Here is a 57,671-nt window from a genome sequence, read left to right as displayed (position 1 = left end):
TTGATAATGCCTTTCGGTCTGAGATCGAACAACTCAAGAATGAGGCGCTCGATCCTTCTTTCCTCAACCCTCGCTGTCCCGAACGTGTTGACCATGGCAGAAACCGGACTGGCCACGCCGATTGCGTAAGCAAGCTGCACCTCGCAGACGTCCGCAAGTCCGCTAGCGACGATATTCTTTGCAACATACCGGGCCGCATAGGCAGCTGAGCGGTCAACCTTGGACGGGTCCTTGCCCGAAAAGGCGCCGCCGCCGTGACGACCCATCCCACCATAGGAATCGACGATGATCTTGCGTCCAGTGAGACCGCAGTCGCCGCGCGGCCCGCCGACTACGAACCTCCCCGTCGGGTTGACCAGAATTCTGATGCCTTCCGTCTCCAGGTGGGTCGGCAGGACAGGCTTTATGATTTCCTCAATGACGCCCTCGCGGACCGTCTCTTGCAAGACCTGCTCGTCATGTTGGGTCGATACGACGATGGTATCCAGGGCGACCGGGCGCAACCCCTCATAGCGCACTGAGACTTGGGATTTCATGTCAGGACGCAACCAGCCAAGCTGTCGTGCTTTCCGGACATCTGCCTGTCGTTTCGCCAAGCGATGAGCGAGCTGGATCGGCAAAGGCATCAAGGTATCGGTTTCGCGGCATGCGTAGCCGAACATGAGGCCCTGATCTCCCGCTCCCTGCTGGAGGTCCTGCCCTCGTCCCTCGTCAACGCCCTGGCTGATGTCGGGCGATTGCTCGGTGAGTGCATGAACGACGGAGCAACGCCGGCCGTCAAAGCCGACGGCCTCATCGTCGTATCCAATATCGAGAATCGTATCGCGCGCAACTTGGCTATAATCCACCCGCGCATCGCTGGTAATCTCGCCAGCCAGAACGACTATCCCTGATTTTACCAACGCTTCACAGGCGACGCGCGCCTTGGGATCGGTGCGGAGGATGGCATCGAGGATGGCATCCGAGATGTTGTCGGCCAACTTATCCGGGTGTCCCGCGCCAACCGATTCGGAAGAGAACACGAACTGCCTAGCCATGAAATGCCTCGCTTCGGGTGTTGGAGTTGTATGGGGCATGTTGCTTAGCCCACCTTACCTGTCGGTGATGCCCGGGACCTCGAACGCAGCGCACAAGTCGGCAACGTCTCATCGCACGCAGGCATGGAGATCTTCGTCGTATGGCTCGCCGGAGGACGGAGTCAATGAAGCTAGCAATTTGCACCGTTTCCACATCGCGCATGCCCATTGACGTCACTGCTGGCGCCCCCAGGCGAATTCCGCTTGTGACCGCAGGATGGCGCGCGTCGCCCGGCACCATATTAAAGCTCGTAATGATGCCTGCCTTTGCTAACCGCTTGGCATAGCCCTTGCCTGATAGTGGTCGATCGCGAAGATCAAGGATCAGCATGTGATTGTCAGTGCCCCCGGTGACCAGGTCATAACCTCGGTCCAGAAGCGCCTGGGCCAGAGCCTTGGCATTTTTGACAATCTGTTGGCCGTAACTGCGGAAGGACGGGTCCGCGGCTTCCCGCAAAGCGACAGCTAGCGCCGCGATAACATTCATATGGGCGCCGCCTTGCAGTTGAGGGAAGACAGCGCGATCTATTCGTCTGGCGAGATTGTATTTGCCCTTCGAATGATACAGCGCTTGATAGCGATCTTCATTCCTTGACAAAATGAAGCCACCGCGGGGACCGCGGATCGACTTGTGAGACGTGCTGCTGACGACGTCGCAATGGGGTACGGGATTCGGATGCACTCCAGCGACAATCAGGCCACTGATGTGCGCGATGTCGGCCACGAGGTAGGAGTTCGCCTCCAGAGCGATTTCTGCCATTGCCGCGTAGTCAAAGATACGGGGATAAGCAGTACCGCCAGCCCAAATGAGCCGACGCCGTTCGCGTTTTGCTGTTTCGCGCAAACGGCCATAGTCAATTTGCTGCCTCTTTTCGTGCAGCCCATAGGGGACGCGCTTATAGTCTGTTCCGGAAAAGTTGATGGCCCAACCATGAGTCAGATGGCCCCCTTCCGGAAGGGGGAAGCCCATGACTTTGTCACCGGGGCTCAAAAGCGCACGATAGACAGCCTGGTTGGCCGGCGAGCCGGAATAAGGCTGGACGTTGGCATGCTCGCTGCCAAATAGTATTTTCAAGCGCTCAATGGCTAGATTCTCAAGCTCATCAACGATCTCATTTCCAGCGTAGTAGCGCCCACCGGGGTACCCTTCGGCGTACTTGTTCGTGAAAATCGAGCCGTTCGCTTCCAGCACGGCCGAGGACGCAAAGTTCTCTGAGGCGATGAGCTTAAGGGTGGTCCGCTCCTGCCGCTCCTGTCTCAGAAGCAGTTCGTGAACGCGGCAATCAACCGCGGCCAAGGAAGACCGCCCGTAGGTGTCGGGCTGTGCGATCGCGCCGTCGGCGGAGTTGTCCATGGTAGCTTCGCGCTCCAATTGGATGACCTATTTCACGATCAAGCATGCGGATCCCTTTGGCCGCGTGTGTCGTACCGCTTCGAGCCGCTGCAGGTCCCGTTTATGATAGCCGTCGCCATGGGGCAGGAGATCAACCAACAATTGAACCAGCCCGCCGTCCTTACCTCCTGCTTTGAGATGGTACGAGCACCACGGACGTTGTTCGTTGCAGTAAAGAAAGTCGGCTCTGGCCAGCAGCTGGACGTGTCGTACAACGTGCTCACGACGCAGACCCAGAATCTCCGCTAGCTGGCAGACAGTTAGGTCCGCATGCGCGCAAAGGCCTAGGATTCGAAGGCGATCTAAATGCGCTGCCGTCCGTAGGCGACTGACCAGTGTCAGCATTGGTCAGGACCAAGCCACTTGGAAGGCCTGGGCACTCGTCCTACTGAAATTGTCATTTCGCGTTCTCCACAGATGTACAGCTTTCGAACCAAATTATATAGTTGGTTGTCCACCGACCGGACAATCTCGGTGGCCGTGAAGATGCTGTTTGAGCCGATATGGCTGTGTCGAACAAACAAGATGGGCGCTCTTCTTGCCATTGCCTTTAGCCGAAATTGCACGCAGTTCGGCGGGTCGGAGAATAAGCCACGGTTTGGACCCCACTGACTTAGACGCTGCATTAAGCCTACCATTTACAGCGAACCGGAGTTGCTAAGAGTCTATAAATTTCCTTGAAGGATCTGTTGCGACGTTTGCCCAGCCCGCTTGTGCTCCCGGTTTGCAGCGGTCACTCTCGAGCAGACTGACCGTGATGCAAAGATGACAAGGAAGGTTCCCTTTCAATCGTCGCCCGTGAAAAACTCGGAACGCTTTGATTCAGCTTAGGATTTTCCCCTGATTTCGGCTTTGATTTTGCCGGAAATCGTGGCCTCTGGCGATGATTTTCGGCAAAATAATTGCGTCTGCGTTGCGTGATTCGATGGTGTTTTCGGAACCGGAGAGAGGAGCAAAGCGATGCGGCCGAAGGAACGGCGGGACAGCGGTCAGACCGACCTGTTGCGATCCCGGCTCGACCACATCCTCAATATGGATCATGCGCTGGTGACGCTGGCGGCGGCGATCGACTGGCGCTTCCTCGAAGAGCGGCTCGGCGAGGTCTATGACGACGATCCCGGCCGGCCGCCGCTGCCGACCCGGCTGATGGCGGGCTTGGCCATCCTGAAAGCGATGCACAACCTGTCTGACGAAAACCTGTGCGAGCGCTGGCTGGAGAACCCCTATTATCAGCTGTTCTGCGGCGAGGAGTTCTTCCAGCACCGCTTGCCCTTCGACCGCACGTCCCTGACGCGCTGGCGCCTGCGCATGGGAGAGGAGCGGCTGACGGCACTGCTCCAGGAAAGCCTTGCGGCGGCCACTAGGCTGGGAGCGGCCAAGCCGTCGGACTTCCGCGCGGTGATCGTCGACACCACCGTGCAGGAGAAGGCCATCCACCTTCCCGACCGACGCCAAGCTGATGCATCGCGCCCGCGAGCGGCTGGTCAAGTTGGCCAAGAAACACGGCATCCGCCTGCGCCAGTCCTATGCGCGGGTCGGCAAGATCGCGCTGATCAAGCATCAGCGCTATGCTCACGCCAAACAGTTCAAACGGGCCAACCGGCAGCTCAAGCGGCTGCGCACTATGCTGGGAGCGGTGATCCGCGACATCACCCGCAAGCTCGCCGGGCGACCGGGCCTGATGCCGGTCTTCGGCCTGCCGTTGTCGCTGGCCCGGCGCGTCGGGGACCAGCGCCAGCGCGAGCGCGAGCGAGAGCGAGGCAAGAAGGTGTATTCCCTGCACGCTCCGGAGGTCGAGTGCATCGGCAAGGGCAAGGCCCACAAGCCCTATGAGTTCGGCGTCAAGGTCTCGGTCGCCACCCCGCTGCAGCGCAGCCGCGGCGGCCAGTTCGTCGCCCATGTCAAGGCGCTGCCCGGCAATCCTTATGACGGCCACACGCTGGCCACCATCCTACCGGCGATCGAGGAAACGATCGGCGTCAGCCTCGGCAAGATCGTCACCGATGCCGGCTATCGCGGCCACAACGCGCCGAAGGAAAAGATGTTCAAGGTTCATGTCGCCGGCTACAAGCGCGGCCTCACCAAGGCCGTCAAACGGGCGCTGCGACGCCGGGCCGCCGTCGAACCGGTCATCGGCCATCTCAAGAACGACCACCGCATGGGGCGCAACTTTCTGGCCTTCTCCGAGGGTGACGCCAACAACGCCGTGCTGGCCGCCGTCGGCTACAACTTCAGCCTCCTGCTCAACTGGCTGAGGCTTTTGTGTGCCTTCTTCCTGGCGCTGCTCGCAACCGCTGCAGCGCCGCCGATCCAACCACGATAAGCCTAATCACCGTCCTGGATGACCAACGGGCGGAGGCTTTGTCAGCCCATCAGCGAAATCGACGTTCTTCACTGCCGACTCAATCAGATCTTCTTCCCGGCCAAGTAGTCGTAGTCTCATAACTTGAAGATCACAGGTTCAAATCCAGTCCCATCGTTCGACCGCCGCGAACTCAGGCTCCCAGCGCTGTATTCGCCGATCGTCCGGATCGCCCGCAATGGATGATTGCGCCGAACCCGCGCCCCGAGATCAACGTAGCTGAATAGCTCGCCAGTTCGATTATCCCCACCGCGCACTCATCACCTCCGAGTCTCTGCCGCGTGTCGCTCAGGAACGGCGCGTCCTTGCTGACAAAGATCCACTTCGCCGTTGGCCTGACGTTGCCGGATAATGATCTGGTGCTGCGAGAGAGGATTGAACTCGCCCCACAGCATCTAGAATTTATCGGTTATTCCTTTCCCGCTACTGCATCTGTGTACCACCACTGTGTCCAGGGACAAGGTTGGCATTGAGGTAATTCCGGAACGCTGCTCGTCTCTCAAGTCATCACAAAGTCGCCTATTTAGCCTCGAGCACAACACCGAAATCGTCGTCGTTGTTCGGGACCACAAGTTGGCCGGACAAATTCTTGTCGCCAAGTCCTGGCGTGGTCACGTCGTAAGAACCAGCGGGAACATCGGGAATATAGAAAGAGCCGTCTGATCCCGTTATCGTGTTTCGGCAAGATTCCCCCGACGGATCGCCGCTGGGGCAAAGGGTAATTGGGGCGCGAGGGAGCGGTTGGGCAGCCCCGGTAATGAGGTCTCCAATCAGACCACCCGCCCGCACTTCTTCAGCCCCAAAAAACGCCAGGCACATCACGAATCCTGAAAGTGTCCGAACACGGCGACTAGTGCGCACCTGTCATCTCCACATTCTTCAAATCGGCTTTAGCTGGCTTTTCCTTCATAGCGACGGCTTCGAAAGTAACTTTGTGAGCGTCTTCCTCAATCTTCCCAAGTTTAAGATACATTTGCTGTGCGATGTACCCGGGGTATTCGAACACTAATCGGTCATAAGGAAAAGACAGTTTTCCGGAGGACTCTCTTTTCATTGGTATCTTGCCAACCCACTCCAAATGATTAGATCCAATCTGCCTTACATTTTCTATGGGAGGGTAAAGAGACATTAAGACCATTCGGGAATCTACGACAACTTCTGGACCAGTTAGATCAATAGACCCCATAATTGTATATTCTTCATACTTTGGAAATTCTTTTTCATCCGGCCTGATTTTGTATGTTATACCGGCTGAGAGTATAACTAGAGCAAAATATCCTGCAAACGCACCAGTTAGATTAACGCTAAAGCCCTCTAGCGGTCCACTTACGTGCGCATTACTTGGCAAAAGAATGTATATTAAAAGCGCCGGTATGAGCGGTAGCAGAATAATCGCTGCCAGCACAACTAGGAAGGGCGGGACGGACTGGATCATCTGCACGTTGCCTCCGCAAAGCCAAGCGAACTAAGAATATTGCTCCTAATCTTGTGGGTTGTCAAAGCGTAGTCGAGGACGGTAGTGTCTCAGTTTGAATTATGGGCATAGGTCTACGATGCAGAATGCAAAAAACGCCCTTCTCCCTGGACTTCCTGTCGACCTGATTAAGGCTGCTTATGCCAAGGCACCAGTCAATGAGATCGGTAGCGGGAAGTTCGTCAATCCCGCATCCTCGGCTGCCCTGGCAGCTAACACATTCGGATTCTTCCTCACTCGAAGCGACGAGCTTCCGCAGATCCATTTGCTTCGTCCTGGCGTTCTTCCGTGCAGTCAGGCTGCACGGCCAGTTTAGATCGTATCTGTTTCCCGAGCGCTCGAAGCCCCGGAGTAGTGTCTCCTGCTTGTCGATGCCGGTAAATTCTGCGCCGATCTGCACGACCGCGAAGTCCGCGACGTGAAGACCAAACGCGTTCAGTGCGACGAAATCTGGAGCTTCACGGCAGCAAAGCAAAAGAACGACGCGGCGATGGAAAACGCAGTTGACGGCGCTGCGACACATGGACGTGGACCGCTCTGGACAGCGACAGCAAGCTTATCATTCGTGGGGGGTCGGCGGTCGAGACGGCGAATATGCGCTGGCATTCATGGATGACGTGAAAGACCGCCTTGCCAACCGCGTCCAGCTTACGACCGATGGTCACAAGGCCTATCTGAACGCGGTCGAGGAAGCCTTTGGCGCCGATATTGACTACGCCGTGCTGGTCAAGATGTATGGCGAGCCGGAAGGCAAGGCAGTGCCACAGGAACGCCGAAGGCGAGCTCTATCTGGCGCACGTCAGCACGTCGCATGTCGAACGCCAGAACCTGACAATGCGGATGCAGATGCGCCGCTTCACGCGTCTTATCAATGCGTTCTCAAAGAAGTTCGAGAACCACGTGCACATGGTTGCGCTCTATACCGTCTGGTACAATTTCATCCGCATCCACAAGACGCTGAAGATGTCGCCGGCAATGGCTGCTGGTGTATCCAAGACACTCTGGTCGATGGACGATCTGTGCGGCGTGATGGACGCTGTAGCGCCTAAGCCGGGAAAGCGCGCACCGTACAAGAAACAGGTCGAATAGAGCGCCCATGTTCTTCAAGAGAGCCTTTCACGCCTTAAAGCGTGCAACCACCGGTCAAGTTGTCAGGCAGATAGATACGAACATCGATAGCTTGGGCGATATGAAGTCTGACTTCGGCTCAAGACCGAACGTGACGGACCCTATGTCGTCTTGGCATTCATTGCGCCTGGCAGCTATCAATATTGCCCTGGATGCGGTGATGAAAGCCATGCAAGAAATCCGCGCGGCAGCGACAGAGCTTCAAAACTTGTTGTGAATCTCCCCGACGAAATGAGAGCCAAAGTCGCGGGCGTTTCTTAATTCTTGTCAGCTACAAACTGCGCGCCGGCGTAGATGAGGTGGACGATGGATCGAGCTCGTCGTCTGCCGCGGGGCCGAACATCAATTTTGACTGCCATCAAAAGGGACCGCCATGTTCCTCATCCAACGAAGCCAAAATCGCATCAGTCGCTTGGAGGAACGCCGCTTTTCCGAGCTCGGAATTAGCGAACGAGCTCACCTTCAGGAATGGCTAGCCGATATGCCGGGGGCATTGGGCGAGGACCTCCTAATTATCCAAAAGGAATTCGATGGTTTCAATGACACGCGCGAGCGCCTTGACCTTCTTGCCCTCGACAAAGCCGGCCAGCTCGTCATCATTGAGAACAAACTGGACGATACGGGACGTGACGTCGTCTGGCAGGCACTCAAATATGCAGCCTACTGCTCAAGTCTGACCAAGGCGCAGATTACAGACATCTACCAGCTCTACCTGGACCGCTGCTGCGGCGGTGGCAATGCAGAGGAACGCCTATGCGAGTTCCTTGAAGTCGACGAACTCGAGGAGGTGGTGCTCAACAGTGGCAATAGTCAGCGCCTGATTATGATTGCCGCGAAATTTCGGAAAGAGGTGACCGCGACGGCTATTTGGTTCCTGGGCCATGGCATTCGCACACAGTGCTTCAAGGTCAGCCCATATTCATACGGCGAGGAGATCTTTCTCGACATTCGGCAGATCATTCCGGTTCCAGAAGCCGAAGAGTTTATGATCCGCATGTCCTCGAAGGACAGCGAAGAGAAAACTGCGCAAGGTGCTCAAAAGAGCCGACACCACATCCGATTGGCGTTCTGGGATCAGGCGCTAGACGCCCTCAAACATAGTGAAGTCAAGCTTTTTCAGAATATTAGCCCGTCGCAAGACAGCTGGGTAAGTGCGGGCTGCGGCATCTCATCGTGTCACTACGCCTTGATTTTCGGCAAGCACGAAGTGCGTGTCGAACTGAGCCTACAGCGATCGAGCGCCGAGGAAAACAAGTGGATGTTCGATCGGTTGTTCCTGGAGAAGGACGCGATCGAGCAGGCATTCGGATCCGAACTGACGTGGAAACGCCTGGACGACATAAAGGCAAGCCGGGTGCAGTGTGCAAAGGCGTTCGACGGCTACAACCGTGAGAACTGGCCGGAGATCAATGCTTGGATGATCCAACATATCGTCCTCCTCGAGCGCGCGCTCAAAGGGCCCTTGCAGAGGCTGAATCAGGCACTCAGGGCGACCGAGCTTCGCGGGACGGCGCAAGCTCCCGACGAACTCCAGAAGACGTAGGTTGCTTGTGCTCGCTCGTTGAGCCTAGCTCACCGGCATGTGCGGGTGTGGCGGCCTTCTGCTAAGAACGTTGTCCGGCGTGTAGCGTTGATCCCAATGCGCTGTCTTGGTGAGACGGCGTCCGAAATGGGCCTCAAGGAAGGTCGGATATGGGCGTTTTCCGCTCTCCGCCTCGCCAATTGGAACCAGCAGTGAGCGGACAAACGGACGTTTGAGCTGACAACTTGAAAGTCGCCGCTTGCAGCGGGTAGTCGTATCTGACCACCGGCTTGCAATGTGGTAGTCGTCGACCAAGGACGCCGTTGAACTGAACCTTGCCAACTGGAACGCGTCGCTATTCCGAGCGGCCCGGTCGCGGGCCTGCTCTCGCTCAACCCCGCCTACAAGTGGAATGCTCCGTTTCGGAGCTGGATGTTGCGCGAAGCGGTGTTTTGGCGCCTCCACGACCTGATGACCCAATCGTATGTGCTGCATCAGCAGGGGCACGCGCTTGACGCTGATCGACCTCAACCAGCTCACGCGGCAGGTGCTAGACGGCAAGCTCAGCTTCCACGTCCTCGGAGCTAAGACCAGCACCCTCCTACTCGGTTCGCGGAACGACACGACTGGGCACGAGTCGATCAGCATCGTCACGGTACTTGGGAAGTGCGACAAGCGGTATCCCGGCCGCTCGCGCTCCTGACTGGAAGAGGACGTTTGTCAGGCCCTCGAACTCGTCCCACGACCTCGCGCGATCGACGAGTCCTGCATCGCACGCCGAAGGCTCACGAGCTCCGCTGCCCTCAAGTCCCAATCGGCGAGAATGTTCTCGAAGGATATCCCCCGCTGGACAAGTGAAGCACAGGGCTTCCCACAAAAGTGCGAAGCGCGGGTCCTCTACCCATTGGGAGCCGTGGCAAGCCAGATGTATGATCTGAGCTCCCTTGCCGCGGCTGGCCAATTCTGACTTGGCGTGCAAAAGCGTAGGTGCGACCTAGGAAACGGTCTGGGGTCGAGTTAGCGGACCGCTACATCGCCAGTCCCAAGACGAGAGATAGCGGTTTAGCTTGGTAGCTGGATATCGCCACGTGGCAAAGTCCCCTATCGGAAGCGTGATCCCGATCGCGAGAGAGGAGCCGGTTTGCGGGTGGTCCAAAGCCGACATTGAGAGAACGCGCCGTTTCACTGTTTCACTTGACCCGCCACGGACAATTTCTCCCACCCGTGATTAGTCTCCGGTTGCGCAAAAGACGTGGTAAAAAAAGCGAAATTAGGTCTGTACAGGGCCAGAATCTCAAGTAAGCTTGTAATATATTCTGGGTTCTGGCGTTTGACGTTGGGTGGCTGCTGGGCCTGGCGAGGGATGGACTTGTGGATGGCTCAAACATCATAGCGGCTATGTTGCCTGAGCTAGGCGCGGCATCGATCGGTGCCGTCGTGACCCTGATCGTCGTCGATCGCATAATGCACGGGCGGCCGGTCGGAACACAAGCGAGGCTGCGCTTCGCAGCCTGGGCAACTACGCTGGCAGCGGGAGTGACAATCGAGACCGCTCTTCTCGCCGGCGTCGGTGCAGTGGCTTGGCTGAGCATGGGGGCAGCGATTGGCGGTCTAACACGAATGGCCATGTCGAGCGCTTGGCAAGGCCAGTCATGACCTGGGGTTGAACAGCGAGCGGGGAGGAATCATGGACTGGAAAATCGCAGGCGCACTGGCGTTCGGCCTGGTGCTCGGCTGGAATGTTTATTTCGTCAACCGCTACCGCCGTGGTGATATCAGCTTTGGCGACCTGGCGACGCTGCTTGGCGTGGTCGGTGGCGCGGCGGTCTTATCGCTCTTTCCCAACAACACCGACCTTTTCGGCGCTTACGGTGTGGGACTCGGCGTCGGTTTTTTCGCCTATTTCGCCATCTTGGTGGCCATGGTGAAGGTCTCGCCAAATTTCGATTCAGACTGGTTGCTCGACGGCAGGCGCAAGAACCCGGCTGACGGCTATGGATACGGGACGGATGCACGCCCGACCTTGGCACCGATGGCCCCTGATCCAGCGCGTCTCGCGCAGTTGCCGAGCGCGCCGCCTGTAACGATAAACTTCCAGGGCAACAATCCAGGCGAGGCGTCGATGGTCCGGACTGTCGGCCAGTTGGAGGCACTGTCGGCGCCCAACCCGGACGCGATGCGGGTACAGCAGGTCTGCGCCGAAACGTGGTCCCAAGCGGGGCCGAATGGTCCGTTCCGAAATGCAAGCCACCAGTACGCGATCGAGGTCGCTCATCGTCTGGGAGTCAACGTTTCGGGTTCGGCCGATCAGATTCTCGACAGCATCGAGGGCAACGCATCCTGGAGAGCGCTGTCCGACGCAGCGGCAGCGCGCGAGGCCGCCTTGCAGGGCAAGCTCGTCATCGCCGGCGTCAGGTCGAACGCCGGCACGCCGCCAAAGATGGAAGGGCAGCTTGCGGTGGTCACCGGCGGGCCGATGAACGCCGGCGGATGGGCGCCGTCAGGCTACTGGGGCAGTTCCGATCCTGCCATTGCTGCTCTTGGCGGGGCCGGCGCGCCGATCAGCGGCTGCTTCAGGGCGGGTCTCAAGGACCAGATCATCTATTGCTGCCGTGACATTTGAGGTTGCCACCATGTCTGCAACCGACACGACCGTCCACGACCACCGCTTCTGCTCCAGCCTTGAGGATGCAGACTTCCAGCCGCCGAGTGCCAATGGCTTCAATGCGCGTGCCGCATTGCTCAATGCAGCCTTCTGGGGGCGCGGCGTCAAGCTGCGCGTCTCCTTCATGGAGGGTGCGCTCGATCTGCAGCGGCGCGTCGCGGCGCTTGCCCAAGCCTGGCCCGACGAGACCGGGGCAAACTTCAGCTTCGAGTTCTGGATCGACAACGGCCGCGATCCTGCCGGGGGCGACATCCGCATCACCTTCCAGCCGGGAATGGGCAGCTTCTCCAGGCTCGGCCGCTTCGCCCAGGCGGTCGATCGCACGCAGCGCACGATGAATCTTGGCTGGATGACCACGGCGCTTGCCGAGGGCGACGCGCGCGCCGTCGTACTCCATGAATTCGGCCATGCGCTGGGCTTGGTCCACGAGCACATGAACCCGGCCCAGTCCATCGACTGGAACAAGGAGAAGGTGCGCGAGGACATGCGGGCTTCGCAAGGCTGGAGCGACGACAAGATCGACGCCAACATGTTCCATCGGTACGACAAGAGCGAAGTCTTCGGCACTGATGTCGATCCGACATCGATCATGATGTATCCCATCCCAACCGGCTGGACGAAGAACGGCTTTACGGTCGGCTTCAACACTGCACTCAGCGCGGTCGACAAGGCCCTGATCCGGAAGGCCTACGGTGTGCGCCCGGTGTTTGGTGGGTAAGCGCCATGTCAGACCAGGCTATTGTCGTCGGCATCGGCAGCTATCCGACGTTCGGGCCGGACGGCAACTCGCCGAACGACCTGCCAGGTGCGGTGGAGGATGCCAAGGCCGTTGCGGACTGGCTGGTCAATATCGCAAAGGCCGATGTGACGCTAATCACCTCCACTGGCATCAACGGAGCGCCATGGATGGTGACCAATCTCGTTGCCGCCCGTCCCGTTACGTCGGACCTCGACGCGGCCTTCGTCCCCTTCGTTACATCCACGGCGCCGAAGGTCGCCGAGCGGCTCTATGTCTACACCGCCGGCCATGGGCTCGCGCCAGACGCGCGGTCACGCTGCCTAATCACGGCGGATGCCAGGGGCACTGGCTGGGTGCCTAACCTGGAGATTCCGGCTTGGATCGACTGGTTTGCCAACCAAACCCATTTCGACGAGCTGGCGCTGTGGATGGATTGCTGCGGCACGCAGGCGCTCGAATATACGCGCACCAAGCCGGCGGGTCTGGCCAACATTGCGAGCCGTCCTCCTCCGCCGGCCAAGGTGTTCATGGCGTTCGCCTCGGGCTTCGGGCGCAACTCCTATGAAGGGCCAATCGGAGTAAACGGCGAGGTGCGGGGCCTCTTCACCGACCGCCTGCTCAAAGGTTTGAACGGCGCGGCCGCCGACGCCAATGGCGAGGTGCGCTCGAAGTCGCTAGCCAACTTCCTGCGCAATGGCACGTCTAACGGTCCGGGCGGCGAGGACCAATTCGCCACGGTGCCGCAAGAAGAGGACATGCTGTTTGCGATACGACTGCATCCGACGTATCGAATCCGGCCTAGGCACCCCGACGGATCGCTGGCGCCGGATGGCACAGTGCTCACACTGACCAACCCGCCCGGGCCACTATCGAAGACCGCTGCGGTCAACCAGGGATGGGCGAACTTTGCGCTGGGCGTCGGCCTCTACAAGCTGAGCGGAGGCGGGGTGGAGCGCCTCATCGAGATCGGGGCCACCACCCCGGCCGACTACGAATAGGAAGGTTGCACGATGCCGCAGCTCGACGTCTACACCAACCATGACGCTGAAGTGTTCGTCTTCAACGCGGCGCTGAGTCGCGTGGCGCGGTCGGTCGGATCCTTCAGCGACGATCTCAGCCCCGGGCTCTACAAGATCAGGGTTAGCCGGGCAGGGACGTTCCAAGAGCAACTGGTAGAGCTGAGCGGCAACCCCCAACAGCATTCCATGTTCATCGACCGATTTTCCGCCGTCGCCCCAATCGGGCCAATGCTCTCCGATGTCGGGCGGGTCGAGAGCCTGGCACGCGCGGCGCTCGAGAGGCTTACCGGGCCTAGGCTTCTGGTGCTTGCCCACCAAAGCGCCAACAACGCCGACCACCGCAGACCCTTCCAGGGAGCGCGCATCTTCCCGTGGCGTGCCACACGGGATGCTGTCCGGTTGGACGGGCCGCCCCCGATCACCGCGGTTATCGACAGTGAGCTGTGGGCGGCGGTTGCGGTCGAGGCGAATGCCTCAGACGGGCCTTTCGTCCTGGAGCTCAGCCGCGGGAGTCAGGTTGCGCGCCAAGCGGTTCTGGTGGCTACGGACTGGCAGACACGCATCTTCCTGCGGGCGAGCAATGACGACAGGCCGCGTGCACAGACACCTGCCGCCGGCGCCAGGGAGGCAACCCCGTTCGACGTCTCGATACAGATGGCAAGGGCCACCGCCGACGTCGTCTATTCAGACCATTGGGAAACGGTGGAAGTGGCAAGAAGCGCGCTCGAGCGGGGTAGGGCGATCTTCACCAGCCAGCGGCTGGTGGAAGAACTGCTCTACGAGAAATACGAGAATCCGGTTGCTGGGCTTACGGGATTGCACCTGTTCCTGGACGCCAAGGCACGATCGGAGGCGGGCGACACGGCCTACGATCTCGCCCCCGGCATACAAGCACTGGCGCAGGACGAGCGAGAAATTGCCGACGAGGTGCTGGTAAACCTGACGAGACTGCTGCATCCTGAGCGGGCCGCAGCGGCGCAAACGCAAGCGGACTCCGACGCCGCCCTGAAGCAAGTGCTGGTATATGCCGACCCGGACTGGCCGGAGTCCGCCGACCTCACGGCGCTGCGGTTGAGGGCTGGTCGCTGCAGACAGCAGGTCTTCGTGCCGAGCCCACCGATGTTCCGTGTGAGCTGGGACGTGCTGAAGGCCAATGCCGCGCGCGACGGGTTGACTTGGATCAGTCGGGAGCTGTGGAGCAGCACGGGCGCGGCCGGTTCCGCCGGACCCTACCTTGCCTGGGCGCGCGGCCGCCATTCAGTGAAACGCACGCTGCAGCGTATTAGCGACCAGTTCGCGGAACGGCCAAGACCGGGCGTCTCGCTGCCATTTGTCGTGGGGAATACGGAGGGGGCCATAGCTGGTTCCGCTACGGTCCGGGATGACAAGATCTCCAATCAGGACGAACTCTCGGGCCTGGAATCCATGGCAATCCGGCCGAGCGCGTCGAGGCTCGAGTCGATGGTCGCAGGCACTGTCGACAACGCGGCCAAGCTCGAGTTGGCCGCCAGTTTCGGACTGCCCCTTTCGATCCTTCAGAAAGCTCCCGAGAAGATGGGTTAGATGGAGTTTTATGCAGTGGCTGAAGCCGAACATTATGCGCCACATCTGTTCGATCCCCGACCTCCCCAGGCGGGGACGCGCCCCTATCCCACGCAGTCGAAGCTGGCGCCGACCAAAAATGACCTCGCCGGGGAATTGCGCGGGTACTACGGGCGACCGGAGTTCAATCCCAAGTCCAGTCGTTTCGGCAAAGTGCGCAGCGGCGGCACTAAGAACCACGGGGGCGTGGATATTTACGCCTCCTATTTGCCGTTTCCGCACGAAACCGCTGTTTATGCGATATGCGAAGGCAGGGTGGAATTCTTCTACGACAACGAGTCGCCCGACGACATCGGCAATCGCGCCTGGCTTTACCCCAAGCATGCGCCAAATGACCGCGTGATATTCGGGCACCTCAATCGCTTCGTCGGCCACGACAGAGATGTCAAGAAAGGTTGTCTCATCGGTTTCGCCGGCTGCAGCGGCAACGCCGACGCGGACCACGAATGCACGACGCTTGGGGTGCTCAACATAAATTCCGGCCATGTCCACATGGCCTATCGGCCCGCAAAAGGGGGCCCGGTCGACCCGGTTGGCAAAGTTGGCTGGTCTCTCCGCTTCGCCGACATCGAGAAAGCGATCGAGCTGAAAACCTGGACGAACGATGGCAACCTACTGGACAAGCCCGCTCCGCCAGACTTCAAGTTCGGATTACTGCGGACGGATAATGCGAAGCGAACTGAGCGGATCAAGAAAGCCGATGATCCCAGCCAGCTTCCTGCTCCGTTCGAGACGATTGACTTCGACAATCGAAAAGCAGTGGCCAAGACCGCGAAGTTCTATGAGCTAGCCGGGAAGCGACTGGCAACAGCTGAGCCGACGCACCCCAAAGCCAAGTTCAAGCAGTTCGGCATCGCCGATTTCCGCAAATCGCTGGCGGCCCTCAGCATACTGATCGGACGGTTGAACGATATTATCGCGGAGCTTGACGAGATCTCGAAGGCGGCCGTCACAGCGGAAACGCCCTCGGATATTAAGCGCGCGCATACCCGGTCGGCCGAGTTCATGTTCGACGCCATCCGCCTCCTGTGGTTTGCCATGGCCGGCGAGGCGATGTTGCCCGTCGCCAAGGACCCCGGCAAGGTCTACGACAAAGTCAAGAAGGCGTGGGTTCCGGTGCCGGGCGGACCGTGGGACGGCCATGTGCCGCGATCGGGCATCGGGCTGTGGGGCAAGAGTATGCTCGTAGGACTCGGCAATGGCCGGGCGGCGTTGCAGGCGAGCTTTCTCAAAGATCTGGTCGACGAGACGACGAATTCTGCAAAGAAGAAAATTGTCCCCTACAGCAAATGGACATTGTCCGTGTCGCTCGGAGCCGGCACGTCCTGGCATGCCATTTTCGACGAAAAATTCGAGGCGGAGGTAGGTAAATTACCTGCTGAGACAGCAAAAATATTCAGTGAATATTTTATCTCTGTCTATAATAGTGTTCAGCTGGTCAGCCACATCTCGAAGATAATCTGTGACAATGCAAAGATTGTCGACCAACCGGGATTGAAGCGATACTTAAGCAGTATCAAGGTAATAATGGGCGTGCTGGTCGGGGAGGCGGAAGAGCCTGGCGAGGCTAGGAAGCTGCAGTCAGCGCTCGAGGAAATCGGGAAGAAGGACGATCTGATCCTGACCCTGCTGGCAATGATCGCAAAGACCGCGGGCGATGCGGCTAAGCAGGCCGCGAAGTGTCTGGATCCCAAAGAGAAGCAACTCGATCGGATCCGCAGCGCTTACGACATGATTTGGATCGAACCATCGGAATAGCAGAACGACCGGCGCGGCGATGCACGGCTTTTCGAGGAAGCCGGGAAGGGAGAGTAAGTGGGCGTCGAGCTTTTCCAGACGAATGTCGAGTTCGATGCGGTGGCGTCGAAACTGTCGATTGGGCTCGACGATTCGACCGGAGCCTCGCGCCTGATTTTCGCCATGACGGCCACGACCGGCGGCGCGCCGGTTGGCAGGGAACTGGCGGTTTCCCTGAGCGACGCGGATGGATTGAGCGCTGTCTCTTTCAGCTACGACGGGCTCGATCGCACCTACACACTGACCGTCGACCTGAACGATACTGTCGATGGCAAGAAATTCGGCGAACGCATCGACGCGAACGGCATTGCCGGCGCCAGCTTCAACGCGAATGCCAACCTGAGTTCCCTGAAGGTGGTGTTGCGGCCGCGAGCACCGGGTGGAGACTGGACGTCCGACCATCCGAGCTTCGCCTTGATCGCTTGCTGGGAAATCGACGGGCGGGCGACCGAAAGTTGGGAGGAGCCTGAGCGTCCGGTCGAAGTGAATGTAGAGGCCACGATCGAGGTGTGCGTCGGCCTTTCGGTCGTCGTGCCCAACGATCTCGACCTCGCTCTGCCAAATTTTCAGGTCCGACTCGACCTTCCATCGATTGGCCTCGCCACCAAATGGGTGCCGTTGTCCTGGTTCGAGTGGCCGGATCTGATGCCACTGAAAATGGAGGGCCTACTTGCCTGGTTCTCCGGGCTACTCGACTTTGACTGGGCGCAACTCCCGGAGGTCCCGCTGCCGCGCCTGCCGCAATGGGATGTCGACCTCCCATTGTCGATCGACCTGCCACTCGGCGTCGGTGTCGTGTCCACACATCTGCATCTGCGTAAGGCGGCGGGCCAGGGACTGGTGGTCGACGCTTCTGCGGAAGGTTTCTACGTCACCTGGCAGGGGGAGGCGGTCACCGCGCCGCGCGGACAGGTAGTCCTGCGCTATGTGGAAGCCACCGGGATCTACACGATCGAGGTGCGTTTCTTCGAAGCCCAGTATCCGGAAGCGGACGCGATTCCGCCTTGGCAGCCCTACGGCTTTTCGCTGCCATTCGACCTGCTCGGGCTTGAGGCGGAATGCTGGTATCTTCGTCTGGGACTTTTCCTCAGCAACGTCGGTGGTGGCAAACGGTATGCCTGCTTCGAGGCTCTGCTCGAGATTGGCGGGCTAAAAGTGACCAGCCGCTTCACCGGAGACGAGAGCGAAGGTCTCTATCGCACTGATGTGCGGCTGCTCCTTCGCGACACGACGCTCGTCAGCGCAGCCCTGACGCCGGGAGATGCGCCTGAGTTCCTTGTCGATGCGAAGCGTCCGGCCAGCGAAAATCCCTTTGACCGGTGGCTAAGCAGGCCGGTCCCCGCCTTGAGTTTTGCCGACGACCTCCTTGCCCCACCACCCGCCTCTGGCGTCAACGAATATGGCCTTACCTTCCACGACGGCGAGTTCCGCAGCGGCGAGCGCGCGTTCCTGCTCTGGCGCATGAATGGCCGTCGCCTGCTCAAGGCGCTCGCCCATGATCTTCTCGGGCGTGAAGCGGCCGGGGCCGTCGGCGCCCCTGAGGAGATGACGGATTTCGGCCTGGAGATCGCCACGCAAGGCAGCGGCTCGCAGCAGATCAGGCTCGACTGGCGGCCGGTTGCCGGCGGCACGGACGGTGCGCCGGACACTGGCGCTCCAGCCGCATCGGAGGACAAGTGCCTGGAAATTAAAGGCGCTAAGGATATCGCCTTCAACGTGCCGTTCGCTTCCCCTGGGACTTATCTCGTGGGCAGCTTCGCCGATCCGCTCACGCTCGATCTGCCCGCGATCTCGCTCGAAATGGCGCGTCCCCGCACCCAGTCGATCGTGCTGCGTGCCGAGCCGGACGGCAGCCATTCGGCGAGCCATCTATTGCTTTTCGATGGAACGCCGCAAGCCCCGCAGGAGCAGCCGGTCCCGCCATTGGCGCGCGCGCGCATTGGCTTCTCGCTCAGGCAGTCGGGTTACGCGGGGGATGAACGCGACGTGGTGGAAACGCAGCCCGGGGAGTCGGCCGAGCCGTTCCTAGCTATTGGTCTTGGACGCGCCCAGGCGGGCGAGCTGGCCGTCCGCACGGTCGGTTGGCGTCGAGGCCGGGCGCCCCGCTTCCTCGAAGTGCTGCCTGCGGAGGCGGCGCCGATCCGCTCGCTGATCCCAACGAACCTGCCGAACGTGCCGGGCACCGATCGTGGCTGTCCCGGCACGAAGCCGGCGCCGCTGCCGCCCGCCGCGCTCGATTTCGACGCTTTCGAGACCCCGCGCTTCGGCAAGGACAGCTGGCGATTGTCGGCCAGGATCGCGGCGACCAATGCGCTATTCAAGATGTTCGGCGATGCCGGAGACGCTGGGCAGAAGGTCTCGTTCACGATCGATGAGATCTGCATAGACGAGCAGGACGACCGGGTGGTCCTGTTAAAGACGAGCCTGACTTTCGCGCTCGATGCCTTCACCGCGTCGGGCGCCGTCACGTTCCGTTTCGACCTGCGGGACCTTTCGCTGAGCATGGCCGACGGCGCCTCGCTCAAGTTCCGCCTGCCGAAGCAGGGGGGCAACCCGCCCGCATGGACGGCCGAAGCGCCGCTGCCGGAAAAGGCAACCGCCTACGACTTTAGCGAGGAACGTCCGCTTCTTGGCTTGCGGATGACCGCACTTGCCCGGAAGGAGGAGGGAGACGACCTCGAAACCATCGACGTGCTGACCCTGTCGATCAAGGGCGGCCGGTTCGTCCTTGCGCTGCCCGCGGATCGCTGGATCGTGTTGCGCTACACCGGGCTCGGCCGGGGGAGCTTGAACTTCTGGATAACCGAGTTCGTGCTCGGACCGGGCGGGCTCGACGCGACCGGCAATCTGATCTCGAACGCGTTGCGGGTGAAGGGCCTGAAGAACCCGTTTATCCTCGAGCAGGCGACGCTTCGCATCCGCTCAAGCCGGCTCGACTATCTCTCGGTGTCGGGCTCGGGCGTACTGCCCGAGCTGCTGGACGAGGCGCCGGTCAAGATTGCGATCGCCTTCAAGCAGGGGAATGACGGACGCATCGATATAGACAGTCTCGATGCGCAACTCGGCGACAAGGACAAGCCGATATTCTCGCGTGGCACTCGCTTCAAGTTCGAGATCCAGCAACTCGGCCTTGCCTACCGGAGCGCGCCTGACGGCGGTGAGCGTCACTTCTTCTTCGAGCTGACCGGATCGGCGCAATTCACGCCGCAGTCGAATGAGTTCACCAGCGGGCTTCTTGAGAACCTGAAATCGGCGCGACTGGATTTCGTTCGTGTGCCGCTGACGGACGAGTTTGCCGAGCACATCAGCCTGTCGATCGAGCTCAAACGGCCGATCGTATTCAAGGTCTTCGGGGTCTTCCGCATGGAGATCCGCTCGATCGGCTTCCATCCGAAATTCCCGAAGTTCAGTGCGCCGACCGCGGCCATCATCATCGGCGGCCAGGTCGAGTTCGCCGATACGGGCGACGTGATCCGCGCCGAGATCGACTTCCACGCGATGTATATCGGCCTGCCCAAGCCCGATTCCTCGGTGCCGCAGGTCTACTTTGACGGGCTGCGGGTCGATATTTCAACCTCCGAGGGCTTCCGTATCGGAGGACGCGTCGACACCTATAAGAGCGACGTGCTCGACGGCTTCGCCGGCGAGGGCACTGTGCAGATCCCCGGCTTTCCGGAACTTTCCGCCGCCTTTGCCTTCGTGCGCGTGCGCGAAACGCCGGATCAGCCTTGGCTGCGGGCATGGTTCATCGCCATCGAGGCGGCGAAGATCGGCTATCTTGTGGGCGGTGCACTACCGATCTATCTGCGCCAGGTCGGTCTCGGCTTCGGCTACCGCTACACCTTGCCCCTCATCCTCGAACTGGAGAAGCACAAAGAGCTGTCGGCGCTCATCAATGCGATGCTGCGCGAGGTCGGCAAGCACAAGACCCTGGCGCGCATCGATTCCTGGAAGCCGGAGACGAGAGGTCGCCGCTGGACGATTGCTCTCGAGGCCGTGCTGTCGCTCGGCTCCGCCAACTCTTCGCCTTTCGAATACAATGAAAAGGCCGAGCGCAAGATCCGTACGATCTTTACCCAGATCTTCGCAGCCTATCGCTCCGACTTCACCTTGGTGGCGGCGGCCAAGCTCTGGTTCCCCGTTAGCGTCGACGATTTCTTCCGAAACGCCGAGAACATGCGGGAGCGCCCGCTGGCGTCAGGCTTCTTCGCCTTTTCGGCACCGCAGAATCGCCTGCTCGCGCATGTGCGCAAGAACCAGGATCCCTATCTCGGTGAGGATCCGAACCAGCCGATCCCGTATCCCCTCAAGCTCGCGCTCGAAAAATCCTATTTCGAATCGACGCTGCTGATCGAGCCGGGGCTGGTGCATGCCGAACTCGGCTGGCCCGACCGGCTCTGCTTCGACCTGACCGTTGGCCCGATGCGCGTCGGCTGCCGCGCCGGCATCCTGATCCGCATCGAGCGTGACCTGCTGATCTATGGCTACTATTTCAGCGCGTATGGCGAACTGAACCTGGGCGGCGGCGTGGACTTCGGCTTCGTCGGCGTGCGCGTCGAGGCGCAAGTGCGCGTCCAATATGCGACCCGCCTCCTGATCGGCGCCAATCTGCGCAAACCTCTCGAGTCCAACATCTACGGCGCGATTGGGCTGGATATTGCGGTGCGTTTCCTGGTGCGCGCCTGGCTGCGACTCAATTTTAGGTTTTTCAAGATCAGCATCGACATCTCGTTCTCCTTCAGCCTGCAGCTGTCGGTGCTTGGCGAAATCGGATGGGCCGGAAATGGTGAGCTCGGCTTCCGCGGCCGCGCCCAGTTCATCATCGGCGTGTTCGGCCGTTCGCTCGCCATCAAGATCGACGTCGGCGTCAACAAAGGCGCAGTGGAGCAGGCGAAGAGCGTGCTCTCCCAATATGCCGGTTCCTTCCTCGAGCCGGGCAAGGCGCCGCCGGCGATGCCTGGCATCGACGACGGGCTTGGCGGAGGCCGCTTTGATACGGCCTTCGCCAAGGCGGGTGGTCCGCTGCTTGGCGTTGCTGCCGTGTCGCCGGAGGCCGTGGAGCCTGAGCTGCCGCCGGATTGCTTCGTGACCGCCCAAATCGTCGGTGAGAACCGGGCGAGCGATGGCGACAAGTTGTTCTTCGCCTGGATCATGCCCGGCCCTAACGGGGAGCGGTTCTATCCGACGAAATTCGAAGAAGACTCTGACGAGGGCTGGCACGGTTATGCAACGCTGGTGATGCCCGACGTCAACATCGAGCAGGTGTTCGTGGCCAAGAGGGGGAGTTGGGCCAAGGCCTCGAAGCGAACCAAACTGGAGGTAAGGCCCTCAGCTTCGATTCGTCTCGAGGCGGAGGGTGAAGGGCGTGATCTCACGCTTGAGCAACTGATTGCCGGTTGCTATGTGCCTGACCTTTCCGACCTCTCTCAGCAAGAAGCCGAGGAATTTCCGCTTAACTGGCCGACAGTCCGGCCGCGGCTTACTACCCCCGGAAAGATCGCCGCTGGCACACGCCTGCACGATGCGCGCGTCTTCGACCCGAACAATGCCGCTCGTGGACCTCGCCGCATGCTAGACAAGGGGAACGCGTTCGACCGCGCGGTCCTAGCCTCGATCGAGATGCGCGATGTCGGCAGTCGCAGCTTGTTCGCCAGTGCGGAAGGAGGTGACGAGGGGCCGGCGAATGGCCGGAAGGATCAGAAGTACCTCAATGAACAGGCGCTGGCCAATCAGAGCCTGTTGCTGCAGGGCTTCTACGATGACCTCACGCGCATCGCTCGCACGACCCGCTTCAACAAGACCGGGCTAGACAGCTTGCCGGAGACCCCATCGCTTGGAGAGGGCAGGCCCACCCTCTTCGACCTCGGCGTTTTGATCTGCGTTAAGGCGAAGGAAATGCCGGACTGGCTCGCCAGGCGCGATCGGGCCCATCCCATCCTCGAGATCGCCTCTCATATATCCGATATGGAAACGCACGCGCTCAAGCCCGCCGCCGAAGCTGCCTGTATCGATTTTGCACTTAACCCGCCTGTCGTGCACGAGGCGGCCGGCTATTTCGACGAGGAGATCGTCGCACTCGCCTGGAGACTCGACTGGGGCGGCACCCCACCCGTGGTGGGCAAGCAGCTTGCAGACGGATCGAGTGGGGAAATCGAGGACTTCCTGCGCACATACGAGATTCAGATCCTCGACTTCAACACGCAGCGATGCATCCATGCGGTAACGTCGAAGCCGTGCGATGTCCTGTCGGAAACGAACGCCGAGGACGTTCGGCTGGTCCGCTACGGCTACAGCGTCGCTCGCGAGGAAATTCTGCCGGTCGAGGCGGCGGCCGCCGGCCGGACTCTCATCGCGACGGTCACGCCCATCAGCCAGGCAGGCACGCGCGGCGCACCGTTCTCCTTCACGCTCGAGCTTACGCCGGTCATGACGCCGCTGCCGGCCGACGACGCGCATCTGGACCTGCGCTACGCCGAAGCGGCGTGGACCGCCTCGATGCGCTGGCGGCAGCCGATGCTGCCGCAGGCGACGGGCATCGCCCGCACCGTGGGCTGGCAATTGATCCTCAGATCGCTCGCCGACGTGCCGCTCGGCGCGTATCCGGAGGAAGCGATCGACGTCACCGAGCGCGGCCTGATGAGCACGACAGGCCAGGCGCTGATCGAAGGCGACATCATCGTTCCACTGGTCCTGGGCAAGAAGGACGCCCCGTTCACCTGCGTCGAAGCACCGGTCGAGACGGAGCCAACCGACCCCGATGACAATCTTGTCGAGGGGGTAGATGACCTGCCGCCGGCCGAGAAGATCCTCGCTTTCAACTTCGTTCCGCCCAAGAGTGGCGCAACGGCTGCCCCCTATTTCGATCACAAGGGCCGGCGTCTACTGCCGGGTTCTGTGCTCTATCAGGCGGCGGATGGCTTCTTCCGGCGTCTTTCGGCGGACAAGAATGGCGGCCGATCATGGCGCCTGTTCCTGCGTGCCGTCACGCATGCGGACGCCGTGAAACAAGATGCCAAGTCATTGCGGGAGGTGCCCGTCTCGGGGCTGTCGCCCGTGCGGCTTGCCATGTCCATTCGCGCAGAAACGAACCCGCGGCCGGTGCCCTATTTCGAATGGCCGGCTGTCGTTGCGAGCGATCCGAAGGTCGCCGTTGTCGCCCAGCGCGATCTGGGGGCGGACGCAGACCTTCTGCATGTGCCGGTAGTCGGCGACGGCGGGGAAATCAGGTTCGTTCCGAAGCCTGGACGCGAGCGCGCCGTCACGGTGACCTGGAATGCTATGCCGGCCGGGGAGGCGGGTGATGTCGCGATGCCGCTGGCCGCGGTCGCAGCCTACTCCGTGTATGAAACCATCCTCGATGGTCTCATCAATTTCGATCTTGCCGCGCTGAGCCGGCGGCCGAAGCCGTTGCGTCGCATCGTGCCGACCGACGCCGCGCGGGCGCGGCTGCATCCCACGACGATGGCGGATACGCAGAACTGGGAAGCGCAATACCCGGTCTTCGCACGCACGCGCGCTCATCTCCAGACGGAGGGCGTCGCTGCCGAAGACATGCTCGATCGCTGGCCGGGCACTTATTCCTGGGCGGATAGCGAGCTCGACTGGCCCGACAAACTGACCCCTGCGCAGCGTGCTGAACTAGTGAAACATCCAAAGCTCGGCAAACTGCTCGACCTTGGCGAGGCCTTCGCACGCGCACCGGTCCACCCATACCTTGCGCTGCTGTTCGCACGTCTGCACGATCTCGAAGACGGCTTAACCGCTGCACTCCAGGTGGAAGTCGCGCTCGGCCCGCCGACGGCCATCGCTGATCCGGTCAAGTGGCTCGATGCCAACAGTGACCTGATCGACCCCTATGGCTGGGCGGGCCTGACGGCGCTGGGCCTGGCTGCGGCGTTCGCGTTGCGCGAACCGGTCACCGGAATACTCGTCGACCAAGGCGAAGTGCTCCACCGGCTAGGCGACGCTCGCAAGCGCCTGCTAGCCCTCTTCGACGAGGCGGCTTCCGACGCGCCCGCCGAACTCCTCGGGGCGCTGGATCGGCTCAGGAAGGTCGCGGGGAGGCATGTTATGACCGAATTGCCTATCCAGCACCCGCAGGCCTATCGCGCTGGGACGGATTCGGCCCGAGCCGCCGATGTCGGTCTTGCCATCGTGCAGGTCTCTTTGCGTCCGGTCCCCTGGCAGATCGCACACTACGACATCATCCGCGTCGGAGAGGCCAAGGCCGAAGGCAAGCTGACGCTCAAGGGCCAGGTCAATGTTGTCTTTGCAGGCGTGGACCGCCCGCCAATCAGCGGCGACCGCGACCAGGAGCTTGACGCGACGCTGTTCAAGCCGGACGAGACCCTGCTCGTCCGCGAGTTCATGGGCAAGGGCAAGGGCTTCCGGCAGCTGTTGCGTGAGTTCTTCAAGATCAGCTCCGGACCACGCGAGACCAGCATGCTCGCCAAGGTGCCGGCAGCCCGGTTTGTGTTCGGCAAGCTTCCGAACCGCCTCGACCTGACGCCGTTCGGCCGCTTCGAACCGCTGCCTGGCAAGCAGGAACAGCGAGAGGCGGACGTCCCGCCCGGGTATTCCCTGGACCGCTACAAGGCCTGGATCGCCTATCTTGTCGAAGCCTTTGCGCGGCCGGCTCCCGGCGACGATGCCCCCGACGCACGCGACAAGGCGATCGAGCGACTCACAGGCGAGTTGTTGGCAAACAACGGACTTTTCGATTCCTACCGGATTTGGGGTGCGCGATTGTTTGCCACCGCGCCGATACAGAGCCTAATCGACCGGCGCGGTGCCGAGGCGATTGCAGGCGACGGGCTGGCGCTGGCGATGGCGGCGACGCAGCCAAAATCGGTCGAGCCCGTGCAAATCTCGGCGGATGGTCAGGGCAGGCTGCGCCTAACGCGCTTCGTCAAGGAAGAATGGGCCACCGCGCGAAGCTACTCCGTCACATGGGAAGGCCGCTACGATCGCCTGGTGAAAGCGATCGAGCGCAAGGCGGCCTGGGAAGACAAAGACAAGGCCAAGGAAGAGGCACTTGATTTGGAGCCGCCGCTTCCCGCGGCAGCGGCCCGCAGGGATGTGTTCCTTCCGCGCGTGCGCGCGTTGGAGCCACCGGTAATCCTTTCGGCGCGTTCGCTGCGGGCAGCGGATGGACGCCCCTTCAATGAGATCGTCGTCGCGCATTCAGAGCTTCGACTTGCGGAGAGCAACACCGAGGTTGCAGCCAAGCTGGAGTTTGGCGATCTGCGCCGGCGCTACCAGAGGGAATTCGCGGAGCCCGATTACATAAGGCTGCTGAAGGATACCAGTTTCGCCAACGGCGACCCGCTGCTCGATGGCGTAGCCGTTTCGCGGGCAGCAACCGTGGAGGGTGACTGGGACGCCTGGCCGCAACCGCCGGATCTGAGTGAGCACGACGAGACATTGCTTTTTGTAGCGCCGACAGCGCGCTGGGGCGCGACGCGCTACCAGGATGCCGCTGAGCCATTCTACTACCGCCAGACCGTGACCGTAGAGGCGACAGCGGCGCGCCGCCTGATGACGCAAGGCCATTCCGTCGTCGTTCCGTTCGGCGATCCCGACACGCTGACGCCGCTCGGACCCGAGCATAGTGACGACCTGCCGGCCGCAAGCAGCCCGCTCAATTGGAACCTGTTCTGGACGCCGACCGGATGGGAGGCTGTGTGGACCGACGACATGCGGAAGGCTCGCGCAGACCGTTTCGTCGACTGGTCGGCGCAGATCGCCTTGCCCGAGCAATTGAAGCAGGCCGTCATCGGTTTGATGCGGCCATCGGGGTACAGGGTGAGGGCGCGGTTGCCGCGCTATGCCGAGAGCCTGTCCGCGGAATTGCGCGCCGGCCCCTTCGCCCATGAACTCGTCGTTCGCGCGCAGGGCGCCCCGGCCGGACTGCTGCCTGACGCCGGCGCCCGACTGACCATCGCCGACCTGGCTCCCGGACAAACCTTCGCGCCGATCGCCCAGGTGGTGCCGCTCACACGGCCGCCCGCCGGAGAAGAAGGTATAGTTCCGCCCTGGGCAAAGGCCTTCAAGATCACTGCGCTGAGTTCGGACTTCGAGACGGCCGGGGCCGATATCAACCGGGTGCAGGGATCGAACTGGAGCCGCGGCCTGTTTGCGAAGATCGATATCCGTCCGGCTTTCGCCGCCGCGGTCAGTGAGGATTTCGACTCGTTGCCGCCGCTGGCGGAAATCGAAAAGCTCGTCGGGCCCGAGTTCGACAAGGTGATCGCGGTGAACGAGTTGCCGAAGTCGGGCGCACTTGCCAGGCTGACGCCGCTTGCGATCCGGCTGATCATTCCCAAGCGCGACGAGGTCTCCGACGCGATTACGCTTGGGCTCGCGAGCCCACTGGCGGCGCCGCGCTGGGCGTTCCGCCCGGCGCTCGATCCGGCTTCCCTTTCGGCACAGGCACCGGCCGGCGAGATCGATCTGGCGATCGGGCTGCGGCTGTTGTTGGACACCGACCGACGCCACGCGGCCGCGCTTGCGTCATGGGATGCGCTGGCGAGCCCGGGGGCGAACAACGGACTGCTCGAATTCATCGAGCAGGCCGCGTTTGCAACCGTGCTTGTCCGCGGCGTTGCGAATGAGAGCGACATTGTCAAACAGTTGCTCAAGCTTGGCTTCGAGATATTCGAACGTGTGGTCAAGGACGGCGTCGGCAGTTGGCAGAAGGTCGTCGGCGACATCGTGTCTGAGACGAGCTGGAAGGTCGCGCTGGTCAGGCAATATTCGTCCGAACTCACGGTCGAAATCGTGGATGCGGAATGGACCAGGCTTTACGACCGTCCCGCACATGCGCCGGGCAAGCAAAGGTTGGGCGAGGCAATCGGCAGGCTCGTCGGCCAGGCCTATCGGCCGACGGCCATGCGCGAGCCGCAGGTCTTTGCCGAACGTGGCAACGAGGCGCGAGTGCCCTGGCGCGGGGAGGCAAATTCATGAGCAAGATCCTCGCCTATCGCGCCCTCATGCCAGCGCATTTCACGCCGCGGCGTACGACGAAGGGTGCACCGGAGACCGATCAGGACGGTTCGCGCAAATGGGTGGCGACACGCTTGCCCGCCATCCGAGTCTATGGCCCATTCTGGTCGTTCGGCTTCCAGGTTCATGAAAGTCCAAAGGCGACTGTCTGGCCGGACAAGGTACCGGCGCTGCGCGGCCTTCGGGCTCTTGCCGAAGTCGCCGACGGCGGGAAAGCGAATCCGCAGCTCGCGAAACCGCATTATCCCACGCTGCTCAGCGTGCATTTGAAGTCGTTCCTGCAGGTAAGCCCGGAGCCAAAGGGTGATGCCGGCAAGTTCGAGTTCTGGGAATCGCGGATGAGCCTGTTGGCGATCCGGTCGATCGACCCGGCTGGCATCAATGAGAGCGGCCAGCTCATCAAGTTCGATCCGAACGATTTTCCCGTTGTGAACGGAACGGTGGTGGAAGGCCCGGCAACGCTGCTTGTGGCACCGTTCGGAGATCCTCAACCCAGACCCGAAAAGACGTTCAAGGAGGACAATAGCGGCAAGACCAAAGAGGTCGATGCCGTCACCGACCAGCACCTGCCTGCGATGCAGCTCATCCATGGTCAGGTGCGTTTCAAGCCCGGCAGCGCATATCTGGAGAAATCACGCAAGGCGTTAGGACTTTCCGCTCCGTCCGGCGAAATCGCTCCAGGGGACACTATTGTTCTCCTTCCCGACGGCTTCGCGGTCGCCGGTGCGATCGATGTGCCGTGGATGGGTGCGGATTCCATCTCGGGTTGGTTCAAGGTCACCTTCCGGTGGCTCGATCCGGAGAAGGATCGCGCGATCGTCGACGGCAAGGCGGTGGATATCGCCCCGGCGCCGGTGCTTCGGCCCTGGTTCGATGCCGAGGACGACAATGCCAGCGGCCGTCGGGCATGGAGCGACGTCATTGCCCGGCTGGAGTTGCTGATGCGAAGTGCCGGCCAGCACGATGCGGCCCCGCGTTGGCTCGACATCCGGCCGAACGCGCGGCTCTCAGCGGAAGACTTCTTCTGGCCGCTCGAATACGACGGGAAGAAGGAAGAGCCGTCTATCCTGCTGCACCGGCCAAAACGGGATGTTGTCATCATCGACGGCGCGGGTCTTCTCGTCCGCCTGGCAGACCGCCCACTTGCTGACGCACCGCTGTCCACGCTGACGATTGAGCCCGAGGCATTCGTCGTCACCAAAGGCGCCGGCGGCAAGAGCTTCACGATCGAGACCGAGCGCAAGCTTCCTGCCGGCAAGAGCGTGCTGGTCGCGTCTTATACCTATGCGGAGCCGGTTGGCGACAGGCCGCAAACCGAAACGATCTCGGTCGATACGCTGGACGACATGGGCAAGCTGCTTGGTCGTGTCGACCTCAGCGTACCGATGATCGAGACTGCCGATGGTCTACGTCAGGCCATGGGGTTGCCTCGGCCCATTCAAACGACCGGCAAAGCGGCGGCATTGCCGATGCTGTGGGCCTTCACCCCCCTTGACGAGGGTTGGTTGCACTGGCCGCTGCCGAATGCCACGCCGGGCATTTTGAGCCGGCTCATTGGTGACAACGTGTCGTCGGTGGAGCCGCTGCCTCCCGCGAACGAGGCCGGGGACGGCATTTCCGGCGCGATCATGTTCGGGAATCGCCCTGGCGATCCCGGTTACAGCCCAAAGCAGCGAAACTGGTCGTTTGCCATGGGCGAGCCCAGGCAAGGCAGCCTATCGGCAACTCTGCAACTGCTCGCTGAGAACGGCGCCAGTTTCACGGCTGCCAAGATTGACCTGCGCGACTTCGCGGTTAGCTTCGACGGGGTCGTTCCACTGACGCCCTTCCGGCAGACACCGGAGCGATTGTTGCCCGATCATGCCGAGCGAGCGCTTGTCACGGGCGGATTGAGGGCGGTTTCGCCTTACAGCCTGAGCAAGCTTGAGAGGGATCTCCTGGCTACGAAAGGTGCACCGCGTTTCTCGGTAGTGCTCGCCAAGCTCCAACTTGAGAACAGCATCATGGGCGCGGGGAACCAAGGCGCTCGGCGGACTCGGGTCGACGCGGACCTTTCCTGGTCGCTGTTCATGCCGGCGTCGACAGAACTCGACGCCCCCTGGATCTGGGTCCGGCACGCAAGCATGCCGACGGTGCAGACAATGCCGCTGGCGGCCGCGGGCAAAGCCCGGAACAGGCCGGCTGAAACGCCCTCCCTTGCCCCGTTCGTGTACGCAAGGAAAGGCACGACGCTTACGTACGCATGCAGAGCCGGCGGGCTCGACATGGCCCGTCCGACGATCGCGCTCGACCCCACGATGAAGGATTCGGTCGGCGCGGGCGAGTTCCGGCGCCCACCGGGAGACAGAGCAGCCGGCGGATGGCCGATGGCCGAATGGCGGTGGCGCGAGGAGATCGGCATGGCAGTCACGACGCTGCCATCGCTGACGCTTTTCCCCGGCCAGAAGGGTACGCCAGGCCTAGCGGCCGGCCAGTGGTCAACCTATCCTGTGGCCGGCGCCGTGACCGCCGTGGCGCGTCACGACATCGCACTGCGCGACCAGTTCCACGCATTGTCGGTCGCGCCGACCAAGCCGGAACCCGGCAAGGAGGCGGCTCCTCCGCTGGCGCTGTTCACGCCGCGAACGGACAATGCGCCTTATGGCGACAGGGTGACCAACGGGTACGATCTTGTCTGGACCGAACTGAGCCGCAAGGCCGGCCTTGCCGCGCTCGACCGGCGCGACATGCTGGCGATCAATGCTGGCAAACCGAGCCTCGCCGGCGTCTTTGGGGAAACCACCTACACCATAGCGGATGTGCAGTTCGATTTCAGCGTCGATGTCGTGCGGGAGGAGGGGGGGCAAGCCAATGCTGTCACCCAGATTGGTCGATGGTCTCTCGAAGGGGTGACTGGGGTCGAGCCCAGCTCGATGATGTTTGCGGGCCTTCCGCAGGACGGCGATCTTGTCGGCATCTCGGGGACATTTTTGCGCGGCGCCGACAAGGTCCAGGTGCGCCATGGTACAGCCGCGCTGCGGTCGCAGGGCAGAGCCTTTGCTGACCAGCATGGCATAGAGGCGGTGCGCACAGACCGGCCCGCGGCCAACGGACCCATCATCAGGCGGGTGACGAATCGTGCCTTGAAGAAGGCCCACGACCTGCTGACGCTGGTGCAGCCCATGAAGGTCCTTGGCACGGGTCTGTCCTTCTGGTGCGCGGACGTGCCCGTCGGCGCCGGGTCGACTTCCTTCCTCGCGACTTATGCTGACGACCATGCCACCCGTCTCAACGGCGGCAGCCTCGACAACGACGCGTTTGCAGGTTTCCGTTGGACGCTCGCCAATCCTGACGCGCCCGCCGAGACAGTTGTCATCGACGGCATGGTCTTCCAACCACTGGTGCTTACAGGGCTCACGGTCGATCCCATCACGGTAACGATCCGCGGTCGGCTGCTGCTCCCCGTCGGCGCTCCGCCCGTGCTGCCGTGCGCAGGCGGAACGGCGACGCTGACCCTCACGGCCGACTCCGCCGGCAATCTGATGCCGCAACTCCGGGGCGCGGACATTGTCTGGCCGCTTGTCGAGCCGCAGACCGCGAGCGGCTTCGTCCCAACCCTCACGATCAAGGTTCTGCCTGAAAAGGGTAAGGACATAGCCGCACAATTCAGCTTCGGTTTTGCTGGAGCAGTCTTCTCGGTGCCGCTCACGCTCAAATGGTCGAGCGTCGAGGGTCGGCTGCTGGAGGCGACGCTGACGGGCGCGAAGGCGGGCGACACGCCCTTCGGTGCCATCGACACCGATCGTTTCGACTTGGCAATTGGTCGAGCCGAAGCGGGGCAGGACGGTCAGCCTGCTCATAGCGCGAAGTTGCGGTTCAAATCTCGGGTCGGCCAGCCTGATGCGCAGCTCTTGGCAACGCTCACTCACGATCTCCTGGCGCCAGAGGCGCCGAATGCGCCTGCGGACACCCAATTAGCCGGGCCGACCGGTATTAAGTTCGATATCGAGTCGGACATCGCGGATGCGGATTCGGACGTGTCTGACGCGGACAAGATGCGTGCGGTCGTTGCCTTCGACGCGGATCATTTCGCATTCCGCTGGCGGCTCAAACATCCGACGAACGAAGAACTCCGGCCCCTGTTGCTTGACGGCTTCGCCGTAGCTGAAGCAACGGGTGCATTCTTCGCAACCCTCCGCGTCGATACGAAAACGGCTGCATTGAAGAAGCTGCCGTCGATCCAACTGGTCGGTCTGGAGGAGCAGTCGCGGTTTGAGCTCTCGACCTGGTCCAGCAATGTCGAGCAGCTCGCCAGTCTGCAGTTGGTACGTCAGAGACGCTCCGGTGAGACCACACCGAAATACCGGCTTTTCGGCTCTTTTGCAGTCGCGAACGCCTTCTCCTGGCCACAGCTGTCCGTGATCGCGTCGGGTGATTTCGAGCAGGCAACGCTGCGGCCAGATGCTGCCGGCCGCATCAGTCACAAGGCCGTCATTACTTTCCGCGGCGACCCCCTCCTCGCCGATGAGCGCGGTGGCTTTATGGTCACTGCCGCTGTCGCGCATAGCTTCGAGACAGTCGGAGAGACCTGGACCTGGCAGGCGCATCAAGTTGTCCGGCTACTGCCGCAAGCGGCCTTCAGCGATCGCTTGGCGACACTCGCGACCCCCGGTAGCAAGAAGCCGGCCGACATTCAGAAGCTCGACACCGGCTTCTCGCCGCTTGTCGGTCAGGCAGGCTCGCCGCTGACCGATTACGCCGCGGTGCCGCATTTCCTGCATGTGGCAGCAAGCGGCCCCGGGGGCATTGCCGGACCGCTGGCGGATCGGTTGCTGGCTGCGATCAAGGCGAAGCCGGCGCGCTTCATGGCCGTTGATCTGTCGGCCCACCTGCTTCTGGGTTTCGGCTCGACCGATGCGAGGCCGCTGGCTGGGCCTTTGATCCTTGCTTCCGTTCCGGCGATCGGCTTTTGCCTCGAAAAGGAGGGCGGTTTGCCTTGGAGCAAAACGCCGGAAGTCGTGGCGATGCTGGCGACGCAAGTCGCAGCCGACACCAAAATCCTTCAGTCCGCGACCGACGGCATCGAGGCCCGCGGCCTCCCCCAACTCGAACACGTCTTAGCCGGCCGGTTGGTAACCCGTCTTGGGGATGCGAGCGGCCGAGCGGAACATTCTGCCGCCGCGTCGCTGCTGGCGCGCGACGGGGACAAGGACAGCCACCGTCCGGTGTTCCAGGCCGTCGTGCTCCGCCAGGAGCACGCGGTCTGGCAACCAGCCTGGGATCTGCCGGGCGCCGCTACCGCGATGCATCTCTCTGCACTGCTGGATGCCTCCGCGCGGAGCACGGAACCGGCTGTGGTCGGCTTCCGCCCGTTTGGCGGCATTTCCGGCGACGATCTCTTTCCGCCGCAACTGGACCCGGCAAAGCACCCGCTGACCGACATAACCAGAGTCGATGTCGACCTGTACACGCTGGCGATGCGTCGCTTCCGCAAACGTCTCATTCGCGACCTGGTTGCGGGGCCGGGGGTGGCACCGTCGGCTGCCGTCGCCCCGCGGCCGGCCGCGGTCTTGCTGCGCCTCGTAGCCCGCTCTCGCGACGGCGACAACCAGAGCGTCGTCGTCGAGGAGCGCGAGAGTGCATCGAGCAAACAGCTCGAAACCATTCGGGCACACGCCGCCGACTGGGGGCGCATGAGCCTGGAGCGGCTTGCGCCCTGGGCCGCCACGGGTCTGGTTGCGATTTTCATCGACGAGCGTGGCGTGCAGTCCGACGAGGCGAGAATCGTCCGCAGCGGTCGGCCGGCGACGCGGAGGACGATCTCGCCGCAACCTATTGCGGGGACTGACATGCCGGTGCAGCAGCAGCGCGAGAAAATTGCGCGCGCGGCCGGTGACCCGCGCACTATAGCGGGTTATTCGCCACTGGTAGCGGAGCCGCGGCTATTCACCTCCGAGCCGGCTTGGACCTACGGCGAGGACGAAGCCGATTTCGGGCTGACCGCAACTGGCGTAGCGATGGCTTGGTCGCTCCTAGGTGGCAACGGTGCTACTCTGGGCGATGCACCGGGCTCGAACCGCGCATCGGCCTATTGGATCACCGACCGTTACCGGCCGGCATTCCGTCCTTTCAGCGTAGCCGGCCCGGAGATCACCTTCGCCTTGCCTGAGCAGTACGGCGCGCAACTTCCTGGTTCGCTGGTCCCTGCCCATCACGCTGACGCTATGCCTGCCGCTTCACGCGGACCGGATCAGGGGAGCGGCACTTCGCAGTCCTTCGCCCCGGCAATCGTGACGACCAGTCGAATATCGTCGCGCCCCGGCGCCCTAGCGTCCACGCGAACCGGCCTGATCACGGTGGTCGAGGGCCGCGATGACCGCCAATGGCTGCTTGACGCCGCGCAGACACCCCTCAGCATGCGCCAACCACGTCCCCCTGTTCTCGCCCGTAACGATCGCGCCCGTGCTAGCTCGCAGGAGACTGGCCCGTTCCACCTTTCGCGCAATCCGACGGTCATAGTGCATGGACCGCGCGCGGCGCCTTTTGGTGCAAGCGCATTCCCTGTTGGTCTCGATCGCCGCCCGCGCTCGAAATTCGCCATGCGGCTGGTGCTCGATTCGCCGAAGGCCGGCGTTGCAACGCCGGAGTGGGACGGCGAGGTCAAGGTCGTGGTCGACGACGTGTTCGGCGCCGAGGACAACGTCACATGGACGGTGAAGAGCGCGGCGATCATCGTCGGCGCCGATCGCTATGCTTGGAAGCATGCTGAAAAATCGCTTTCGGGCGAAAGTCGGACCATCAGCCTTGTCGACTTCCGCGGCAGTGCCGGGGGTACCGGCCTTGAGCAGAGCGCTCGTGATGCGTTGCGCGCCGTCGCTCCCGCGACGCCGGCGGTGCTGGAAATCACGCTTGCTTATGCGCGCCCGAACAACGAGGGTAGCCTGCTGCGCCAGATCCGGTTCGAGTTGCTGAGCGCTGGCGTTGGAATGGCGGTCCCAGGAGTGGAGGCCCCCCTCTTTTTCCGCTTCGACGATCCCGAGTACAACGATCAACTCCAGGGCCTCGCCAAGCTGGCGCGCGAGGGATCACCGGCGGTACCTGGCGAGGACTTCGTCTTTGCTGCCGACCTCGCCGACGTCCGGCCGGATCAACGGCTCGAACTGGCCCTAGCGCTTCGGCCCGCGACCGTCGGCGCCGAAGTGACGAAGAAGTTTGAGGCGGACAACGGCCGGCTCACCTATGACGGCGAGTTGGTGGTGATGACGGTGGAGCGCCACCGCGCCGGCCAGATCGCTGGCACGCCCCTTGGCAGCAAGGAGGTCGCCATCGATAATGCCGTGGCGGCCGGCAAATGGGGCAGGTTTTATCTGACTGGCGCTGGCCCGACCGCCTTCCATGCGATGAAGGTTGACTGCGCGTTGCTGAAGGAGTCGCTAGAATCGGTTGGACCGGCGCTGGCACCGGACGACCAGTTGCAACTGGTCCTTTCAACGGAAGGCCCGAAGAAACACGCCCTCGTCACTTTGCGTTTCGACGTGGTCGTCAGCCCGAACATGCCGGCGAACCAGTCCTCTTTCGGCATCCTGGTGCTGAAACCTGATGGTAAATCGGTCCCGGTGCACCTCTTCGCGGCCGGCCCGGAGGCTGCGGTGATCGAGCTTGTTGACCCGCTCGAGCTGATCGAGGGCGTGGTGCGCCGGCGGGCGATCTTTCAATGGCGTTCGTTCCACCACGCCCAGGAGTTGGACGAGGTGCCACCCGCCGTGAACCCGGCGCGCTTCGCGTTGCAGAAGATAAGCGGCACCGGGGGAACCTGGCTTCCCGGCGAGGTCCAAGGCGGATGGCTCGCGGCACCATGCTAGCTGGAGATGCAATCCACGAAGTAGAAGACCGGCTCTGGCCGCTTTCGCCCTCGACCAAGGCATCGTGATTGGCGGAGGCGAAGCGGCCGGTCGTTGCGGAGATTGCGGCAGAGGTCTGTTCACGGGTGGTTTCGAGCGACGCCGTGCCGGCAGGAGCCGGCGACCAGCACGGGCTGACCACCGTCGAGCGCGTCGCCAAAGTAGAGGGGCACGATCTGGTCGACGCCTTGGTGGCCGAAGTAGTCGAGGGCAAATCTGGCTTGGCGCGCAATGACAGGAGAAATTTCGGCGCCTTGGCCGTCGCCTGCGCACCTCCCACTGAAGCCACCGTTCATATTGGCAGCGACATCTCTGGCCATTGCGGAGGCCGCTTCCTCGGTCCCGCCGGCGCCCCGGTGATTGCCGTCGAAACCAGCGCGTCGCGCGTTTGCGAGACTGCTGTCGCGTTAGCGCGCGGGAACAGCGTCGCCCGCGAGTGCGAGACCGCGAGCGGCGTATTGGCTTGCAAGTAGACGTATCCAAAAAACAAGAGCCGAAGCCTGTTCGGGCGGATGGCAGGCGGCCAAGCTCCGCTGTGGATGGGGCAGATAATTAGATAAAGCCCGCCCGTCACGGGGTGCGTCCTTGCTTGACATCGTGCCCAATTATATGGGCGACGATGCCATTGCGAACCGTCTGCGTGAGCAGCTGGGCGCCGCGATCGAGAACTTGGAGCCCTATGAACCTTATTCGAACTGGGGCGATGCGCGGTTCATCGCACGCTGTGCCAACAACATGCTTCAGCGGTCGAACTGGACAGACATCGGGGAGGGTAAGCTGGTTTATCAGCCGCCCGCGGATGAGGCCGCTCATTTTGCAGCGATGAAGGAGAAGCGGGGCGAATTCCTCCGATCGACCGAAATCGAGGCGCGCATCAGTCTGGCTATGGCTGGAGAAGGCGAACACGCCACCGCCTCAACGGCACGCGATGCGGTCGAGTATGCAGAGGGCGATCTCCCCGACGACAGTGATACCGATGCTCTCAGATCGCGCTCGACGAGGCTGATCACGACCTTTTCCGCCGGCCTCGGGCGGATCCTCGAGATCGAGCCCAGGCTCTTCAAAGCGGCGATGCGCATGGCCTTCGCAAGCATGACTTGGCGCTGGAAGAGCTATCAGGAGGACGGGGCCGAACATGCGCGTTTCGAAGCGGAGCGGGCCGCAGCGATCGATGCAGCGGTCTCGGCCGAGGTGGACTGGCTGGATGGCGGCGCCGAATCTGTATGGCCGACATGGCCCAAGGAGCGTCCCCATCTGCGCCGCGGCTCGCGCATTCGCGTTCCTGGACCAGTCCCACCGGCACAGTTCGACGAAGACGAGGCGATCGAGATCGTCCACGTCGACAGCGCGGCTGCGGCGCAGTGGCTGGCGATGATCCAGGCCGCGCCTAAGGGATCGATCGGCTGGCGGCAGGAGGTGGTCGCGGCCTATGCTGACTGGACCGCGCGGATGAACGGGTTGGGGCTGTCGGTTGATACCGAGATCGACCGCGATCCCCACGACTGGAACCTGCACTATTATGCGCTGTTCGCCGAGCGGCTACTCGACGGCACGCCTATGTCGTTCGATCCCGATCTGATGCTCGTGACCGATTTGCCAGACGAGCCCTTCTGCGAGGTCGCGCAGACGGTCATGCATGCGGCCGACGCGCTCTATTTCAATGATCCCCAGCGTACCGCTTCTCGGCCTGCCGATCTGCGCACCAAGCTGGTGGAGCGGGTGATCGCGCTCAAGCGGTGGGAATATGCCGGCGATCCGGCCAGCTCGCGGATCGACATGGAAAGTGGCGGATCATCGCGAAGATGCTCCTCAATACTCACGATCCATTCAACGGGAAATATAGCTATCTCCCGCCATTACTCGTCGACCGCGTGGACCCGCTGCTAGCCACAATGCGCCCCCTGCTGCGGGGCGGCCCGACGGTGTTCGTGGCGCTTTGCACTATGAAGCTGCTCCTCGTTGCGCCGCGGGCGGCACCTCGACTTTGTCCTCGATGCCGTGGCGGCCTGGTTCGATCGCACCCACACGGCGGGCCTGTGGATCACCGCTGGCATCAGCGGTCGCGTCGTGCGCTGGTTCGACCCCGCCTTCGCCGAACAACCGGACCTGCTGATTCGGGCGCATCCCGCGCGGGGCCGATCGACCGCGCGTTGGGCAATCTGATCGGGGTTGGCGTCGCTGAGGCGCATGAGCTGGAGTTGCGGGTAGAAGCGGCGGCCGGCGACGCGCATGCATCGGTCGCGCATCTGGATCGGGGAAGCTGAGAAGTTGCTCCTACAAGCCGGACACGGAAGGCGAATCGTGGCACACATCCACATCGGCTCAAACAGCGCGGTCCGCGGACGGTCTCGCGGATTGCAGGTTAGCTTCTGCGGCGGCCAATATGTAAATGGAAGTGAGATAGCCTCCGCTGGCGCAGACCTTGCTTTGCCCGCATAATTGGCGACTATCTTTCTCTATGCCAGGGCGGCGCTCGTGGATATTCTTGACTCACAGATCAATGCGCCAAGCAAGTGGCAGACCTTCGAGGACCTGACCTGCGCCTTGTTCGCGGAAGTATGGAAGGATCCGACCGCGCAGAAGAACGGCCGGACCGGCCAACCGCAGCACGGTGTCGACGTGTACGGCACGCCCGAATGGAGACCGGGTGCTTATTTCGGTGTTCAGTGCAAGGGCAAGGACCAAGGCTTTGGCGGAAAGGCTACCAAGGCCGAGTTCGACAGCGAACTCGCCAAGGCAGAGACGTTCGCACCAATCCTCGGGAAATGGTATTTTGCAACGACGGCCGAGGTCGATGTGGGGCTTCAGGAGCATGCCCGAACTGTCTCCGCCGCGCGGGTTGCCGCCGGCAAGTTCGAGGTAGATATTCTTGGTTGGAGTGCTCTCAAGGCCTTGGTGGCAAAGCATCCATCGGTCATCCGTCAATTCTACCCTGAGCTCGCAGCAGGCGCCGTCGATCTCGAACGTGTTGCCGAAGCCGCCCATTCCGCCTTGGGGTCAATCGAGGACCGCTTGCGCCGCGGCAGTGAAAGTCTCCAACTGCCCCGGTCGGATCTGGTTGCGCGCGCATCGGTCTGTCTTGCCGAGCAGAACATCCTCCGCGTCACCGGCGAGGGCGGAGGTGGTAAGTCGGCGATCCTGAAGCGCCTGGCACGTGAGCATTTGGGGCCGCTTTTCGTTCTGAAGGATAATAGGGTTCGGGCCGGCTCGCTCGCCGAATATTTGGTGCAGCTCGGGATTGTCGAGACGCCTACAAAGCTGTTCGAGCGCCTCGGACGTGGCGGCAATCTGCTGATCCTAATCGACGGGGCGGACCGGCTCCTGCTCTCGGAACGGCGCGGGGTCGTGACGGACCTGCTTTCGCTCGCAGCACGTCATCTGGATGCCGGCAACTGGAGGATGATTACTTCCGCTCGCGCGTACCAGGATCGGGACCTAGTGCTCGCCGCGCTCAATGACGCGGGGATCGGGAAGTCGGCGAGCCTGCCGATTGATGCGATAGACGAGGAGGATTGTGAGGCTGTGGCCAAAGCATTCCCGGCTTTTGCATCTTTACTCAGACGGGATGATCTTGCCCAACAGAACCGCCGGCTCTTTCTTCTTCGCGAGCTTTTAAAACTCGACGTACCGCCGGAGGGGCGTATCACCGAAATGGATCTGGCCGGAAAATGGGCCAATGCAGAGCAGAATGATGCCCGCCTGACGGCTTGTCGGACCAAGGCTCTGTCGCAGATGGGGCGCTGGCTCGTCGAACATCCGGCGCGCGCACCTGGGAGCGCCGCCTTCGACCCGGAAGGAGCGCTCTGCCTCATAAGCGACGGCACGCTGGTTTCAGACCCGCGCTCCGATGCACTCACTCTTGCCTTTGATGTACACGAGGATTGGCTCGTCGCCCGTGGCCTGCTTCCGGACTGCGATCGGCTCGGCGAGCGGTTGCGTGAGAGCGGCGAGCCATTGTGGTGGCTTCGAGCGGTGAGGCTCCTCGGGCAACTGTGTCTTGAGCAAGGCCACTATGTCCGTTGGCGCGAAGTGTATGCGGCACTCGAAGCCGACACCTCAATAGATCCTGCCTGGGGTAGGGCGTGGCTCGTCGCGCCGCTCTACACCGAAGCCTGTGGCGCAATCCTCACCGACCTCGGTCCCGCCCTCGAAGCCGATGACTTCCGGCTGATCCGCCGTCTTCTTGACACGCTGCTCGTATCTGAGACACGGCTGGACGAAACGCTCCTGCACTCGCCGCACCTTGCCCACTTTACCGAAAGCCAACGCTACGCGATCGCAAGCTATGGCAAGCAGCCCGTGCGGCGGAGCTGGGTTCCCTTCCTCCGTTGGTCGCTGCCGAAATGGTCCAATTGGCCGAAGAGTCTTGTTCCTCAGCTTGCCGAGACAGCGCGCGTTTTCTGCCGCGCAACGCTCAAGATCCCGAACGCCCACAGCCAGGCCATAGGACAGATCGTACGCCCCTGGCTGGATGAGATCGAGGAATGCCGTCACTTGCTCGGCTGGAGTGATAGACGTGAGCCCTTCGGGATCGATTTGCCGGACCGCGACGCTTGGAAGCTGATCGAGGAGAAACTTCGTGAGGCTCTAATATTCTGTGCTCAGTCGGACGCACGCGGTGTCGAAGCCTATCTCGCGCGTCTGGCCAACGATCGGCGCCTTGACAGCCCGCGCCGCAAGTTGCTGAAATCCCCTAGCTATCTGCCGGGTAAGTTTCCGGACACGTGGGCTAAGCTTTGCGCTAGCCATTATCTGCCGCCTCGGCGCCGCTCGCGTGACACTCAGTCGATCCTCGGCCGCGAGCTATTTACTTCGTACGACGCTCATAGTGCGGGGCTCCCTGAAAGCCAAAGTTGTTACCCGCCCGGCCCTTCACGCGCGGGTTTCCTTGAGCTGTTCGAGGCCGACGAAGTGTTAGCGCTCGATCTTTTCCATCGGATCGAACGGCGGGCCTCCGTCTTCTGGCGCTGGTACGCCCGCTGTCACGACGGGGAACGACCGCTTGCGCTGAAACTCCAAATCGATGGGCATATCATCGCTCTCTGGGGCGACGAGACCGTTTACCGCTGGTCTCGCGCCGTACTCGGATCGAACGTCTTGGGTTCGATGCATCTCGCGCTCGACGAATGGATGCATCGGCAAGCATCTAACGGACGTGATGTAGGGGAGCTTATCAGGCTAGCAGTCCAGCCCAATGGTCTGGTGGCGACGGCTGGTCTGTGCATTTCGCTTCTCAAGGCCCATGTAAACACGCCGAGTGCAATTGATCACGCTGCGCCCTTTCTCGGGGCGCCCCGCTTCTGGAACTATGACATTCGGAAGCATTTCGACGACCAACAACCGACGCACCGGATAAGCTTCAGCTTCTCAGAGCGTGACCATCACTTCGATCAAGTCGAGGAGATATTCGAGCGGCATAAGGTGCAGTTGCCGATGTCGCACACGTTGATGCTTCCCTTCCGTCTCAAAGCCGGCGAAGCCGCCCAAGCCGAGTTCGACGCCTTGCGCGCCGCGTGGAGTTTGGAGAATCTCGCCGAAGACGAACGACAGCTTGCCGATTCACCTTGGGTCGCGGCGAACGAGGAGCGGTTCGCGCGCATCCTCTCCGACAGCGACAAGGATCAGGTCAAGATCAGCTATAATGAGGCCGAGCAGCGCATAGAAGCCCATATCAATCCTCCGGCCGAGCAGCTCAAGGTCCTCGAGGCGGCGGAAGAGAACCGGCGCAAGATGGGACAGGTGAATCGGTTGGCGATGTGGGCGGTCCACTCACGCGAGAGAGGAGGTATCGAAGAAGCCTTGACTCTTGAAGAGGCGATCGGACTTGCTGATCAAGTGATGGCCGAACCGCCCGAAGACACCGATGACGACGGGTTCGGACTGGCCCGGAGAATGACCTCCTTCGCCATTGTTGGCGCTGCAGCCGTTGTCGTCGCAAGGGCCGACGCGGCTTTTCTCGATGGACGGCTCGAATGGGTTCGCAAGCGGCTTTTGGCGGGCTGTGGGAATCCGCGATCGCTGGCAGAAGAAAGCTTTACTGTTGATAATGCGCTCCTCAGCTTTGATGCTCAGGATATCGGCGCATGGGGGCTCTCCGCCTATGCATGCCGCCAGCGCGACGCCGCCATCGAGCGGCGCGTACTCGAACTAGCGGTCGACCGGCTGCATGGCATTCAAAAGGCAGTGCTCGATGGACTTCTTTGGGACGCCAACCCGGATTTTGCTCGACGGGTGACCTTTGCCGCGCTGGATGTCTGTGTGATCGACATCGGCCATTTCTGGTTCAAGGGCAGCGAGGAAAAGGCCGCGAAGCGCATGGCTAGGAGGCGATTGAAGATCATCAAACGCGCTGCGCGACCCTGTCCTGCGGACCGAGCTCCAGACCTTCCGCCAGTACCCTACAAGCCTCAGTGGATACGCGGTCGCGCATGGTATCTTCCGCCGCGCCGCATTCGGCTGATCTCGCCGGTCGTGCTCGATTGGGGGCGCGTCCCGGAAATTCTAACCCGTCTCGATTGGCGTCGCCTTTCGAGCGAGACAACGGCGCGCGATGCCTTCGCGACCTATTTGAAGGGCCTCGTTGAATGGACCCGGGACTATTCGGAAGGCGAGGAGTCGCGCCGGCACGACCGGCGCTATCCCTTCGAGTGGGCGCACAAGATGGCGCGCGAGGTCGGTCGCTTTGCGGCCTTCCATGGTGATGGGGCGCTCTGGAGCAGCCTGACCCGATTCGAAGAGAGAGATCACGGCCGGGACCTAGTCGGCAACTATATGGAGGCGATTGTCCACGAACTGATTGTCAGCGAGCGGAGGCCCGACGCGCGCTTCTGGTCCGCGTGGAAGACCGCGGCAGAATGGGTCATTGCGACCGCCGTCCCATCTCGGCAAACCAATTACGATTCGCTCGACAATTGCGTGGAGGCTGCGGGGTTCGTGGGTCCTTGGTCGACTCCGATCCCGCCCGGTTGGCCGCATCTCGCAGATCTTCTGGAATGGATTGACACCTGGCAACGAGGGACGCTTCATCTCCGCCGAGCGGCGTGGCTATCACTGCGTGTGGTTGAGCGGATGTCGTTGGACGAACGCGCTTCCACCTACACGCGATGGCTCGCCCGTCTTGTCGAGACGCATGGCCGCGATCCGAAATTCTGGCAATATGAAGATCTTGGCGACCGCGCGGCCGCATTGGCGAAGCCATTGGCCGATCATGCGGCCAGCGACAAATCCGAGATGCGGCGCATATTGGCCATTATAGCCGATGCTGGTTCGAACGCTGCGCTTGCGATTGTCCCACTGTTTGTGCAGCGGAAGGGCCTCTAGGGGAACAGGCCGTGGTCCTGTATAGACTTGTCTATGTAGACATAGGTGCAGGGTGGCGCAAACGACAACCAGCAGCTTCATGTTCGCCGGCTCATTGGTGAAAAGAGCCTTGGCCGCTTCCTCGTACACCTCGGTTTTGGACAAACCGCCCTTGGCCTCAACGCCCTTCAGCAACTCGGTGTAGGTGTTGTAAATGACCTGCCGGTCGGTATCGGTGTTGGCGCCCGTCTCTTCCTTTGTGATGTCCTGCGCATTCGGATTGTACGATGTGATCAGGGGCGCACTTATTGCGGAACGGGGTTTTTTTGAAAAAGCTCGAAGTACTTGCAGGCTTCGTAGATGCTGGAGGCCACGAGAATTGCGTTGCCGCGTTCGCTTGACAGGCGGGGCTTCACGCTGAAATCGAAGACGATGTCGCTGACGACACGATCCATGCGGGATCGCGAGCTGAGCACGTTGCATCGTGCCCCATTTCTTTTTTAGCTCATCCCTTTACCAGTCATTCAGGGCCTCGGTTTTGGCATCGAACCACTGATCAATTTTGTCCTCTGAACCCAGGCGCTGGTCGATATCGCGTGCTTCATAAACGAGGTCGAGAACGACTTCGTCCTCCACCGCCTCGCTGAATTTGTAGGTGTGGATGATGTATCCCTTGCGCACAAGGTTGCGCCGGAGTTCGGCTTCGGCGTTGCCGCGGAAGAGAACGCCGTGCGGCAGAATGCAGGCGCCCTTACCGGCGCTCTTCAGCGACCGGACGATGTGTAGCAGGTAGGCGTAATCGCCCTGCTTGGCGGGCGGTACGCCGAAACGACTTAAAGCGATCAGCTCATCATGAAGCGGGTCAAGCCCGGTGCTCCAGCGCTTGTCGCTGAAGGGCGGATTGGCGACGACGTAATCAAAGGTCTTGAGCGCATCGCCGTCGCGGAATTTGGGATCGGTGAGAGTGTGGCCCTGCATGATCATCGCGGTGGGTGCGTTGTGCAGGATCATGTTCATGCGCGCGAGACCGCTGGTGGCCGAATCCTTCTCCTGCCCGTAGAGCGTGACATTGGTCCCGGCCTCGTCGGCCACTTTCAGCAGCAGCGATCCCGATCCGCAGGTCGGGTCGTAGACGGTGGTGTCGCCGCTGGTCTTGGCGGACCGAATGCCGATGATCTGCGCCATGATGCGGCTGACTTCGGCGGGGGTGTAGAACTGGCCTTTGCTCTTTCCGCTCTCAGTCGCGAAATGGCGCATCAGATATTCGTCTGCATCGCCGAGAATGTCGTCGCCATCGGCGCTCGTTGCTGCCGAACTGGTAACGTCCGGTCATCAGCACATCCGGGCCATTTCGCCGGGGCATCGCTGCCCCATATTCTTCCGCGGCCTTGCGGAATAGCCGCCATAACGTCCTTTGGAATATCGCTTCTTTTCATCATCCCCCTCAATCACGTACATTCACTCCAACAGGTTCAAGTCGAGCAGCGACCGGGCATACTTTTCGATAAAGCGCCGGGCATGCTTCATCCCGTCTCTGAGTTCCGCTTCGCTAATTTCGTGAGCGCGATGGATGATCCCGTCACCCCGCCCGACCAACGCACTCAGATTGTCGCGGTGGGACAGCCGTTGCGGCGCGTGCAGCACCCCGATCCGTTGCAACGCAGCCTGCAGAGCGCCGAGCGCTTCCCGGGGGCCGAGCGTCTCAGTGCCGTTTTCGCGGAAGGCTGACAGCGCCAAATCTTCCCGCCGCTCAAACAGCCCATAGAGGAACATTTCCACAGCATGCACGGTCGCTATGGCAGCAAGCCGCCGATTATTGGCGCCGCCTTCCAGCTGCAGCTCTTCTGCCTTGCCGAAGAAGTCGCGCGCCATCAGGAGAAAGCCATCGACCTGCGGCAGCATCTCGTTTTGGCGCGCGAGATATTCAAGCACCAAGGCCGCGACAAAATCCTCTGCCCACGGCTCTGCCTGCCAGCCTCCCAGCACGGTCTGACCGGAGACCAGCCAGGCATCTCCAGCCGCCAGCACGTGGGGCACGTCATCGACAAAATCAGACCGGCGAATAGCCTCCATCGCGAGTGTCGTGGCGATGACCTCGGGATCGTCGTCGCCCGCGTCGCGCGGAAGCGCGCCTGTGTCAGGAATAACTTGTGTGATCAGCCATGACACGGCTTTCCGAATTGCGTCGTGGTAGCGGTCATCGCCAAGCCGCTGAAGGGCGACTGTCGCAAGGGCCGTGGCGCGCAGGCCGGGCCGGGGAACCCCTTCTCTAGTTTCATTCCAGTAGCCCCCACCCTCCTGGCGGCGCACGAGGCGATCAGTCAGGACCGCAATTTCCCGGCGCAGATCGCCGATAAGTTTCGGGCTTCGCGAACAGCGCCAGAGTGCGTAGCCGATATCTTCAACCGGGGCGGCGGCTTCTCCCTCGCCAGTGCCGAGCGCGATCATATGCGTTGCGCATTCGGCCAGCGCGCCGTCAAGGCGCCCCGCTTCCGTGGCGCTGCCGTAAAGGTCCAGGAACCACGCCAGCGAATAAGACCAGTCGGCAGGCAAGTCCTGCCCATTGTGATCCCTTGCGACGACGGCCACGACGGCGTTGCGGCCTTCGGGCGTGCGGGGCTCTATCCCAAGGATCGGGTATAATTCGGGTGTCGGCTGCTGAAGGATACGCGCCGGCACGAGCGAGAGTGCTTTCTCCAGCGAGGGAGGAAAATCCTCCAGTTCTTCGGCCAGTTCGGCAGCTTCTCTCCTTCGTCCCTCGCGGCGCGCTTCTACATATTCTGCCGCAACCACGGCAATGGTGCGCTGCGCCCGTTCAGCGGTGCTGGTGGCAATCAGCTCGGCCGGAATGTCACCATCCTTGATCGCCCAGTGCGTACGGTGCTGTTCGAACTGTTGAATGCCCAGCCGGTCCGCAATTCTCAACACCGCTGACCGGTCGAGAAAGGCATGTTTCGGATCGGGCTCGAAGGTGAAGGCCAGTTCGTGTCCGCGCCGAACGATATTGCGTATGCGGCTGTGCCGGACCACGCGCGCGTGCGGGCCTCCCGCCCCGACTTCGTACATCAAAAGCGCCGGGATTTCCTCCAGCCGGCGCAATGTTTCAGGGCGCGAGGTCGATAGCCTCGGCCTCGGCGCCGCTAGATTCCTTGAACCGGTCAATGGTTGACGTGAACGGCGGCGTTTCCCACCACTCGCCGTGGCCCGAGACAAGCAAGTTAAACATGGCACACCACCGACCTCACGCCGCCTTCTCCATAGACCACTTCACCCGTTCGCCGAGAAAGGCGGCGAACGTTTTCACATTCATATTGCCGCTCGCCTCCTCCAGCCCTGCGAGGTAGGCCTTCCGGTCATCGACTCTGACGACTGTCCAGGGGTAACCGCCTGAAGCCAGCATCGCGTTCATGAGGAACCGCGCCATTCGTCCGTTGCCGTCCGGATAGGGGTGCACATAGCCCACAAGCCAATGCCCCAGCACGGCACGCACGGAGGCCTCCTTCTCCGCCTCCAGCAGGTCGAACAGCTCATTCATACCATCGGCCACCGCTTCGGTACGCGGCGGCACGTGCTGCGAGCCGCGCAGGTACACAGGGTGATTGCGATATCCCGCAAGCGCGCTGGCTTTGAGGATGCCGGCGGTCACTGACGGCGCGAACAGCTCCCGGTACCACTCCCGGTGAGTGTCCCGCGTCAACGCGCCGGCTGGCTTGCCGTTGATGATCGCGGCAACAGAGTCTTTGACCTTCTGGAATGCGAGGTAGTAGCCACGCGCGGCAAGCGCATCTCGGTTCTTGCGGTCCTCTTCATCAATCTCCGGATTCCAGCTCCCCTCGCGCACCCGGTCGATGAGTTCCGGGGTGACGCTGTACCCTTCTATCGACAGCGAATGGTAGGCGTCGCTTTCGTAGATATCCTCGACGAACTTCATATAGGCGTCTTTGTCGGACGGCAGTCCGGGTGCCTTCGGGAATATCTCGATGATGGCTTCGCGCTGCGATTGCCAGATCGCGCGCAGGCGGGCGACCAACGGCGGTACGCCCGCCGCAATAGTTGTCACTCCAATTTGTCCCGCGAACGGATCGGATTCGCGCACGTCATAGCCGGCGGCTTTGAAGGCGGCCACGATTTCATTGGCAAAGGAGTCGCGTCCTACGCGACGGAAGGCCCCCGCAAGCCGTCCCGCCACGGCGGAATGGCCGCCATCAAGCAGCAGGGCCAGAACGGTTGATACGTCGCGCACCGACGCCATGGCGATCTGCATCTCGATAGGGGCGCGCTGGAAGAACGCTTCCGGCACCCGGGTAAGGGCGGCCTCGACAGTGAACACGCGCTGGCCGTTTTTCTCTGTCAGTTCGGCCGGCATCTCCTTGACCTTGAGGTCATAGAGCGAAGTGCCGAACAGCAGGTCGATTTTGTTATTCGTGCCTTTGGGGGTGTTCACCACCACCTGAGGCGGAATAGTGGGCGCTTCCGCGTGCAGAAGCAGCGACTGCTCCGGTGAGAGGAACCAGTCCTTGCCGAACCGGTCATTGCAGTAAAGGGAGCAGAACTCCCAGAAGCTCGCGTACCAAGGGGTGGTGTCTTGCTGCCGTGCCTGCGGGCCGGTCGACATGAGCCAGCCTTTGATAACATCGCGCAGGAACCCGTTCTGCAGCAGCCGCTCCCGGTGGACGCGGGTCAGCTCATCTGATTTGAATATGCGCCGCCCACCCTCCTGCAGCTCTTTGAGGACGGCCAGTGATACAGCGAGTTTTTCATAGGGCTTGGCCATGGCCGTGCCTTTGCAAGTTTTTAGAGCTGTGCGATTACAAGTATGTAGTGCTGATAGGCCACAAGTCAATGATGCTGTGGAGTTGCAAGTTTTTTTAGTCGTGCGATAACAAGTTTTATGCGATAATCGGCAAATGCGATCGTTTCCATAACCGCGCGAAGGATCGTTACCCGGATGGGCCGAGACCCAGCTCCCCCGCAGGCTACGCAGGGGCTCGGGGCGAGCCTAGAGCCTGGCCCTCCGAAGCGCTTCGAAGGAGGACGCGCCTCTTTGAAAAACTCGCCCGTTGTGCATCGTGGGTACCCGTAAACGCGAATTCTCAAAGGAAAGACGCTCCTTACCTCTCCCTCCCGCCACGATCATCACGGCCGCGCCCGCGCTCACTACGCCGCGACGCCCGCGAGATCGCTGCACGCATCTGATCGGCCACCAGACCGGGTTGCAGATGAAGGATGTCCGTGACGCTGTCGTGTGTTTGCACCGTCACCGCAGTGACGGCAAGGCAGCTGCGCACGCGCCATGGAGGAGAGCGTCTCGATATCGCGCGCGATTCCGGCACCCCACTGGAGTCCGATCCGCCGACGACAAGTACATGCGATGCCTGCCTCAGCGCCCTTTCATCCGTTAGAATGAGCGTTCGAAACGCAGGATTCCGCCGACACTGCTCTTCTTGTTGGCGTTGGTCCAATTCATGTTGGAAGCGCCGTCCACCTTGCCGACGGCGAAGTTACCGTATCGGCCATAGTCGAGTTCCGCCGTAACTGTGAAATCTGGAAGAAACGCATAGGCGACGTTTGCAGCGACACCATGGTTCTTGAGCTGATCACCGGAGAGCTGAAGGTTGAACGAAGTTGTCTCGTTGAGCTTGTAAGTGGCGCCAGCCCAGAAAGCCCAGTTCCCACCCCAACTCTTATAGAAGCCGCGACCATGAGCGTCGATGGCGTTCGTGGAGTCGTCGTTGAGCTTGCCGTTGGAACCGTAGCCGAGCATTCCGAACAGCAACAGTTCGTTGGTGACATTGATGTCGACACGGACCTTGGCGGCCACCGATTCGTAGTTGCTATCATAAGCGGCAACGCCGGTGATCGCGCCCCAGCCATGTGTGTATTTCAAGCCGCCGACTACGTGCGGAGAGTAGCTGTCGATTGTGCCGACCACGCCCGAGCCTTCTTCGAGCGAAACCACGGCCGAAAAGCCGTTCCCGGCGTCGAAGTAGTACTGAACCACATTGGTATCGAAGGCGCCGTACGGAACCGGCGTCTGGTTGAGTACGTCAACCGCGCCGCCAATAAACATGTCGAAGGCCGACCAGTCCTTACCAACTCGGAGGCCACCAAGCTGAATCCAGGCGAAAGTCAAGGTGCTGTCTCCGTTGAAGGCATAGGACCGAGAACTGTCCGAAACCGAAGTGTGGCGGTTACCGAAGTTCATGCGGGTTTCGGTGTAGGTCTTCAACGTGCCGAGTTCGGTCTCCTGGCCGGTCCAAGTTTTCAATGTGAAGCGCGTGTTGTTTTGCCATGTGTCCTGATGCTCACCAGTCCTCACATCGGAGGTTCTTGCGTGGTCAAACAATCCGACATGGCGCAAGCCGATGTCGTAACGGACATAGCCGCCGATGCGCAGGCAGGTCTCAGTGCCTGAAATGTAGACGTAGCCTGAGCCGTAAACGTCGCAGATTTTAACGTACTCAGTCGGGTCAGGCTCGGCAACGGCGGTCACGGCGCGAGCGTCGGAAACGGCAATCAGTGCCGCAGTTGAGCCGAGGAGGAGGCTCCTAATGTTCATTGTTGATCTCCGTTCAAACAGTAAAAGGGATGGACGTCAGTGAAATGAATTTTTGCTAGAACCATTCGATAACGATGCGCATTGAGTGAATTTTTGAGCAGTTTTGATGCTCTCGTCATGCCAGATGTTCATGAGAAATTGAGAATACTATTGGGTATTATTGTTACAGATATGCAATTGTTATTACAAATATAATTATTGCCGAAACGACGCCATTCAACATTTCTGTACAAACCATCACCGGTCATCTCCGCTAGTTGTGGGCGGGCCGTCACAAAGGCTTCTATTGCAAATGACGTGCCATCCTGACGACGCAGCTGCGGCTTGAAGCTCAAGTGTGCCGGCGGACCTTGCTTGGCTCTTCCTTCCTTTCTGCCTTGCGGATCAATCCAAGCACGAACGGCAAACGTTTCGGCTACGGTTCGTCTGTTCGCTTCGCGACAGTTTCGTTCAATGGCGACAGCTTTGTTTGCTGTGAGCCCCGACGTTGAGACATCATGCGGCGGGCGCCGCTCGGTACGACGCCGTCATTTTGGCGAGCGCGATGGTCGGTAATCACGCGCTGAACGCGCAGCCTTGCCTTCACCAGGGAGTCAGTAGGCGCGCCAGCCTTGGCATTGCGGCGGACCTGACGGTCGCGTCGAGCAGGCTCTCGTCCTGATAGACGGCGCGCCACAGCTAATGCTTCTTGCCAGCAATTCACAAAACGAGCTCATCGAGATGCCAGAGATCACCATGGGGCTGCGCTAGCTGGCGAGCAAAGTCTGGTCCCAACGCGGTGTTATCTCGTTGGATGCGGCAGCCGCTCAGCAGAATCTACGCGACCAGGCGCTGGCTGAAGGGAAGGGATGGTGGAACCAAACGGTCACGCGTGAGGGTCGCGGCGGGAACAGCCATGGCCAGTCGCTGACCGTCCAGCCAAGATTGAACGGCCGCTATTGCTGCGAAATACAAGTTTCGAGCCCAAAGCGGAACGGACTGACATAGCGCAAAGACACAGGCGAGCGCAGCGGTAAGGTTGGTGGTTATCAGCATGGGACGGTAACTGTTGCAGACCACGAAATATCGAGAGGCCCGGCTGCCTTGGTACACTATCTATCCGACTGTGTCGGAGTTCTCTGGGGCGGTCGGCGCCGAGGCTTATGAGGAATGGCTCAAGAACCTGCCGGCTGACGGTCCGGTGTCACTCTATCTGCACGTTCCGTTCTGCCGATCAGCGTGCTGGTATTGCGGCTTTCCCACCACCATCACCCGCCATGATGCGCCGATCCTCAACTATCTGGCGACCGTGCGTGAAGAGATCCGTCTGGTTGCGGAGCGAGTGCCGCAGACGTTGCCCGTGAGCGACATACATTTCGGCGGCGGAACTCCGTCTCTCATAGGACCACCCGAGTTCCTCGCTCTGATAGAGTTCCTGCGACGCCGCTTCGCTCTGTCGAAAACAGCTACGGTCGCCATCGAGATCGATCCACGCACGTTCACGGTCGAGATGGCCGAGGCCTTAGGAGCGGCCGGCGTGAACCGCGCGAGCCTCGGCGTGCAGAGCTTCGATCCAATCGTTCAAAAAGCGATCAATCGGATCCAGAGCGAGGCCCAGACGTCGGCTGCCGTGGAAATGCTGCGTCGGCACGGCGTGAGCCGCATCAACTTCGATCTCATCTTTGGTCTCCCGCATCAAACGGTGCAATCCTGCGTCGAGACAGCGAGGGCGGTGGTCGCCATGCGCCCCGACCGGCTTGCGGTGTTCGGGTACTCGCACATTCCATCCCAGATAAAGAATCAGCGCCTCATCGAGGAGGAATCTCTGCCGGACAGCGCTGCCCGCGCTGAACAGCATGCGGCTGTGGCCGTGACGCTGATTGCCGCCGGCTACCGAGAGATCGGGCTCGACCATTTCGCCTTGCCGGACGACGAGCTCGCGCTGGCACAGAAAACCGGTCGCCTGCGGCGTAACTCGTTGGGCTACTCGGCCGACACCTGCAGAACCCTGATCGGTTTCGGAGCGTCGGCTATCGGCCGCATCGGCCAAGGGTACGTTCAAAACGAAGTTACACGGGATTCCTACATCCAGCATATCGCAGCTGGCCGTCTGGCGACGTCAAAGGGCTATCGCCTCACCGACGACGACCGCGTGCGAGCCGCAATTATCGAGCAACTAATGTGCGATCTCGAGGCCGATGTGCAGGCAATCTGTGCCGCCCACGGATCTGATCCGATCCGTCTTCTCGATTCAGCTGAACGCTTGGCGATGCTGGCCGAGGACGGGATAGTGGACTTCGAAAACGGTTTTGTCCGCGTACGGCGGGAGCATCGCTTTGTGATTCGTGCTGTCGCTGCCGCGTTCGATGCTTTTCTCGATCGGGATGGCCGTAAGCATAGCCCCAGGTGAGGGCAAGCATCCAACCGGAAGCTAAACTCGACGCCCTTGGCCGAGGCCTGTCATGAAGCGCGCGTCAAGGATGCGAAAAGCAGAGCTGATCCGCCTATTTCATCTCATCTTCAATGACATCGACCTCGTGGCTGCCACCGAGGCGTTTCCATATTGATCGTGGTAGGTGCGGGATATCTGGGTGTTTCGCCGTCAGCGCATGAAGATCCCCGCCATGTGATGGGTCAGGAGATCGCGGTGGCTGCGATCAGCCCGTCCATCGATGACAGACCGCGGCCACGCCGCTTCGCGAGGCCCGTCAGGTCGCCCCAGGCCAAGGCAACCAGTTCTTCCACCGGCAGGACTCTCGACTCGAAGCGCTGCGGCAGGTCCCGGGCGAGCCATTCGGCCAGTGCGTCACGTTTCCGACCTTTGTCCATGAGGGCAGCGCCGCGCCGGATCTCGGCGATCGACACAGACCCGCATTGACCCTACGCGGCTGGTCTTCCTGGATGAAACATGGGTCAAGACCAACATGGCGCCGTTGCGCGGCTGGAGTGTGCGCGGCAAGCGGCTGATGGCCCACGCACCATGTGGCCATTGGAAGACGATGACCTTCATCACCGCGCTGCGGCAGGATCGGGTGGAGGCGCCTTGGGTCATTGACGGACCCATCAATACGCAGGCCTTTCGCGTCTATGTCGAAACCGAACTCAACAAAACACTGAAGCCGGGCGACATCGTCATTCTCGACAATCCCGGTTCTCACAAGGGCCAAGCCGTCCGCGACATCGTCAGGGCTGCTGGCGCAAGGCGGGTCAAGCCCGCGAGAGCGGCAATTTTGTTCCGGCTATCACCCTCTCGTCGAGAACGGCGTGACGGAAGCGATAAAGTTGCGCCGGCCGGCCGCCGGTTTCCGCGGTTGTCTCACCGGTTTCCTCGACCAGCTCCTGCTGCTCGATTAGCCGGCGAAAGTTCGGCTTTCGTACGAGCCTGCCGGCAAGCGCCTCCACGGTGCGCTGCAGCTGCAAAAGCGTGAAGACCGGCGGCATCAGTTCGAATACGACCGGCCGGTATTTGATCTTGGAGCGCAGCCGCGCAATGCCGGTCGCCAGGATGCGACGATGATCGGCGATCATCGATCTGCCCGAGACCGAGGTGGGCGCAGCGGAATGTCCGGCGCGTATTGCTTCCTCCACCAGGGCGGCTTCGTAGAGCAGCTCATAACGTTGAAGCGCGAGTTCCTCGTTCCAATGGCGGTCGTCAAAGCCGAAGGCGATCGCCGCCCGCCGTCGTCGGTCGAGGCGTGTCGTACTGTCGTCAGTGCCATCCGCCCATTCCATCAGGCGCGGCCGCAATTCGTCCAACACGACCGCCGGTGTGCCGGAGCGGTGATCCTCCCACGGGAAATAGTCGTACCAGCTTCCCCAGTGTCGCCCGGCCGGGTCGCCAGCTTCGTCTTGGTGGGTGAGCGCCAGATAGCTGATAGAGACCACGCGGTCGTCAGCGCCAACCCTGTCGCGATCGGCGAAGGTGTAGAGCTGTTCGATATAGCCGAGCGGCTGGCCGGTCTGTTGTTCCACCCATCCCCTGAGGCCCGACTGCAGCGAACGGTGAGCAAGCTCGAACGGGCCCGAGGGCAGGGCGTTTGCCTGCGGGATGGTCAGAACGCAGGGGGCGCTGCTGTCCATGGCGACCACAACGGCGATCAAGTCCGCATTGACGTCGTTGGCCTTGCCTCCAGCTCCGCCTTTCCTAGTCCCTTTTGCGCGTTCGTCCATGGTCCCCGAGGTTGTTGAGCAGAGCCCCGCCGCGTAAGCGGCTGAACCGATTGAATTCCGTTTTTGTCTGATAATTGTCGGCGCGTCAACACCACCCGTCGTGGCGATTTTAGCTCTTCGCAGCTGCACAAAAAGTGCCAACGCGACATCCGTGCTTGGGGAAGGAGGCCCATTGAGTGCGCCGATTCAAAGCTCGTCGATCGACATTCCGACGTTGTTCTCGTCGGCGACAGCGCGGCATGGTTCTCCATGGCTTGGCGTCGACGCTGGGCGTGACGCTGGAGATGATAATCATGCACGGTCAGGCCTGCGCTCCTGGAGCCGGCGCAAATGGTCGTCGACCCGCCGTTCGGTTCCTTTTGAAGAAACCCGGAGCAGGCTTTCCGCAATGCCTGATAAAGCCCTTCCAGTGCGCCCGCGCCAGCATCATCGCACTCGCACTCCAACACAACCTATGCGAGTCAGTAAATCGACTCGCCGGCACTATTGTTTCAGGGGAAATGAATCTAGTTTCAAAGGGTTCGGCCGATAGGCCGGGCACAGCTGCGGCCTTCACGGCCTTTTTGACATAAACGCGTCGCCCGATTGAGATTATCTTGACGGTAGCGCAGTGCGCCATCCATGCCAGTCGAGATGATCATGGGCAAATATCGAGACCATCGCGAGCCACGCCGGCATCGCTATGACGATGACCCCGTTTCCTTTTCGGAACGGACTTCCGAGCCAAGCTATTTTCAGCGCCCGCCGCCCGTGACGGCAGATCCTGTCGATGCGGAGGTATTGTGGTTCACAGTCAGCAAGGGTTTTGGCTTCGTCAAACTGTCGGACGGCACGGAGGCCTATCTGCACGTGCGAGTGTTAGAGGCGGCCGGAAGCCGGGATGTTGCCGCGGGGACGCCTCTCAAGATCACGGTCGAAAAAAGTCCAAAAGGTCATCAAGTCGCGCAGGTGCTGGAGATCGGCGATCACCGCTCGAAAACTCCGTCACATACGCGCGTCGCTGGAGGGACCTTCGTTGAAACCGGTGCGCAGCTGGAGAGGGGGGGCACGGTCAAGTGGTACAAACCCGAAAAGGGCTTCGGCTTCATTGCTCCTGACAACGGTCAGAAGGACGTCTTCGTTCATGCCAGCGCCCTGACGCGCTCAGGGCTCAGCGTGCTGGTGGCGGGACAGAAGGTGTTTGTCGAAGGCGGGCAAGGCAAGAAAGGCTGGGAAGTCCGGAGCATTCGCCTTGCCTAGACGGCGATGCATTGCTCGCCTCGAAGGAGATGCCGGAGAGCGTCGGGCGGCCGCCATACTGCTATCCTATTGGCGCCCCATCGGGTTCCCGGATTGAGCAAGTCCGGATCCCTATTTTATGCCGCTGCCAGCGTTGTGTCCGCCATGTGCACGCGCGCTGCCGCTGCCAGCAGGTCGGTCTGGGTGATCAGCCCAATAATGCGTCGCTCGGCATCGACGATGACCACGGCATGGCTGCGGCCGTCGGTGAGCACCGGCAGCAGGCTCATGGCCCGCGTATCGGGAGAGGCGGTGCCAGCCTTCGACATCACAGCCCTCACCGCGTCGGTCGCCTTCGTCAGCTCGCGCAGGCCAACTACACCGACCAGCCCGCCCTCGGCGTCGGTCACCGGCAGCGTCCGGAAGTTGTGATCGAGCAGCAAGTGACGCGCCTGGTCGGCAGGCGCATGTTCATCGACCGAAATCACATCGCGCGACATGATGTCCTCGCACAGCAGGGTGCGGTGGGAGCGCACCATCGCCTGCAACTCGACCTGCCGCAGCAGCCGCTCAAGATCGTTGCGGTCGATATCGAAGGTTTCCTCCAGCGCGCCGAGCGCGGCATCGATATCCTCGGGCTGGAAGCCGACCCGCTCCCGCGCCGGCGGATCGATGGTTCCATGCGCGCTTTTAAGGGCGGGGGCCGCCACATGTGGATAGTTGCGCCGCGACAGTTTATGGATGCCGTAGCCGAGTGCGACCAGCACGATCGAGTTCAGCGCTACCGGAACGAAGGGAAACAGCAAGCCGGAACTGAAGACGGCCGGTCCGCCGAACACCGCAGTTAAGGCGGCGGCGCCACCCGGCGGATGCAGGCAGCGCGTGAACGACATGGCGGCGATGGCCAGCGCCACCGCAATGCCGGTAGCAAGAACGGGTTCACGCACGAAATGCGCCACGATCACCCCGACCAGCGCCGAAATCGTATTGCCACCGATAATCGACCAAGGTTGCGCCAGCGGGCTTGAAGGCACGGCAAAGAGCAGCACGGCCGATGCTCCCATTGGAGCAACTAGCAGTGCGACATGTGGGCCAGACCCGTTCGCCAGCGCACTGATCACGCCAGTCAATGCGATGCCGATCATGGCCCCGATGCAGGCGAGCAGCCGCTCGCGCAGCGTTGCACCGGCAAGGATCGGAACAAAGAGACGAAACGCCATGGCATACCCTTGGGCGAGTGGTCGGAACTCCGCGCTCCGCAATGCAGGCAAAGCCACAGATTTGGAAGTTAAGCCAATTCGGAAAGTCGGCTCACGGGGGAATACTTTTGCGCGAAACGGCCATTGCCAAATGGGTGCAGACATTTTGATCGGCCAGAGAAGGCAGACGGCACGCTGATCCGCTCGAGCGCAGCTAGAGGCCGAGGGCTGCCGTGCCGCGGGCAGCCGGAAATGGGGATGGTCGGAGGTCGAGCTGGGATGGACACTAAGGAATTCAGAGGCTTCGAAAAGCGTGCTGACAATGTCGGCATGGCAAGACAAATCAGGCCCTTGTCGCTCCACTTCCGAGGCAACTCCAGCGGAGTACAGCTTCTACGCGGTGCTTGGTCTGCCTGTCCTTGCCACCATCGGATTCGTTGGCGTCATGCTGAAACGTCCACCCGTAGCCGCTGAGAAGACGACTGCCGCCAGTGCCGTTGTGGAACCGCTATATGACGGCGGCTTGGTTACAGAGCCGGCTCGTGTCGATCGGGCGGGGGAGCCTGATGTGACGTACATGGTTCAGAAAGTGGCCAATGAAGGTGCTGGCATCGTCAACGTGATCAGGTCACGTAATAGCGGTAATACAACCGCGACCACGAGCCTCTCAGGCGTTCGATGAGGCGGGAAAATCCGATCACCAGACCAAACGCGTTTCCGCCACACTGCCACACACGAAACCGATCAGGTCACGTTCCAGGCTCGCCAGAAGATTGGAGCCAAGGCCACCTCGGCTGAACTCTGCCATGCCGCGGCCGCCACCTCTTCCAGCGGCGGTAGAAAACGTGGGTCAGCAGCGCCGGCATGGGCGAGCAACTCCCAAATCGCGAGCAGCGCCATCGGCTCAAGCGGCCGCAGATGTCGGCCGATGAAGCGGAAGGGCGGCGGTGCGATGGAAGCGCCGTGCGACAGCCTATCCAGACCTGTAATCGTGATCAGGCTCATCTGGGTCTCCGGACGCCAGCGTTGCAGATGGTTTTAGGCAAACGTGAGCAGGCCGTGGATCCCAATCCGGTCAGGCCGACCACGATCATGGCCGAAAGAACGAGTTCCAATTGAAAGAGCTGACGACCATAGGCGATCAGGTATCGGAGCCTTTCGAACGATGCGATGAGTTCTAGCGCAACCAGGGTCTGCCAGCCGTTGGCAAGGCCTTCTCGCAGCCCTGTAAAGATCGACGGCACGGCGGAAGGCAGCACGAGTTTCGACCAGCGGCTGAACGAAAGGACACGGCCAGACCCCGTCTCACGATGACGCCGTTGCGCTTCGCCGCCATCAGGCTGGGTAGAGGACTTGCACGTCTAAAGCTGTCGATCATGCTCGGCACACAAAAAAGGGCGGCATTGCTGCCGCCCTTTCCGCTGTAGGTTGACAGGGGGCTGGATTAGAAATCCATACCGCCCATGCCGCCCATGCCACCGCCGGGCATACCAGCCGGCATGCCGCCGCCACCCGACTCCTTCTTCGGAGCCTCGGCGATCATGGCTTCGGTGGTGACCAGCAGGCCGGCGACCGAGGCCGCGTCC

Annotated in this window: 26 protein-coding genes and 7 pseudogenes (1 of these 33 running past the window's edge); 20 read left to right on the top strand and 13 right to left on the bottom strand. The window is 61.4% G+C overall.

What is annotated here, in order from left to right:
* Positions 1 to 1,037: the 5' portion of a methionine adenosyltransferase gene (gene metK, locus NKI50_RS27320; protein ID WP_352718158.1), read on the bottom strand. It extends 139 nt beyond the left edge of the window; the window shows 1,037 of its 1,176 coding nt (coding positions 1-1,037); its start codon is at positions 1,035 to 1,037; its stop codon lies beyond the left edge, outside the window.
* Positions 1,038 to 1,145: 108 nt separating this feature from the next.
* A pseudogene (glyA, locus tag NKI50_RS27315) lies at positions 1,146 to 2,430 on the bottom strand (serine hydroxymethyltransferase).
* A 999-nt stretch (positions 2,431 to 3,429) separates the two neighbouring features.
* Here glyA and NKI50_RS27310 point away from each other — a divergent pair.
* Positions 3,430 to 4,792: pseudogene (locus NKI50_RS27310) on the top strand (IS5 family transposase).
* A gap of 889 nt (positions 4,793 to 5,681) precedes the next feature.
* Here the strand turns inward: NKI50_RS27310 and NKI50_RS27305 are convergent.
* Entirely contained in the window at positions 5,682 to 6,266 is a 585-nt protein-coding gene (locus tag NKI50_RS27305; RefSeq protein ID WP_352718157.1) for a hypothetical protein, read from the bottom strand.
* A gap of 400 nt (positions 6,267 to 6,666) precedes the next feature.
* Here NKI50_RS27305 and NKI50_RS27300 point away from each other — a divergent pair.
* The 15 genes and pseudogenes from NKI50_RS27300 to NKI50_RS27230 all read left to right on the top strand — a co-directional run.
* Positions 6,667 to 7,394: pseudogene (locus tag NKI50_RS27300) on the top strand (IS1 family transposase); the annotation flags it as partial.
* Positions 7,395 to 7,401: 7 nt separating this feature from the next.
* On the top strand, positions 7,402 to 7,650 hold the full coding sequence (locus NKI50_RS27295) for a hypothetical protein (protein WP_352718155.1): 249 nt from the start codon (positions 7,402 to 7,404) through the stop codon (positions 7,648 to 7,650).
* 156 nt (positions 7,651 to 7,806) lie between these two features.
* Positions 7,807 to 8,976, top strand: a complete 1,170-nt coding sequence (locus tag NKI50_RS27290) for a DUF4268 domain-containing protein (protein WP_352718153.1) — start codon at positions 7,807 to 7,809, stop codon at positions 8,974 to 8,976.
* Between the two features lie 490 nt (positions 8,977 to 9,466).
* Positions 9,467 to 9,658, top strand: coding sequence for a hypothetical protein (locus tag NKI50_RS27285; protein WP_352718151.1), 192 nt, complete (start codon positions 9,467 to 9,469; stop codon positions 9,656 to 9,658).
* A gap of 984 nt (positions 9,659 to 10,642) precedes the next feature.
* Entirely contained in the window at positions 10,643 to 11,578 is a 936-nt protein-coding gene (locus NKI50_RS27280; RefSeq protein ID WP_352718149.1) for a DUF2304 domain-containing protein, read from the top strand.
* A 10-nt stretch (positions 11,579 to 11,588) separates the two neighbouring features.
* Entirely contained in the window at positions 11,589 to 12,338 is a 750-nt protein-coding gene (locus NKI50_RS27275; protein ID WP_352718147.1) for a M12 family metallopeptidase, read from the top strand.
* 5 nt (positions 12,339 to 12,343) lie between these two features.
* Positions 12,344 to 13,357 (top strand): caspase family protein, encoded by a 1,014-nt coding sequence (locus NKI50_RS27270; RefSeq protein ID WP_352718145.1) that lies wholly within the window; start codon positions 12,344 to 12,346, stop codon positions 13,355 to 13,357.
* Positions 13,358 to 13,369: 12 nt separating this feature from the next.
* Entirely contained in the window at positions 13,370 to 14,941 is a 1,572-nt protein-coding gene (locus tag NKI50_RS27265; protein WP_352718143.1) for a hypothetical protein, read from the top strand.
* Entirely contained in the window at positions 14,942 to 16,738 is a 1,797-nt protein-coding gene (locus NKI50_RS27260; protein WP_352718141.1) for a M23 family metallopeptidase, read from the top strand. It begins immediately after the preceding gene.
* Between the two features lie 57 nt (positions 16,739 to 16,795).
* Positions 16,796 to 27,742: a hypothetical protein gene (locus tag NKI50_RS27255; protein WP_352718139.1), complete on the top strand. Its 10,947-nt coding sequence runs from the start codon at positions 16,796 to 16,798 to the stop codon at positions 27,740 to 27,742.
* Positions 27,739 to 35,622: a hypothetical protein gene (locus NKI50_RS27250; protein ID WP_352718137.1), complete on the top strand. Its 7,884-nt coding sequence runs from the start codon at positions 27,739 to 27,741 to the stop codon at positions 35,620 to 35,622. The genes NKI50_RS27255 and NKI50_RS27250 overlap by 4 nt, the downstream gene beginning before the upstream one ends.
* A gap of 68 nt (positions 35,623 to 35,690) precedes the next feature.
* Entirely contained in the window at positions 35,691 to 36,134 is a 444-nt protein-coding gene (locus NKI50_RS27245) for a hypothetical protein (protein ID WP_352718135.1), read from the top strand.
* A 112-nt stretch (positions 36,135 to 36,246) separates the two neighbouring features.
* A complete protein-coding gene (locus NKI50_RS27240; RefSeq protein WP_352718133.1) occupies positions 36,247 to 37,548 on the top strand; it encodes a hypothetical protein in 1,302 nt (433 codons plus the stop codon).
* Between the two features lie 72 nt (positions 37,549 to 37,620).
* Complete coding sequence (locus NKI50_RS27235) at positions 37,621 to 37,824, top strand: hypothetical protein (RefSeq protein WP_352718131.1); 204 nt, start codon at positions 37,621 to 37,623, stop codon at positions 37,822 to 37,824.
* 312 nt (positions 37,825 to 38,136) lie between these two features.
* Complete coding sequence (locus tag NKI50_RS27230; protein ID WP_352718129.1) at positions 38,137 to 42,981, top strand: P-loop NTPase family protein; 4,845 nt, start codon at positions 38,137 to 38,139, stop codon at positions 42,979 to 42,981.
* Between the two features lie 284 nt (positions 42,982 to 43,265).
* Here NKI50_RS27230 and NKI50_RS27225 read toward each other — a convergent pair whose 3' ends face one another.
* The 5 genes from NKI50_RS27225 to NKI50_RS27205 all read right to left on the bottom strand — a co-directional run bounded on the left by NKI50_RS27225 (position 43,266) and on the right by NKI50_RS27205 (position 49,519).
* The gene (locus NKI50_RS27225; RefSeq protein WP_352718127.1) at positions 43,266 to 43,415 is read right to left on the bottom strand and encodes a hypothetical protein; all 150 of its coding nucleotides are present in this window, start codon (positions 43,413 to 43,415) and stop codon (positions 43,266 to 43,268) included.
* Positions 43,416 to 43,473: 58 nt separating this feature from the next.
* A complete protein-coding gene (locus tag NKI50_RS27220; RefSeq protein ID WP_502900388.1) occupies positions 43,474 to 44,244 on the bottom strand; it encodes an HsdM family class I SAM-dependent methyltransferase in 771 nt (256 codons plus the stop codon).
* A 174-nt stretch (positions 44,245 to 44,418) separates the two neighbouring features.
* Positions 44,419 to 46,026 carry a prenyltransferase/squalene oxidase repeat-containing protein gene (locus tag NKI50_RS27215; protein WP_352718123.1) on the bottom strand — a complete coding sequence of 536 codons (1,608 nt, stop codon included), beginning with the start codon at positions 46,024 to 46,026 and terminating at the stop codon, positions 44,419 to 44,421.
* A 175-nt stretch (positions 46,027 to 46,201) separates the two neighbouring features.
* Positions 46,202 to 47,734 carry a Fic family protein gene (locus NKI50_RS27210; RefSeq protein ID WP_352718121.1) on the bottom strand — a complete coding sequence of 511 codons (1,533 nt, stop codon included), beginning with the start codon at positions 47,732 to 47,734 and terminating at the stop codon, positions 46,202 to 46,204.
* A gap of 624 nt (positions 47,735 to 48,358) precedes the next feature.
* Complete coding sequence (locus NKI50_RS27205; protein ID WP_352718119.1) at positions 48,359 to 49,519, bottom strand: porin; 1,161 nt, start codon at positions 49,517 to 49,519, stop codon at positions 48,359 to 48,361.
* Positions 49,520 to 50,567: 1,048 nt separating this feature from the next.
* Here NKI50_RS27205 and hemN point away from each other — a divergent pair.
* Positions 50,568 to 51,908 (top strand): oxygen-independent coproporphyrinogen III oxidase, encoded by a 1,341-nt coding sequence (hemN, locus tag NKI50_RS27200; RefSeq protein ID WP_352718117.1) that lies wholly within the window; start codon positions 50,568 to 50,570, stop codon positions 51,906 to 51,908.
* Between the two features lie 227 nt (positions 51,909 to 52,135).
* On the opposite strand, the pseudogene NKI50_RS27195 reads toward hemN, so the two are convergent.
* Positions 52,136 to 52,363 (bottom strand): annotated as a pseudogene (locus tag NKI50_RS27195) (PIN domain-containing protein); the annotation flags it as partial.
* 5 nt (positions 52,364 to 52,368) lie between these two features.
* Here NKI50_RS27195 and NKI50_RS27190 point away from each other — a divergent pair.
* Positions 52,369 to 52,701: pseudogene (locus NKI50_RS27190) on the top strand (transposase); the annotation flags it as partial.
* A gap of 4 nt (positions 52,702 to 52,705) precedes the next feature.
* Here NKI50_RS27190 and NKI50_RS27185 read toward each other — a convergent pair.
* The gene (locus NKI50_RS27185) at positions 52,706 to 53,668 is read right to left on the bottom strand and encodes an NUDIX hydrolase (RefSeq protein WP_023721404.1); all 963 of its coding nucleotides are present in this window, start codon (positions 53,666 to 53,668) and stop codon (positions 52,706 to 52,708) included.
* 147 nt (positions 53,669 to 53,815) lie between these two features.
* Between NKI50_RS27185 and NKI50_RS27180 the strand changes: the two are divergent.
* A pseudogene (locus tag NKI50_RS27180) lies at positions 53,816 to 54,028 on the top strand (3-methyl-2-oxobutanoate hydroxymethyltransferase); the annotation flags it as partial.
* Between the two features lie 279 nt (positions 54,029 to 54,307).
* Entirely contained in the window at positions 54,308 to 54,907 is a 600-nt protein-coding gene (locus NKI50_RS27175; protein ID WP_352718116.1) for a cold-shock protein, read from the top strand.
* A 116-nt stretch (positions 54,908 to 55,023) separates the two neighbouring features.
* Here the strand turns inward: NKI50_RS27175 and NKI50_RS27170 are convergent, their stop codons facing one another.
* From NKI50_RS27170 to NKI50_RS27160, 3 genes and pseudogenes are all read right to left on the bottom strand, one after another.
* Positions 55,024 to 56,106, bottom strand: a complete 1,083-nt coding sequence (locus tag NKI50_RS27170; RefSeq protein ID WP_352718114.1) for an HPP family protein — start codon at positions 56,104 to 56,106, stop codon at positions 55,024 to 55,026.
* A gap of 723 nt (positions 56,107 to 56,829) precedes the next feature.
* A complete protein-coding gene (locus NKI50_RS27165; RefSeq protein ID WP_023721400.1) occupies positions 56,830 to 57,090 on the bottom strand; it encodes a hypothetical protein in 261 nt (86 codons plus the stop codon).
* A pseudogene (locus tag NKI50_RS27160) lies at positions 57,087 to 57,362 on the bottom strand (ABC transporter permease); the annotation flags it as partial. The pseudogene NKI50_RS27160 and the gene NKI50_RS27165, both read right to left, overlap by 4 nt.
* Positions 57,363 to 57,671 lie beyond the last annotated feature (309 nt).

Origin of the sequence: Mesorhizobium sp. M0563 (assembly GCF_040321065.1) — a bacterium.
Classification (GTDB): domain Bacteria; phylum Pseudomonadota; class Alphaproteobacteria; order Rhizobiales; family Rhizobiaceae; genus Mesorhizobium.
Note: the sequence above shows the minus strand (reverse complement) of the source record. Positions and strands in the feature narration are given on the sequence as shown.

Excerpts from the sequence above, each read along its gene's own strand:
- NKI50_RS27185 (WP_023721404.1), bottom strand. The coding sequence starts at position 53,668 with ATGGACGAACGCGCAAAAGGGACTAGGAAAGGCGGAGCTGGAGGCAAG.
- NKI50_RS27305 (WP_352718157.1), bottom strand. The coding sequence starts at position 6,266 with ATGATCCAGTCCGTCCCGCCCTTCCTAGTTGTGCTGGCAGCGATTATT.
- NKI50_RS27280 (WP_352718149.1), top strand. The coding sequence starts at position 10,643 with ATGGACTGGAAAATCGCAGGCGCACTGGCGTTCGGCCTGGTGCTCGGC.
- NKI50_RS27275 (WP_352718147.1), top strand. The coding sequence starts at position 11,589 with ATGTCTGCAACCGACACGACCGTCCACGACCACCGCTTCTGCTCCAGC.
- NKI50_RS27295 (WP_352718155.1), top strand. The coding sequence starts at position 7,402 with ATGTTCTTCAAGAGAGCCTTTCACGCCTTAAAGCGTGCAACCACCGGT.
- NKI50_RS27210 (WP_352718121.1), bottom strand. The coding sequence starts at position 47,734 with ATGGCCAAGCCCTATGAAAAACTCGCTGTATCACTGGCCGTCCTCAAA.
- NKI50_RS27165 (WP_023721400.1), bottom strand. The coding sequence starts at position 57,090 with ATGAGCCTGATCACGATTACAGGTCTGGATAGGCTGTCGCACGGCGCT.
- NKI50_RS27205 (WP_352718119.1), bottom strand. The coding sequence starts at position 49,519 with ATGAACATTAGGAGCCTCCTCCTCGGCTCAACTGCGGCACTGATTGCC.
- NKI50_RS27215 (WP_352718123.1), bottom strand. The coding sequence starts at position 46,026 with ATGTACGAAGTCGGGGCGGGAGGCCCGCACGCGCGCGTGGTCCGGCAC.
- NKI50_RS27270 (WP_352718145.1), top strand. The coding sequence starts at position 12,344 with ATGTCAGACCAGGCTATTGTCGTCGGCATCGGCAGCTATCCGACGTTC.
- NKI50_RS27290 (WP_352718153.1), top strand. The coding sequence starts at position 7,807 with ATGTTCCTCATCCAACGAAGCCAAAATCGCATCAGTCGCTTGGAGGAA.
- NKI50_RS27265 (WP_352718143.1), top strand. The coding sequence starts at position 13,370 with ATGCCGCAGCTCGACGTCTACACCAACCATGACGCTGAAGTGTTCGTC.
- NKI50_RS27170 (WP_352718114.1), bottom strand. The coding sequence starts at position 56,106 with ATGGCGTTTCGTCTCTTTGTTCCGATCCTTGCCGGTGCAACGCTGCGC.
- NKI50_RS27225 (WP_352718127.1), bottom strand. The coding sequence starts at position 43,415 with ATGGATCGTGTCGTCAGCGACATCGTCTTCGATTTCAGCGTGAAGCCC.
- NKI50_RS27260 (WP_352718141.1), top strand. The coding sequence starts at position 14,942 with ATGGAGTTTTATGCAGTGGCTGAAGCCGAACATTATGCGCCACATCTG.
- NKI50_RS27175 (WP_352718116.1), top strand. The coding sequence starts at position 54,308 with ATGGGCAAATATCGAGACCATCGCGAGCCACGCCGGCATCGCTATGAC.
- NKI50_RS27250 (WP_352718137.1), top strand. The coding sequence starts at position 27,739 with ATGAGCAAGATCCTCGCCTATCGCGCCCTCATGCCAGCGCATTTCACG.